52 protein-coding genes (1 of these 52 only partly in view) are annotated in these 56,598 nt (G+C 65.7%); 23 read left to right on the top strand and 29 right to left on the bottom strand.

The genetic code is table 11. The annotated features are described in order from the left end of the window. On the bottom strand, positions 1-2,992 hold the 5' portion of the coding sequence (locus tag HMPREF0307_RS11000; protein ID WP_066492948.1) for a DNA-directed RNA polymerase subunit beta. It extends 506 nt beyond the left edge of the window; 2,992 of the gene's 3,498 nt are visible here — the first part of the coding sequence; it begins with the start codon at positions 2,990-2,992; the stop codon falls past the left edge of the window. 417 nt (positions 2,993-3,409) lie between these two features. Between HMPREF0307_RS11000 and HMPREF0307_RS10995 the strand changes: the two genes are divergently transcribed. Continuing rightward, positions 3,410-4,384 (top strand): cell envelope lipid trafficking protein PgfA, encoded by a 975-nt coding sequence (locus HMPREF0307_RS10995; protein WP_066492943.1) that lies wholly within the window; start codon positions 3,410-3,412, stop codon positions 4,382-4,384. 76 nt (positions 4,385-4,460) lie between these two features. On the opposite strand, the gene HMPREF0307_RS10990 is transcribed toward HMPREF0307_RS10995, so the two are convergent. The 12 genes from HMPREF0307_RS10990 to dacB all read right to left on the bottom strand — a co-directional run bounded on the left by HMPREF0307_RS10990 (position 4,461) and on the right by dacB (position 15,689). Continuing rightward, positions 4,461-5,318, bottom strand: coding sequence for a pantoate--beta-alanine ligase (locus HMPREF0307_RS10990; RefSeq protein WP_066492941.1), 858 nt, complete (start codon positions 5,316-5,318; stop codon positions 4,461-4,463). Continuing rightward, positions 5,315-5,983, bottom strand: coding sequence for a 6PGD fold domain-containing protein (locus HMPREF0307_RS10985; protein ID WP_066492939.1), 669 nt, complete (start codon positions 5,981-5,983; stop codon positions 5,315-5,317). The genes HMPREF0307_RS10990 and HMPREF0307_RS10985 overlap by 4 nt, the downstream gene beginning before the upstream one ends. Then, the gene (locus HMPREF0307_RS10980; protein ID WP_066492936.1) at positions 5,984-7,129 is read right to left on the bottom strand and encodes a DUF6779 domain-containing protein; all 1,146 of its coding nucleotides are present in this window, start codon (positions 7,127-7,129) and stop codon (positions 5,984-5,986) included. A gap of 275 nt (positions 7,130-7,404) precedes the next feature. Continuing rightward, positions 7,405-7,875: a DUF3180 domain-containing protein gene (locus HMPREF0307_RS10975; protein WP_066492934.1), complete on the bottom strand. Its 471-nt coding sequence runs from the start codon at positions 7,873-7,875 to the stop codon at positions 7,405-7,407. After that, positions 7,876-8,361, bottom strand: coding sequence for a 2-amino-4-hydroxy-6-hydroxymethyldihydropteridine diphosphokinase (folK, locus tag HMPREF0307_RS10970; protein ID WP_066492932.1), 486 nt, complete (start codon positions 8,359-8,361; stop codon positions 7,876-7,878). 3 nt (positions 8,362-8,364) lie between these two features. Next, complete coding sequence (folB, locus tag HMPREF0307_RS10965; protein WP_066492930.1) at positions 8,365-8,736, bottom strand: dihydroneopterin aldolase; 372 nt, start codon at positions 8,734-8,736, stop codon at positions 8,365-8,367. Next, the gene (gene folP, locus HMPREF0307_RS10960; RefSeq protein WP_066492926.1) at positions 8,736-9,680 is read right to left on the bottom strand and encodes a dihydropteroate synthase; all 945 of its coding nucleotides are present in this window, start codon (positions 9,678-9,680) and stop codon (positions 8,736-8,738) included. The genes folB and folP overlap by 1 nt, the downstream gene beginning before the upstream one ends. Positions 9,681-9,773: 93 nt before the next feature. After that, entirely contained in the window at positions 9,774-10,436 is a 663-nt protein-coding gene (folE, locus tag HMPREF0307_RS10955; protein ID WP_082723330.1) for a GTP cyclohydrolase I FolE, read from the bottom strand. Further along, positions 10,429-12,885 (bottom strand): ATP-dependent zinc metalloprotease FtsH, encoded by a 2,457-nt coding sequence (gene ftsH / locus HMPREF0307_RS10950; RefSeq protein ID WP_066492924.1) that lies wholly within the window; start codon positions 12,883-12,885, stop codon positions 10,429-10,431. The genes folE and ftsH overlap by 8 nt, the downstream gene beginning before the upstream one ends. Positions 12,886-12,897: 12 nt before the next feature. Further along, positions 12,898-13,482, bottom strand: coding sequence for a hypoxanthine phosphoribosyltransferase (gene hpt / locus HMPREF0307_RS10945; protein WP_066492923.1), 585 nt, complete (start codon positions 13,480-13,482; stop codon positions 12,898-12,900). Between the two features lie 21 nt (positions 13,483-13,503). Further along, the gene (gene tilS, locus HMPREF0307_RS10940) at positions 13,504-14,403 is read right to left on the bottom strand and encodes a tRNA lysidine(34) synthetase TilS (protein ID WP_066492921.1); all 900 of its coding nucleotides are present in this window, start codon (positions 14,401-14,403) and stop codon (positions 13,504-13,506) included. Then, positions 14,403-15,689 carry a D-alanyl-D-alanine carboxypeptidase/D-alanyl-D-alanine endopeptidase gene (dacB, locus tag HMPREF0307_RS10935; protein WP_066492919.1) on the bottom strand — a complete coding sequence of 429 codons (1,287 nt, stop codon included), beginning with the start codon at positions 15,687-15,689 and terminating at the stop codon, positions 14,403-14,405. The genes tilS and dacB overlap by 1 nt, the downstream gene beginning before the upstream one ends. Positions 15,690-15,755: 66 nt before the next feature. Between dacB and HMPREF0307_RS10930 the strand changes: the two genes are divergently transcribed. Further along, positions 15,756-16,229, top strand: coding sequence for an inorganic diphosphatase (locus tag HMPREF0307_RS10930; RefSeq protein ID WP_066492918.1), 474 nt, complete (start codon positions 15,756-15,758; stop codon positions 16,227-16,229). A gap of 43 nt (positions 16,230-16,272) precedes the next feature. On the opposite strand, the gene HMPREF0307_RS10925 is transcribed toward HMPREF0307_RS10930, so the two are convergent. Then, a complete protein-coding gene (locus HMPREF0307_RS10925) occupies positions 16,273-16,893 on the bottom strand; it encodes an endonuclease domain-containing protein (RefSeq protein ID WP_066492916.1) in 621 nt (206 codons plus the stop codon). A 175-nt stretch (positions 16,894-17,068) separates the two neighbouring features. Between HMPREF0307_RS10925 and HMPREF0307_RS13050 the strand changes: the two genes are divergently transcribed. Further along, positions 17,069-17,290, top strand: a complete 222-nt coding sequence (locus HMPREF0307_RS13050) for a hypothetical protein (protein WP_141759217.1) — start codon at positions 17,069-17,071, stop codon at positions 17,288-17,290. Here the strand turns inward: HMPREF0307_RS13050 and HMPREF0307_RS13480 are convergent. Then, the gene (locus HMPREF0307_RS13480; protein ID WP_255356884.1) at positions 17,287-17,421 is read right to left on the bottom strand and encodes a hypothetical protein; all 135 of its coding nucleotides are present in this window, start codon (positions 17,419-17,421) and stop codon (positions 17,287-17,289) included. The two genes, HMPREF0307_RS13050 and HMPREF0307_RS13480, sit on opposite strands and share 4 nt — an antisense overlap. A 50-nt stretch (positions 17,422-17,471) precedes the next feature. On the opposite strand from HMPREF0307_RS13480, the gene HMPREF0307_RS13045 reads away from it, so the two are divergent. From HMPREF0307_RS13045 to HMPREF0307_RS10905, 5 genes are all read left to right on the top strand, one after another. Beyond that, positions 17,472-17,618 carry a hypothetical protein gene (locus HMPREF0307_RS13045; RefSeq protein ID WP_156435937.1) on the top strand — a complete coding sequence of 49 codons (147 nt, stop codon included), beginning with the start codon at positions 17,472-17,474 and terminating at the stop codon, positions 17,616-17,618. A 41-nt stretch (positions 17,619-17,659) separates the two neighbouring features. After that, positions 17,660-17,950, top strand: a complete 291-nt coding sequence (locus HMPREF0307_RS10920; protein WP_066492914.1) for a rhodanese-like domain-containing protein — start codon at positions 17,660-17,662, stop codon at positions 17,948-17,950. Between the two features lie 50 nt (positions 17,951-18,000). Continuing rightward, a complete protein-coding gene (locus HMPREF0307_RS10915; RefSeq protein WP_066492912.1) occupies positions 18,001-18,459 on the top strand; it encodes a MarR family winged helix-turn-helix transcriptional regulator in 459 nt (152 codons plus the stop codon). Next, on the top strand, positions 18,460-22,374 hold the full coding sequence (locus tag HMPREF0307_RS10910; RefSeq protein ID WP_082723329.1) for a Pls/PosA family non-ribosomal peptide synthetase: 3,915 nt from the start codon (positions 18,460-18,462) through the stop codon (positions 22,372-22,374). It abuts the gene before it with no gap. Positions 22,375-22,451: 77 nt separating this feature from the next. Beyond that, positions 22,452-23,468 carry a CaiB/BaiF CoA transferase family protein gene (locus tag HMPREF0307_RS10905; protein ID WP_066492909.1) on the top strand — a complete coding sequence of 339 codons (1,017 nt, stop codon included), beginning with the start codon at positions 22,452-22,454 and terminating at the stop codon, positions 23,466-23,468. 64 nt (positions 23,469-23,532) lie between these two features. Here the strand turns inward: HMPREF0307_RS10905 and HMPREF0307_RS10900 are convergent, their stop codons facing one another. The 5 genes from HMPREF0307_RS10900 to HMPREF0307_RS10880 all read right to left on the bottom strand — a co-directional run bounded on the left by HMPREF0307_RS10900 (position 23,533) and on the right by HMPREF0307_RS10880 (position 30,087). Continuing rightward, the gene (locus HMPREF0307_RS10900; RefSeq protein ID WP_066492908.1) at positions 23,533-23,814 is read right to left on the bottom strand and encodes a hypothetical protein; all 282 of its coding nucleotides are present in this window, start codon (positions 23,812-23,814) and stop codon (positions 23,533-23,535) included. A 257-nt stretch (positions 23,815-24,071) separates the two neighbouring features. After that, positions 24,072-24,971: a polyphosphate kinase 2 gene (gene ppk2, locus HMPREF0307_RS10895; protein WP_066492907.1), complete on the bottom strand. Its 900-nt coding sequence runs from the start codon at positions 24,969-24,971 to the stop codon at positions 24,072-24,074. 353 nt (positions 24,972-25,324) lie between these two features. Beyond that, positions 25,325-25,510, bottom strand: a complete 186-nt coding sequence (locus HMPREF0307_RS10890; protein ID WP_066492906.1) for a PorH family porin — start codon at positions 25,508-25,510, stop codon at positions 25,325-25,327. Between the two features lie 667 nt (positions 25,511-26,177). Continuing rightward, complete coding sequence (groL, locus tag HMPREF0307_RS10885; protein WP_066492904.1) at positions 26,178-27,818, bottom strand: chaperonin GroEL; 1,641 nt, start codon at positions 27,816-27,818, stop codon at positions 26,178-26,180. Between the two features lie 280 nt (positions 27,819-28,098). Continuing rightward, a complete protein-coding gene (locus HMPREF0307_RS10880; RefSeq protein ID WP_066492902.1) occupies positions 28,099-30,087 on the bottom strand; it encodes an OPT family oligopeptide transporter in 1,989 nt (662 codons plus the stop codon). An 85-nt stretch (positions 30,088-30,172) separates the two neighbouring features. Here HMPREF0307_RS10880 and HMPREF0307_RS10875 point away from each other — a divergent pair, with 85 nt between their 5' ends. From HMPREF0307_RS10875 to HMPREF0307_RS10840, 8 genes are all read left to right on the top strand, one after another. Further along, positions 30,173-31,543 carry a dipeptidase gene (locus HMPREF0307_RS10875; RefSeq protein WP_066492901.1) on the top strand — a complete coding sequence of 457 codons (1,371 nt, stop codon included), beginning with the start codon at positions 30,173-30,175 and terminating at the stop codon, positions 31,541-31,543. A 195-nt stretch (positions 31,544-31,738) separates the two neighbouring features. Beyond that, positions 31,739-34,714: a Na+/H+ antiporter subunit A gene (locus HMPREF0307_RS10870; protein WP_066492900.1), complete on the top strand. Its 2,976-nt coding sequence runs from the start codon at positions 31,739-31,741 to the stop codon at positions 34,712-34,714. Next, positions 34,711-35,253 carry a Na(+)/H(+) antiporter subunit C gene (locus HMPREF0307_RS10865; protein ID WP_066492897.1) on the top strand — a complete coding sequence of 181 codons (543 nt, stop codon included), beginning with the start codon at positions 34,711-34,713 and terminating at the stop codon, positions 35,251-35,253. Before HMPREF0307_RS10870 ends, HMPREF0307_RS10865 begins: the two co-directional genes overlap by 4 nt. Then, complete coding sequence (locus HMPREF0307_RS10860; RefSeq protein WP_066492895.1) at positions 35,246-37,030, top strand: Na+/H+ antiporter subunit D; 1,785 nt, start codon at positions 35,246-35,248, stop codon at positions 37,028-37,030. Before HMPREF0307_RS10865 ends, HMPREF0307_RS10860 begins: the two co-directional genes overlap by 8 nt. After that, complete coding sequence (locus tag HMPREF0307_RS10855; protein WP_066492892.1) at positions 37,027-37,581, top strand: Na+/H+ antiporter subunit E; 555 nt, start codon at positions 37,027-37,029, stop codon at positions 37,579-37,581. The genes HMPREF0307_RS10860 and HMPREF0307_RS10855 overlap by 4 nt, the downstream gene beginning before the upstream one ends. Continuing rightward, complete coding sequence (locus HMPREF0307_RS10850; RefSeq protein ID WP_066492890.1) at positions 37,582-37,857, top strand: monovalent cation/H+ antiporter complex subunit F; 276 nt, start codon at positions 37,582-37,584, stop codon at positions 37,855-37,857. It abuts the gene before it with no gap. Then, positions 37,854-38,222: a monovalent cation/H(+) antiporter subunit G gene (locus HMPREF0307_RS10845; protein WP_066492889.1), complete on the top strand. Its 369-nt coding sequence runs from the start codon at positions 37,854-37,856 to the stop codon at positions 38,220-38,222. Before HMPREF0307_RS10850 ends, HMPREF0307_RS10845 begins: the two co-directional genes overlap by 4 nt. An 11-nt stretch (positions 38,223-38,233) precedes the next feature. Beyond that, positions 38,234-39,448 carry a glycosyltransferase 87 family protein gene (locus tag HMPREF0307_RS10840; RefSeq protein WP_066492888.1) on the top strand — a complete coding sequence of 405 codons (1,215 nt, stop codon included), beginning with the start codon at positions 38,234-38,236 and terminating at the stop codon, positions 39,446-39,448. A 6-nt stretch (positions 39,449-39,454) separates the two neighbouring features. Here HMPREF0307_RS10840 and HMPREF0307_RS10835 read toward each other — a convergent pair whose 3' ends face one another. From HMPREF0307_RS10835 to HMPREF0307_RS10825, 3 genes are read right to left on the bottom strand one after another with little or no spacing between them, the layout of a single operon-like run. Then, positions 39,455-40,594: a glutamate--cysteine ligase gene (locus HMPREF0307_RS10835; RefSeq protein ID WP_066492883.1), complete on the bottom strand. Its 1,140-nt coding sequence runs from the start codon at positions 40,592-40,594 to the stop codon at positions 39,455-39,457. Between the two features lie 15 nt (positions 40,595-40,609). Further along, entirely contained in the window at positions 40,610-41,278 is a 669-nt protein-coding gene (locus HMPREF0307_RS10830; RefSeq protein WP_141629094.1) for a LytR C-terminal domain-containing protein, read from the bottom strand. 10 nt (positions 41,279-41,288) lie between these two features. Then, the gene (locus tag HMPREF0307_RS10825; protein WP_066492970.1) at positions 41,289-41,549 is read right to left on the bottom strand and encodes a DUF3263 domain-containing protein; all 261 of its coding nucleotides are present in this window, start codon (positions 41,547-41,549) and stop codon (positions 41,289-41,291) included. 16 nt (positions 41,550-41,565) lie between these two features. Between HMPREF0307_RS10825 and HMPREF0307_RS10820 the strand changes: the two genes are divergently transcribed. Then, positions 41,566-42,180, top strand: a complete 615-nt coding sequence (locus HMPREF0307_RS10820) for a peptide deformylase (RefSeq protein ID WP_066492879.1) — start codon at positions 41,566-41,568, stop codon at positions 42,178-42,180. Between the two features lie 12 nt (positions 42,181-42,192). Continuing rightward, positions 42,193-43,215 (top strand): N-acetylglutamate synthase, CG3035 family, encoded by a 1,023-nt coding sequence (locus tag HMPREF0307_RS10815; protein WP_066492877.1) that lies wholly within the window; start codon positions 42,193-42,195, stop codon positions 43,213-43,215. 132 nt (positions 43,216-43,347) lie between these two features. On the opposite strand, the gene HMPREF0307_RS10810 is transcribed toward HMPREF0307_RS10815, so the two are convergent. Beyond that, the gene (locus HMPREF0307_RS10810; RefSeq protein ID WP_066492876.1) at positions 43,348-44,859 is read right to left on the bottom strand and encodes an HNH endonuclease signature motif containing protein; all 1,512 of its coding nucleotides are present in this window, start codon (positions 44,857-44,859) and stop codon (positions 43,348-43,350) included. A 144-nt stretch (positions 44,860-45,003) separates the two neighbouring features. On the opposite strand from HMPREF0307_RS10810, the gene HMPREF0307_RS10805 reads away from it, so the two are divergent. Next, complete coding sequence (locus tag HMPREF0307_RS10805) at positions 45,004-45,795, top strand: exodeoxyribonuclease III (RefSeq protein ID WP_066492875.1); 792 nt, start codon at positions 45,004-45,006, stop codon at positions 45,793-45,795. Next, on the top strand, positions 45,795-47,252 hold the full coding sequence (locus HMPREF0307_RS10800; protein ID WP_066492874.1) for a phospholipase D-like domain-containing protein: 1,458 nt from the start codon (positions 45,795-45,797) through the stop codon (positions 47,250-47,252). Before HMPREF0307_RS10805 ends, HMPREF0307_RS10800 begins: the two co-directional genes overlap by 1 nt. A gap of 14 nt (positions 47,253-47,266) precedes the next feature. Here HMPREF0307_RS10800 and HMPREF0307_RS10795 read toward each other — a convergent pair whose 3' ends face one another. From HMPREF0307_RS10795 to HMPREF0307_RS10780, 4 genes are read right to left on the bottom strand one after another with little or no spacing between them, the layout of a single operon-like run. Further along, positions 47,267-48,448, bottom strand: coding sequence for a multidrug effflux MFS transporter (locus HMPREF0307_RS10795; RefSeq protein ID WP_066492872.1), 1,182 nt, complete (start codon positions 48,446-48,448; stop codon positions 47,267-47,269). Continuing rightward, a complete protein-coding gene (locus HMPREF0307_RS10790; protein ID WP_066492869.1) occupies positions 48,445-49,209 on the bottom strand; it encodes an ABC transporter permease in 765 nt (254 codons plus the stop codon). The genes HMPREF0307_RS10795 and HMPREF0307_RS10790 overlap by 4 nt, the downstream gene beginning before the upstream one ends. Then, positions 49,199-50,146, bottom strand: coding sequence for an ABC transporter ATP-binding protein (locus HMPREF0307_RS10785; RefSeq protein WP_066492868.1), 948 nt, complete (start codon positions 50,144-50,146; stop codon positions 49,199-49,201). Before HMPREF0307_RS10785 ends, HMPREF0307_RS10790 begins: the two co-directional genes overlap by 11 nt. A gap of 10 nt (positions 50,147-50,156) precedes the next feature. Further along, positions 50,157-50,636, bottom strand: coding sequence for an NUDIX domain-containing protein (locus HMPREF0307_RS10780; RefSeq protein ID WP_066492968.1), 480 nt, complete (start codon positions 50,634-50,636; stop codon positions 50,157-50,159). Between the two features lie 50 nt (positions 50,637-50,686). Between HMPREF0307_RS10780 and HMPREF0307_RS10775 the strand changes: the two genes are divergently transcribed. From HMPREF0307_RS10775 to HMPREF0307_RS10765, 3 genes are read left to right on the top strand one after another with little or no spacing between them, the layout of a single operon-like run. After that, positions 50,687-52,069 (top strand): hypothetical protein, encoded by a 1,383-nt coding sequence (locus HMPREF0307_RS10775; protein ID WP_066492866.1) that lies wholly within the window; start codon positions 50,687-50,689, stop codon positions 52,067-52,069. Next, positions 52,069-53,079 carry a glutamate ABC transporter substrate-binding protein gene (locus HMPREF0307_RS10770; protein WP_066492865.1) on the top strand — a complete coding sequence of 337 codons (1,011 nt, stop codon included), beginning with the start codon at positions 52,069-52,071 and terminating at the stop codon, positions 53,077-53,079. Before HMPREF0307_RS10775 ends, HMPREF0307_RS10770 begins: the two co-directional genes overlap by 1 nt. Beyond that, a complete protein-coding gene (locus HMPREF0307_RS10765) occupies positions 53,076-55,523 on the top strand; it encodes a serine/threonine protein kinase (RefSeq protein ID WP_066492861.1) in 2,448 nt (815 codons plus the stop codon). The genes HMPREF0307_RS10770 and HMPREF0307_RS10765 overlap by 4 nt, the downstream gene beginning before the upstream one ends. Before the next feature lie 280 nt (positions 55,524-55,803). On the opposite strand, the gene HMPREF0307_RS10760 is transcribed toward HMPREF0307_RS10765, so the two are convergent. Next, positions 55,804-56,598: HNH endonuclease signature motif containing protein (locus tag HMPREF0307_RS10760; RefSeq protein WP_066492860.1), on the bottom strand; the 795-nt coding region annotated here is incomplete at its 5' end.

The following is a 56,598-nucleotide window of genomic DNA, read 5'->3' as shown; positions in this document are numbered from 1 at the left end:
GGGCCTTGCCGTGCTCATCAACCATGACGTCGCCGTCACGGTTCGGCTTCGAGGAAGCCAGCAGGCGGGAGATCTCCTCGTTGGAGGCACCGTCGAAGACCGGGGTTGCGGTGAGCGACTCCGGCGGAACGTCGTAAAGCTCCTCCGGCAGCTTCTTCAGCAGGTCAGCGTTAGCCGGATCGTCGACGTCGACCTTCCAGCCAGCGTGTGCCAGCCAGCCGAGATGAACCTCGAGGACCTGGCCGATGTTCATACGACGCGGGACACCGTGGGTGTTGAGGATGATGTCGACCGGGGTGCCATCCTCCATGAACGGCATATCCTCCGGCGGCAGGATCTTGCCCACGACACCCTTGTTGCCGTGGCGGCCGGCGAGCTTATCGCCATCCTGGACCTTGCGCTTCTGAGCGACGTAGACGCGGATCATCTCGTTCACGCCCGGCGCCAGCTCATCGTCATCCTCGCGGGAGAAGCGAGCAACGCCGATGACCTTGCCTACCTCACCGTGCGGAACCTTCATGGAGGTGTCGCGGACCTCGCGAGCCTTCTCACCGAAGATGGCGCGCAGCAGGCGCTCTTCCGGCGTGAGCTCGGTCTCGCCCTTCGGGGTGACCTTACCGACCAGGATGTCGCCCGGGCGGACGTCCGCACCGATGCGAATGATGCCGCGGTCGTCGAGGTCGCGCAGGACGTCCTCGGAGACGTTCGGGATTTCACGGGTGATTTCCTCGGCACCGAGCTTGGTGTCGCGGGCATCGATCTCGTGCTCCTCGATGTGGATAGAGGTCAGGATGTCCTCTTCCACGACGCGCTGGTTGAGGATGATGGCGTCCTCGTAGTTGTGGCCTTCCCACGGCATGAACGCCACGAGAAGGTTGCGGCCCAGCGACATTTCGCCGTTGTGGGTACCCGGACCATCAGCCAGCACCTGGCCTGCCTCGACGCGGTCGCCGAGGGAGACGAGCGGGGTCTGGTTGTAGTTCGTGCCCTGGTTGGTGCGCTCGAACTTGCGCAGGACGTAGGTGTCACGCACACCCTCGTCATCCATGATGGTGATCATGTCTGCGGAGACGTTCTCGACCACGCCGGCCTTCGGGGTGATGATGACGTCACCCGCGTCGTAGGCCGCGCGCAGCTCCATGCCGGTACCGACGTACGCGGCCTCGGAGCGCAGCAGCGGCACAGCCTGACGCTGCATGTTCGCACCCATGAGGGCGCGGTTAGCGTCGTCGTGCTCGAGGAACGGAATCATGGCCGTTGCAACGGAGACCATCTGGCGCGGGGACACGTCCACGTAATCGACGCCGGAAGCGTCGGTCACTCCGATATCGCCGTCCTTGAGGCGGACCTCAATACGGGTTTCGGTGATCGTGCCGTCAGCGTCGTGCTCGACCTCGGCCTGCGCAATTGCGTAACGGTCCTCTTCATCAGCGGTGAGGTACTCGACTTGGCCGGTAATCTTGCCGTCAACGACCTTGTTGTACGGGGTCTCGATGAAGCCGAAGGCGTTGACGCGTGCGTACGACGCGAGCGAGCCGATGAGGCCAATGTTCGGACCCTCGGGAGTCTCGATCGGGCACATGCGGCCGTAGTGCGACGGGTGAACGTCGCGGACCTCAATGCCGGCGCGCTCACGCGACAGGCCGCCCGGGCCCAGTGCGGAGAGGCGACGCTTGTGCGTGAGACCAGACAGTGAGTTGTTGTGGTCCATGAACTGCGACAGCTGGGAGGTACCGAAGAACTCGCGGATAGCCGCGGAGACCGGACGGACGTTGATCAGCGAAGTAGGGGTGATGGACTCGGCATCCTGGGTGGTCATGCGCTCGCGCACGACGCGCTCCATACGGGACAGGCCCACGCGAACCTGGTTCTGGATGAGCTCGCCCACGGTGCGCAGACGACGGTTACCGAAGTGGTCGATGTCGTCCGTGTGGAGAGGGATCATCTCGCCGTTCGGCGCCTTCATCTCGCGCTCGCCCGCGTGCAGGCGCACGAGGTACTCGAGGGTGACAGCAATGTCTTCCTCGGTCAGGGTCATGAGACCGTCGTGGTCGCCGCCCAGGCCCAGCTTGCGGTTGACCTTGTAACGGCCGACCTTAGCGAGGTCATAACGCTTCGCACGGAAGAAGGAGTTCTCCAGCAGGGAGGTCGCAAGGTCGCGGGTGGGCTGCTCGCCCGGGCGCTGCTTGCGGTAGATCTCCAGCAGAGCCTCATCGGTGTTGGACACACCGTCGGACTCGAGGGTAGACATCATGAGCTCGGAGAAGCCGAAGCGCTCGCGGATCTGCTCTTCGGTCCACCCCAGGGCCTTGAGCAGCACCGTCACCGGCTGGCGACGCTTGCGGTCGATACGGACACCGACGGTGTCGCGCTTGTCCACGTCGAACTCGAGCCATGCACCGCGGGACGGGATGACCTTGACGGCGTGGAGCGGACGCTCCGTGGACTTATCGATGGAGCGGTCGAAGTAGACGCCCGGGGAACGCACCAGCTGGGAGACGATGACACGCTCGGTGCCGTTGACGATGAAGGTGCCCTTCTCCGTCATCATCGGGAAATCGCCGATGAACACCGTCTGGGTCTTGATCTCCTGGGTGTCATTGTTGATGAACTCTGCCGTCACATAAAGCGGCGCAGAGTAGTTAATGTCCTTTTCCTTGCATTCGTCGACGGTGTATTTCACCGGCTCGAAACGCGGCTCAGACAGGGACAGCGACATATTGCCGGAGTAGTCCTGGATGGGCGAAAGCTCTTCCAGGATGTCTTCCAGGCCGCTGGTCACGCGGGCGTCGGCGCCGCGCTCCTCCTGCTGCTTGGCGCGCCACTCGGGCGTGCCAATGAGCCAGGCGTAGGAATCAATTTGTACGTCGAGGAGGCCCGGAAGCGAAATGGGTTCGCTGATTTTCGCGAACGAGTAACGCTTCGGGGCTCCGGGAATATTAGCCACTGACTTGGTCTGGCGCGAGACTGCCAAGATGGGTCCTTCCAGCACCTCACGCGGAACCGGGATTCAACCACTCCGTTGCTGTGATTGGCCCGAAACCGCTGGTAGATTTAGCAATTGGTCTGCTGTGGAATCACTGTAAGAAAAGAGCACAAAATCACCTTGTCAAATGGGTTTTGTACAAGGTGTCAGCGCACATCTGAAAATGATTCCAGCGCAACGAACTAGCATAGTTGAATTTCCGCCTATTGTCCAGCCCCACACATAGGTGCGACAAGGCGGTACTGGACCGCGCGGGGCGGCCATCTCACTTCACGCACGGGGCGTAGACTCTCGTCGCGCCGTCTCATGCGGTGTGCACTTCGGAAATATACCACCGCCCCCTGGAACCGATCCAAGACACGCCGGTCAGGGCCCGCCGTGGCACTTTCAGCCGTGACCGCCCGGCCGCTAGGATGAAACACCATGTTGCCAACCTCCCGCGTCGCCTCCGCCCTCCTGCTCGGAGTAGGTGTCGCCGGCCTTTCCGCCGGTCTCGCCGCTCCGGCCTTCATCGAGGCCGAGCCCACTCTGCCGCTCGATCTGGAGCACACGACGTGGACAATGACGGACGAGAACGCCACCACGCGCCTCCTCCAGGACGGCCGCCAGCTCCAGGTACCCGTCACCGCGCAATGGCACGTCGCGCTCCAGGAGCCCGCGGATGACGAGCAGGTCACCCTCCGCGTCGGCTCGTCGTGGATGCGCTCGAGCCTGCAGGAGGAAAAGGACCGCCTCATCACCGCGCAGGTCTGGTCCTACCCCATCGATCGCCTCACTGGCGACGCGCTTGCCGATGCCGCCGTGTCCCACACCATGGCTACTCCCGTCAGCACCGTTCCGGTCACCGGCCTGTGGTGGAAGTTCCCCGCCGGCGCGGAGAAAACCTCCTACGACGTATTCGATGAGACGCTGCGCGACTCCGCCCCCGCCGTCTTCGAAGAAGAGATGGAGATGGATGGGCGCACCATCTATCGCTACCACCAGGACATCGAGCCTACGAACGTGGCAAAGAAGTACAACACCTATCAGACCATGCTCTCCGGCGAGGACGGCACGGAGTACCTCTTCCACTCCGCCCAGCGTGACTTCTACGTAGACAAAGTCTCAGGCATGATCGTGGACCTCGACGTATCCATCAAGGACTTCTACGCCAAGGACGACGGCGTGGAGACCCAGAACGCACTCACGTTCAACTCCTCCATCTCCGAGGAAGACACCCAAGCGTTCCTCGAGCAGACCAAGAAGTTCCACCACACGAACCTCATCCACTGGATCCGCTGGGGCCTCCTCGGTGCCGGCGCGCTCATCACGCTCATCGCACTCCTGGGCATCTTCGGCGTCTTTGGCACGCGCTCGCCCAAGCAGCCAAAGCCTGCCGCAGCCCCCGCCGCCGAGTAGCGAGGAAACTCACGACAACGAAGCCGTCAGATCCGCGTGGATCTAACGGCTTCGTTGTTCTGAAATCCAGCTCTGGCTAGGCCTGGTCTTCTTCGGCGCGTGCGGCCTCGCGCTGCGCTTCCTGCTGCGCCTCGTATTCCTCGAGATTCCGGAAGCCGATGCCCAGCGGCAGGCCCACGTTGTCGATGAGCCGCACGCCGCCCACGGTCGCCGCGACAAGGAGGCGGGCGTCACCCTGTTCCGGCGCCGGTCCCAAGTCACGGCCGCGGACCTCGAGGTACTCGGGCTCCACCCCGGCCGCCCCGAGCACGGAGCGCGCCACGTCGAGGACAGCCTCCGCGCCGTGCTCCGCGGCATGGGCCCCAGCGGTGAGCGCTGCCGAGAGCGCCTCCGCCTGCTCGCGCGCGTCCTCGGCCACGCCCGCGTTGCGCAGGCTCATCGCCACCCCGTCCGGCATACGGACCGTAGGCACGCCCTGCAGGCGCACGCCCAGGTGCAGATCGTGGAGCGCCGCGTTGAGCGCGAGCAGCTCCTCGTAGTCTTTCTCCCCCGCCACGACGTCCGTCGCGCCCACGGCATTGATGAGCCGCAGCGCGCGCGTGAGCGACGTCGCGAGTTCTGTCGTGTTTTCCAGGCCGTGGTCGACGGGCAGGACAAGCGTGCGCGGCGCGTCCGGGACGTAGACCCACACGACGTCGACGCCTTCGCGCGCGAGCAGCTCCTGGTCACCCTCTCCCAGCGTTTCCACCGCAACAATGACGATGCCGCCACGAATGGCCTCGGCCGCGCGGACGAGTGCCACGTGGCCTGCGTGAATGCCGGAACCTAGGGGGACAAGGACGATGGGCTTGCCCAACTTTTTATAGGCCCGCGCAACCAGCGCGACCCGAGACTCGTCGTCGAGGACCGTCGCCACGCCCAATTCGAAGCTCATCTGTTTTCCTCCTGTAGTGCCCACATCTCAATATCCTCGGCCTCTTCGACCTCGCCGAAGCGCCGCGCGACCTCCAAGTAGGAGCGCCGCAGACCCGGCTCGTGAATGTAGCGGTAGCCATCAATGACCTCCGCAGGGTCAATGTCCGCGCCCGGCTGAGTCTCCTCGTCCATGAGGAGCTCGACCTCCCGGCGCGCATCCGCGGTGAGCCGCGCGAGCATCTTCGCATACGCGACCCGGCTGGCCAACGTCGCACGCTCCGCATCGGTCTTCGCGATGGCGGTCGCGCCCATCTCTCCGAGCAGCAGCCCGGCGATGGTCTCCCCGAGCTCATCGAGCGTCGTCACGGCCCAGCGATTCACGCTCACGGGTGCGGCCGCCACGACCACGGCGCCGCGCGTCTCCAACGGGTCGAGGACCTGCACACCTGCGGCGAGCGCGGTGTGAATAACGATCTGCCCGTTCGCGATGTAGGTCTCCACGGCCTCGACAGCGCGCGGCAGCTGCGTCGCGTGGATAGCGAGGATGAGTGCGTCGACTTCCGCACAATCCGTGAGGGCGTCGATGCGCACGAGCGCGTGCCCAGCCGCAGCCAGCCCGGCCGCTAGCTCCTGGCCCGCCGCCGAGTCACCGAAGATCCCAATCCGCATGCGCGGTGCGGGCATCTACTTCCCCTTCTTCATCTGGGCCATAAGCTCCGCCACGGAGACCGCACCCTCGCGGCCAGCGTCGCTGCGGCGACGGCCACGCCGTCCCGCAGAGGCCGCAGCCTCAGCCTTCTTCGCGTCCTGCGCTGAGTCCTGCGCTGAGTCCTGCCCAGCATCCTGTGCAGCGTCTGCGGCCTTGGCGTCCTGCGCCGTGGCCGGCTCCGTCTTCTTCGCCGCGGAATGCGCCGTGGTGGAGGCCTTCGGCGTCACGTTCGTGTCCACGCCGCCCTGGTCCCAGCGCACGGCCTGGAAGGAACCGGTGCTGAACGTGGACTCGGGGCTGCGCTGCGTGGAGAACGTCGGCGCGTGCGGCGTCTGCTCAGAAACGAAGGACGCCGCGGACGCGGCCTGAGGCTTCGACGCAGTGTCCGCCTGAGGCGCGGATGCGGATGCAGATGAAGCAGCAGCAGCAGCAGTCTCCGGTGTCTCATGCGCACCGTGGCGACGGGTCGGAGTATCGGTGCCGGCGGCCTCGCGTTCGCGGATGAGCTCGGAGAGCGGGTTGTCGTGGCGCGAGCTGGCGCTGGGCTGGGTGCCGACGCGGCCCGCGATGGCATCGGCAGACGGCGCACCCGCGGAAGACTGGGTGAAGGCGACCTTGGGCTCCTCCGTCGCGCCGACCTTGTACTCAATCTCCGCAATGCGGCGGGCCTCGGCATAGAGGGCGGCCGGCTCGTAGGTGAAGTCGCGGCCGGAGAGCTCCTCAAGCTGCGTGCGGATCTGTTGCAGCTCGTGCTTGATATCGGCAAGCAGCTCCGAATCGCCAGGCGTGGCGCCCTCAAGCGCGGACTTCTCGGCGCGGAGCTTATCCAGCTCGGCGGTGTAGAGCTCCTCGCGCAGGACGAGCTCCTGCTCGCGTTGCGCGGTCTCGCGGCGGTAGCGGGTAACGAGGAAGAAGCCCAGCACGGCGGCCCACAACGCGGCGACGAGCGCGAGCTTCATCGCTGCGGCAGAGCCCGAGATCAGCATCAAGATGGTCGCGACGACGGCGAGGACCACGAGCGCAATGAGCGCCCAGTGTGCGCGGGTGGTCGCGGTTCCGGACTCGGGCGCGGACTGCGCGCCGTCTTTGTCCGGGAATTCCTGCTGCTGTGTGGAAGTCATGGTCACCAACCTACCGTGTGCGTCCTTCGTGCCCGCACACCCCACCCGCATGGATGGCAGGGCCTACGCGCATGTCCTAAGCCTTAAACCCTACCGCGTTTCCTCCCCCACAGTGCCCTTGAGCCGGGCGTGCCCACACACGGGGATGCACCCCCATTCGCGGACGCTTCGTGGTCGTGCGTCTCACCGACGCAGGTTCCAGGCACACAACGCGGTCCAGCACAAGGCCGTCGAGGTCCTCACCCGCACCGAGCGTGACATCCTGCGCTAGGTGTCTACGCCGCCGCCCCATCCGCGGGCGGCGGTACCTCGCAGTAGCGTTCGAGGACAACGCCAGCCACCGCCATGGCAGCGCCGCCCAGCAGGCTGGCGAGAACACCGGGGACGTCCTCGGCCGCAGCCACGAGCTCGTGGGCATGCGGAATGACGTACACGGCCACGCCCGCATACGCCGCGCCCACGATGGCGCCGGTCCACGCGGACGCCTTGCCCAGCAGCATGAAGTTGGTAATCGTCATGGGGTTGAGCTGCGAGGTATCCAGCCCAATGCCGTGCGTATCGTCCTTCTTTGCTTCGCGCACGCGCCACGCCAGCACCGCGCACACAATGGCCATGAGCCACAGCGTGATGGAGACGGTGAGCGGGATGGTTCCCATGTAGCCGTAGAGCCGCGGGATAACGATGGCGACGGCGGCCGCCACAAACACGGCGGTGCCAATAAGCGCAGGCAAAGACGTACGTTGCATCTAGAGCTCCTCGATGGGCCCCAAGGGACGAATGGCAGCGACCTCTTCTGGGTCAAGATCCGCGATAAGCGTGTCTAGCGGGGTGCCCGCCAGCGTCGCATCAGGATCCGCCGCCAGCCACGGCACGAGCACGAAGGCGCGCTCGCGGGCATACGGGTGCGGAACCACAAGGCGCGGGTCCGTCGACGTAAACGACGAGATGTCCACGATGTCCACGTCCAGCGTGCGCGGACCCCACTTCTGGATGCGCTTGCGCTCCGCCGCCGCCTCGAGGCGCTGGCCACGACGCAGCAGACCGAGCGGCGTTTCTTCAACCTCGACGATGAGCACGGCATTCAAGAACTCGTCTTGGTTCTCCACGCCCCACGGCGGGGTGGCATAGACCGGCGAGGCCGCCACAATCTGGCCGGCGAACTCGTCAAAGACGCTGCGCAGCAGCGCCACGCGATCGTCCATGTTGGACCCGATAGACAGGACTGCGTGCATGCTTTACTTCCCCTTTCGGGAACGGCGCGCCACGACCGCGACATCGCCAAACGTGCGCGGGATGGGCGCCTTGGGTTTATGAATGGTGACCTCTACAGCATAAAGCTCTTCAAAGCGTCGCATGGCGGCATTGGCCACGTCCGTGGCGACCGTCTCGATGAGGTCCCGCGCAGGTCCCTCCACGACCTCCGCCGCGACCTCTGCGAGCTCCGCGTAATTGATGGTCTTTGTGAGGTCATCGTCCGCCGCCGCCTCCGCAAAGTTGAGCCAGCACGTGATATCCACGATAAACGGCTGCCCCATGCGCTTCTCCTCGTCAAAGACACCGTGGTAGCCGAAGCACTCCAGGCCGGTGAGTTCAATACGGTCTGCCATTATTTCGCCTTTCCTAGCGCCGTCGTTGCTACTGTCCCGTGGTCCGCACCGTTCGCATAGCTTCCCGATGCCCCCTCTCCTCCCGCGTAGTCCTTCCCCCGCGCCCAGGCTGCCGCCACATCCACGGCATCGCGCGAGGCGCCCACCTCGTGGACGCGCACGCCCCACGCGCCGAGGTGCGCCGAAATCGCCGTCACCGCCGCCGTCGCCGGGTCTGCAAGCAGCGGATTGGACTCCGCGCCGCGGTCCGCACGCACGGCGGCGAGGAAGCGCTTGCGCGAGGCTCCCACGAGCAACGGGAACGGTCCGTCCAGGAATTCCGGCAGCGCGTGGAGCAGCGCCCAGTTATCCTGTGGGCTCTTCGCAAACCCCAAACCCGGGTCGAGCACAATCGCGTCCTCGCGCACGCCCGCCTTTACCGCGGCCGCGACGAGTTCGTCGAAGACCTGGTGCACATCGCGCACGACATCCCCGCCGTGGTTCGCGGTGCCCGCCGCGGAGCCAAACTTCTCAGTCCGCCAGTGCATGAGGCACACCGTCCGGCCCGCATCCGCCATCGCGGCGAACATCTCCGGATCCGCGAGGCCGCCCGAGACGTCGTTGACCATATCCACGCCCGCTGCAGCCGCCGCGGCCGCCGTCGCCGCACGCATGGTGTCCACAGACGTGCGAATACCCTCCGCATGCAGCGCCTCGATCACCGGCACGACGCGCTCGATCTCGTCGCGCTCCTCCACGCGCACCGCGCCCGGACGCGTGGACTCACCGCCCACGTCGATCATGTCCGCGCCCGCCGCGACGAGCTCGCGCGCGTGCGCAATCGCCGTCTCGTGGTTTAACCATCGCCCGCCATCGGAGAACGAGTCCTCCGTGACGTTGACGATTCCCATGACCAACGTCCTCCCCGGGACACTCACATCACTCACGCGGGCTGCCGGCTGCATGTTCTTCCTTTCGTTCAAAGCTGTCAAAGCATTCACGTCGCACTGCATGTACTTAAAAAGCGGCCACACGCTCACGCGTCCGGCCGCCTGGGATTAACTGCGGATAAGGCTCATCACTTCCGCGCGCGAGGCGGCGTTCTTCTTAAAGCCGCCGCGCACCGCCGAGGTCGTCGTGGTCGAGCCCGGCTTACGGATGCCGCGCGCCGCCATGCACAAGTGCTCGCACTCGATGACCACGATGGCCGACTGCGCGCCGAGCTTGTCCATGAGCGCGTTCGCAATCTGGCTCGTGAGCCTCTCCTGCACCTGCGGGCGCTTAGCGTACATATCCGCCAAACGCGCCAGCTTCGACAGGCCGGTCACGTGGCCGTCCTTGCCCGGGATGTACCCGATGTGCGCCTTGCCGTAGAACGGCAGCAAGTGATGCTCGCACGTCGAATAAATCGGGATATCACGCACGAGCACGAGCTCCTGGTGGCCCTCCGCGAACGTCTTCGCCAGCACCGCCGTCGGGTCCTCATGCAGGCCCGCGAACGTCTCGCGGTACGCCCGCGCCACTCGTGCCGGCGTTTCCTGCAGACCCTCGCGGTCCGGGTCTTCGCCCACCGCAATGAGCAGCTCACGCACCGCGGCCTCCGCGCGCTCCTGGTCGAACGCACGCACCGCCGGGATGTCCGGGGTCGCGCCGCCCTCCGCTGCGTCGGTCAGGGCCTCGGTCAGGGCGTCGCTCCCAGCGGTAGCCTCCGGATTAGTCATTCTTCTCTCCCTTGCTGTCCGCGGAGCCATCGGCGTATGGATTCTTCGGCGCGTCCTGGCTGCCCCACGGGCGTGCCCAGTCGCGCGGAAGCTCCTTGGTCTCTTCCGGCTGCGCGTCCTCAGCGCGCGGGTTGTGGTGGCGACCCCGCGGCGCGGCGTCGCGCACGACCGGAATCTCCGTCGTCTTATCGGTGCTCGGGCTCGGCTTCACCGGCTCCGAAGGCTCAACAACCTCCGGCTCGGAGGCAACCGTGGACGGCTCCGAAGCGGAAGCCTCGGGCGCGGGAGCCTCCGGTGCCGGCGCGGCGGGGGCATCGGCAAGCTCGGTCGGCTCTTGGGTGGACTCGGGCTCGGTGCCCTCGGTGTAATCGTCGACGATATCGCCGGCGTCGCGGCCGAAGTTAAAGCCGTATTCCTCGTCGTCGCCGACGGCCAGAACCTTGCCGGCCAGGCGGCGCTCGCGTGCGGCGCGAGTGGCGTCGAGCAGGGTGCGGCGCTTGGGCAGCACCTCGCCGCGCTCTTCGGCGAGCTCGACCGGAGTCTTAATGGGCTCGCGGCCGGCCTGCTGCGGGAAGCGCTCGTCTTCGCCCTCGAAGACGTCGAAGGACTCGCGCGGCACGATGCCGTCGAAGACGCCCTCGAGGTCCGGGCGGCGCAGCGTCTCCTTTTCGAGGAGCAGCTCCACCAGCTTATCCAGGTAATCGCGGTGCTCCGCAAGGATGGCGTAGGCCTGTTCGTGCGCACGGTCGAGCAGGTAGTGCATCTGCTCGTCGATGCGCTTGGCGACGTCGTCCGAGTACTCGATGGAGCCGCCGGCCCCACCGTAGGCAAACGGGTCTCCCTGTTCCTGACCGTACTTCACGGTGCCAAGCTCCGGGCTAAAGCCGTACTCGGTGAGCATGGCACGCGCGATCTTCGTGGCGTTCTCGATATCCGAGGACGCACCCGTGGTAGGCGCGCCGAAGACGAGCTCCTCCGCGGCGCGGCCGCCCAGGGCGAAGACGAGGCGCGCGAAGAGTTCGTCGCGCGTGTACATGCCCTTGTCGTCTTCCTGGGACGTCATGGCGTGGCCGCCGGTGCGACCGCGCGCGAGGATGGTCACCTTATACACGCGCTCGATGTCTTTCATCGCCCACGCGGCGAGCGTGTGGCCGCCCTCGTGGTACGCGGTGACCTTCTTCTCGTGCTCGGAGATGATCTTGGACTGGCGGCGCGGGCCGCCCACCACGCGGTCCGTGGCCTCTTCCAACGCGTCCGCCGTAATGACATTTCCGCCGATGCGCGCCGTGAGCAGCGCCGCCTCGTTGAGGACGTTCGCCAGGTCCGCGCCGGACATACCGGCGGTACGCTTGGCCAGCTGCGTGACGTCGACATCTTTCGCCAAAGGTTTACCTTTGGCGTGGACCTCGAGAATCTTCTCGCGGCCGGCAAGATCCGGGTTGGTCACCGGGATCTGGCGGTCGAAGCGGCCCGGGCGCAGCAGCGCCTGGTCGAGGACGTCCGGGCGGTTGGTCGCCGCGATGAGGATGACGCCTTCGCGGTCGCCGAAGCCGTCCATCTCCACGAGGAGCTGGTTCAAAGTCTGCTCGCGCTCATCGTGGCCGCCGCCGGTACTAGCGCCACCGCGGGAACGACCCACGGCGTCGATCTCGTCAATGAAGACGATGCACGGCGACTGCGCCTTGGCCTGCTTGAACAGGTCGCGCACGCGGGAGGCACCGACACCGACGAACATCTCCACGAAGTCAGAGCCCGAGATGGAGAAGAACGGCACGCCCGCCTCGCCTGCGACGGCGCGCGCGAGCAGTGTCTTACCGGTGCCCGGAGGGCCGTAGAGCAGGACGCCGCGCGGAATCTTCGCGCCGAGCGCGTGGTAGCGTTCCGGGTCCTCGAGGAAGTCCTTGATCTCCATGAGCTCTTCCACGGCCTCGTCCGCACCGGCCACGTCCTCAAACGTGTTGGTGAGCATGTCCTTGGTGAGCTCCTTGGCCTTGGAGCCGCCAATGCCGAACAGGCCACCGGCGCCGCCCTGCATGCGCGACATAAAGAAGAAGAGCAGACCGAAGACGATGAGCATGGGCAGGATGAAAGAAATCATCGAGCCGATGAAGGACTCCTGCGTCACCTTCGTCTGGTACTTCTCCGCGCCGGAATCCTTCACGGCGTTGAAGACCTGCTCGGTGGCGCGGGCCGGGTACTTGGCGATGACCTCTTCGACGCCGTCGCGCTCCTCGACCCTGACGGGTTCGCGCAGCTTGAGACGAACCTGCTGCTCGCGGTCATCGATCTGGGCTTCCGCGACATTCTTGTCCTGCAATTGGGTCAACGCCACGGAGGTGTCGACCTGCATGTAGGAACGCGAGTCATTAGTAAAGAACGTAAACGCGTACAGCGCGATGAGCACGAGGCCCGCGATCGCGCCGTAGCGGACGATGCTGGAATTTTTCATTAAGAAGAGAGTCTAGTCCGAATATACTTCCGGCTTCAGCGTGCCCACGAACGGCAGGTCGCGGTAGTGCTCCGCGTAGTCGAGGCCGTAGCCCACGACAAACTCGTTGGGGATGTCGAAGCCGACGTCAAACATGTCAATCTCCACCTTGACAACCTCTGGCTTGCGCAGCAGCGTCACCACGTCAAGGTTGCGCGGGCGGCGGCCCTGCAGGTTGCGGATGAGCCAGCTGAGCGTGAGACCAGAGTCGATGATGTCCTCGACGATGAGGACGTCCTTACCCTGAATATCGCGGTCGAGGTCTTTCAAGATACGCACGACGCCCGAGCTCGACGTCGCGTTGCCGTAGGAGGACACCGCCATGAATTCCTGCTGGGACGGAATGCTGAGCGCACGCGCGAAGTCGGAGAGGAAGAACACCGCACCCTTGAGCACGCACACGAGGATGAGGTCTTCCTCGTTATCCGCGTACTTCGCGGAGACCTTGTCCGCCATCTCCTGCACGCGGGCTTTGATGGTCGCTTCGTCGAGAAGGACGGCTTCGAGGTCGTCGCCGTACGGGTTAGCCGGGACCCGAAAGTCCTTGGTGTCATGCATGAGGGGCTGGCTCCTTGGTTTTTACAGCTGATGCAATAGTGCCAGTTTGCCACCAACGCGCCTGACTTCCAACCTTGCGCCCACCGCAATGCCACCCTGGCCATGCCAATCCGTACACAGCTTTCCGATGCCCTCAATCCCCCACCCCGTCACCGGCGCCCCCGACGCCTGGAGCCAGGCGGCAATCGCGCGGCGGCGGCGCGCCGCAGGCAGGGCTGCGAGCTCGGCGCAATCATCGGTCGGCGCCGTATCTAACGCCACGTCGTCGTCCACCGTCTGCGCGGCCGCGCGCGCCAACGGGGCGACGGCGTCGCCGCCCACGATGTCGCCGAACAACGGCAGGACTTCGCGGCGAATACGCACCCGCCGGAAGTCCGCGCGCTCGTTGTGCGGGTCGCGCCACGGCTCGACGCCAAGTTCTCTGCATGCGCCCTCCGTGTCAGCCCGGCGCGCCTCGAGCAGCGGGCGCAGCACCACACAGCCTTCGATCTCGGCGCGCGGCGCCATCCCGCCAGTCTGCCCCCGCAGGGCGGTGAGCAGCAGGGTCTCGGCCTGGTCCTCGGCGGTATGCGCGACGCAGACCGGCACGCCCTCGGCCGCGAGCGCTCGGTACCGCGCGACCCGCGCCTCCGCCTCGCCGCGCCCGGCGTCGACGGCGACGACCTTCGCGGCGAGTCCCCACGCGCGTGCCTGGCGCGCCGCCTCCTCCGAGACCGCGCGCGAGCCCTCCTGCAGCTGATGGTCGACGCACACGGCAACGATCTCGCCCCGCTTTTCCGCGGCGAGTGCCGCCGCCAACGCCAGCGAATCCGGCCCGCCCGACAGTCCCACGGAAAGCCGCGGATGCTCACGCGCGACGGACCGCACGGCCGCGCGCAGCCGCGCGAAATGCGGCGACTTCCGCGGCCAGAACGGATCCACTAGAACTCCCGCAAAGCCGAAGCCAGCTCATCCTGTGCCGCGCGCGCGGCCAGGATGTCGCCGTCGTTGACGAGGAACGCAAACGCAAAGACATGGCCCGACTGCCCCGGCACGATGCCCGTCAGCGCCGAGGTCCCCGTGAGCGTGCCCGTCTTCGCGCGCACGTAGCCGCGTCCCGCGAGATCCGTATACCGCGTGTACAGCGTGCCGTCGCCGCCGGCCACCGGCAGATAGCCAAGCAGCGGGCGCAGCGCGTCCTCCGTCGCCGCCTGGTTCATGATTCCCGCGAGCACGTCCGCCGGGATGCGGTTCACCTCGCTCAAGCCCGAGTTGTCTGCGATAAAGACCTGCGAGGTATCGACGCCGTGCTCGCCGAGCACCTCGAGCGTCGCCTCCGCAGCGCCCGCAAACGATGCCTCCTTGCCGCGCGCGACGGCGAGTTCGCGGCCGATAGCCTCGGCCATGACGTTATCCGAGTCCTTCCCGGCCTCCTCGGCGCGCACGGACAGCGGCTCGGACTCGATGGTCGCGACGGGTGCGGCGGCATCGGGAGCCTCGCTCATGCCCACCGTCGTCACGCCCAGGCGCTTGGCCAGCAGGTTCGCCACGTCGAGCGCCGGAGTGTGGCTGCGCGGCACGTCGCCCGTCGCCGCGCCCAGGCGTCCGCCGAAAACCATGGCCGGCTGCATCGGCGCGACGAAGCCGCCATCGACATTCTCCGGATCCCACCCCTTCGCCTGATCGTCGCCGGCCCACGCGCGTGTGTCGATGAACACCCCGCTCACCTCGGGCATGGCTTCCTTGATCTGCGCGGCCGCGGCGTCGAGTTGCGCGAGCGTGAGCCACACGTCGCCCGCGGCCTTGATGATGACCGCGTTATTGTCTCCGCGCACGATCTCCGTCGTAATCCGGTCATCCTCGCCCAGCTCCCACGTCGCCGCCGCGAGCGTGAGCACCTTCGTGCTCGACGCCGGAAGCAGCGCCTTAGTCCCGTCCTGGTCCCACACGACCTCCCCCGTCGCTGTGTCGATGACCTGGCCGCCGAAGTTACCCAAAGCCTCGTTATCGCGCGCAAGCTCGGTGAGGCGGCCTGCGACGTCGCCCAAAGGGGCATCGGCAGGCTGGGCGGGCTGGAGCGGATTCGCCGGCGCCGGCGCCTCAAAGGCCTGGCCGTGATCCAGGTCCCCGTAGGTGCGCTGGACCGCCACACCGGTCGCCGCCGTCGCCGCCACGGCCACAGCCACGACGCCGGCTGCGGACCACCACCACACACGCTTTGTACTCATTGCCTTAACCCTAGCGGGTATGATGTGAGCAGCAAACGCTAACCACTACTGACATGGAGGACAACCGTGAACGTTGAAGTCACCGTCGAGATCCCTAAGGGCTCCCGTAACAAGTACGAGGTCGACCACGAGACCGGCAAGGTTTACCTCGACCGCTACCTGTTTACCCCGATGGCCTACCCGGCTGACTACGGCTTCATCGACCAGACCCTCGGCGAAGACGGCGACCCGCTCGACGCCCTCGTCATCCTCCCGGAGCCGGTGTTCCCGGGCGTTATCGTAGAGGCTCGCATCCTCGGCGTATTCAAGATGACGGACGAGGCTGGCGGCGACGACAAGCTCCTCTGCGTCATCGACGACCCGCGCTGGGAGCGCTACCAGGACATCAACGATGTTGAGCAGTCCATCAAGGACGAGATCGAGCACTTCTTCGTCCACTACAAGGACCTGGAGCCCAACAAGGAAGTCACCGGCTCCGGCTGGGGCGACAAGGCCGAGGCTGAGAAGATCCTGCAGGAAGCTATCGAGCGCCACAAGTAAATCTTCGCTCTTACCCCGCTCCTTGGAGCGGGGTTTTCGCGTTTTAGTAGTCGCGGATCGGCCCGTCGAAGCCTCGAAATACGACGTGCCACGCGCTCGCGAGCTTATGCGCCCACGCGTTCCAATTCGGTGTGCGAGCCGTGAAGACCTGCTCCACGATCTCGTCGAGGTGGTGCGCGACGCAGCTGCCTGTATACCGCAGCGTCGTCCAGCCGCGCAGGACCGCGTCATTATTCTTCCAGTGGTCACGCACCACGGCTTGGCGGTCTTTGTGGAAGTCGAAGCCGTTGATCTCGATGGCGATCTTTTCCTTGGGCAGCACGAGGTCCCAGAAGTACGGGCCAATCTGGACGTTGCTCTCCACCTCGAGCCCACGCGCTTTAAGGGCGTGCGCCACCGTGATTTCCGCGCCGGAGTCCGTAAACAACGCGGCCGTTTTAAGGAACACGCGGCACTTCTTGGGCAGCGTGCCCACGTAGCTCAGGTGCCGCTCGAGCCGGTCCCGCCCGGTGCGGCCTGCGTACACCTTCTCCAGCAGCGCGTGTGCTTCCGGCTTCTCCATGACGCGCGTGGCGAGCACCGGCGTATGGACTCTGTGGCCAAGGAAATCGTGTGCGTTGAGGACCGTCGTGCGGTGGGCGACATAGTAGTCCGACTTTGCCATCAACCGTGGTGTTGCTACATCGAGCGGAAACGTAAGCGGTTGTTGCGCATAAATCTGCGCAGCGGTTCGGCCTGTGAAAACCGCCGTCGGATATTTCTCGGCAATGGCCTGAGCGACTATAGCCGGAGTGAGTTCGTTGTCGACGTAAAATCCTTTAGCAATACGGTGGCGTTGCATGTATTCCTCCCCCGAGATTCTTCAATTGCCATTGCACAATAACTGGATTCCGACGGCCTCGCAGTGCAAGTCTTCCAACTCGTTGCGAAAATTCATTCTAAACGGCAAGGAAATTTCTGATTTTCGCAAGGAACCAGGACGCCCGTTTGCGTTCCTTGCGAAAATCCTTTTGCCACAAGAATTTTGGGTGGTGTTTTCGCAAGGAACGGCCCGCGACTAAAGGGAGCCCACCCACTCGATGAAGTCGAAGTCGCCATCGCCGGTAAGCTCCGCCATCGTATGGCCTTGGCCCCAAACGGCCTCGAACTCGACGTTGCGGTCCATCATGTCGAGGGCGAGCGCCAGGTTCATCTCGGTCGTTGCCGTCGTCGTGCTGCCATTCGCCTGGGAAGGCAGCAGTCGTGGAGGCGGCAGAAGAAGTGGATGTGGAAGTGGATTCAGAAGAAGAACATGCGGCGAAGAACGTCTCGCTGGCAAGGCCGGTCACGGCCCAAAAAGGAACGTCGGTACATGATTTTTATTTAAGCCCGATCGGACACTACCCATAAGTCTGAAACGAGCATTCACACGAAAAGGTAGGCTAGCCCGCATGAAAGAAGTAGAACCGAAAGACGTGCCGCAAGGCGCGCAGCTTATCGATGTCCGCGAAAACGACGAGTGGAACCAGGTCCATGCCGCGGGTGCCACCCACATTCCGATGGGCGAGGTGCCGCAGCGCTACGCAGAGATCGATCCAGACAAGGACATCTACGTCATTTGCGCGGCAGGCGGCCGCTCGGCGCAGGTGGCGGAGTACCTCGAGCAGGCGCTCGGCTGGGACGCAATCAACGTCGCAGGCGGCACGAATGCTTGGGTTAGCCAGGGTCTTCCTACGGAGTAGCGCCGCCGAATAATTGGCTTCAACCCATCATTTGGGCTTAGTATGGTGGTATGTCTTCCACGAAAAACCACCCGATTCCTACCGCTCTGCTGGAGTCCCCGTCGTTTCAGCTCGAGCGCCTTCGCCGCCGCGTCCGCGATATGGTCGAGGCTCAGCTGAATTCGCAGGAGACGACTCTGCGCGAATTTTGGGTACTCACGTGCCTCGTCGAGGAGTCCGCGGCGAGCCAGTCTCACCTGTCTGACACGCTGGCTATCGACGCCTCGGACATGGTGCGCCTCATCGACGCCCTCGAGCAACGTGGCTGGGCCAAGCGCGAGCGCGACCCCCGCGATCGCCGCCGCCAAATCGTCGCCTCCACGAAGAAGGGCACGAAGGCCCACGGCCAGCTCGCAGAGCTCGTCACGGCTGCCGAGGACGAGGCGCTCGACGCCTCCACAAATAAGCAGCTCAAGCACCTGCGCAAGCTCGCGACCTCCATCATCTCGGCGGGGGAGGACGATTCCTAAATGGAGCCGCGCCACGCGTTGCCCGAAGATCCCCGTGATGAGCACCAGCCCGGAGCGGGGATTATTCATGTGCCCGAGTCCTATCTCCTGCGCGAGGAGGCCGCCCCGCCCCGCACGCTCGTCGACATCGTCCGCACCACGGCTGGGCTCTACCCCGACGCCGCAGCCATTGATGACGGCGAGGTCCTCACCTACGCCGAATTGCTTGCCGATGCCACCGCCTGGGCCGCCGAACTTTCGGCCCAGGGGATTGGGCGCGGCCATCGCATCGGCGTGCGCATGACCTCGGGTAAGAAGGAACTCTACCTCGCGATTTTGGCGACGCTCTTCGCGGGCGCCGCCTACGTGCCTGTCGACGCAGACGATCCGGACGAGCGCGCCGAGATGGTCTTCGGCGAGGCCGCCATTGACGGCATCTTCACCGACGAGGGCTTCCGTCGTTTAACTCCGGACGCGCACGCGGCCGGCGAGCCGCGCCCTGAGGATGACGCGTGGATCATCTTCACCTCGGGCTCGACGGGCAAGCCGAAGGGCGTGGCTGTGAGCCACCGCTCCGCCGCCGCGTTCGTGGACGCTGAGGCTTCGATTTTTCTAGCGGACCACCCTGGTGGTCCCCTAGGACCAGATGACCGCGTGCTTGCGGGCCTGTCCGTCGCCTTCGACGCGAGCTGTGAGGAAATGTGGCTCGCATGGGGCCACGGCGGCTGCCTTGTCCCGGCGCCACGCTCGCTCGTGCGCTCCGGCATGGATCTCGGCCCCTGGCTCATCCGCCGCGACATCACGGTGGTCTCCACCGTCCCGACCCTCGCGGGTCTGTGGCCCGCAGAGGCCCTCGACCACGTGCGCCTGCTCATCGTCGGCGGCGAAGCCTGTTCGCAAGAGCTCGTCGACCGCCTGGCGACCGAGGACCGCGAGATGTGGAATACCTACGGCCCCACGGAGGCCACCGTCGTGTCCTCGGCGGCGAGGCTCCTGCCTGGCCAGCCAGTGGGCATCGGGAAGCCTTTGCGCGGCTGGGACCTGGCGGTCGTGGATACCGAGGGGTTTCCCGTACAGATGGGCCAGGTGGGCGAGCTCGTCATCGCCGGCGTGGGTCTTGCGCGCTACCTCGACCCGGTCAAGGACGCCGAAAAGTACGCGCCGCTCGAGTCCATGGCGTGGGAGCGCGCATACCGCTCGGGCGACCACGTGCGCCTCGAAGAGGACGGCTTGTACTTCGTGGGTCGCGTCGACGACCAGGTGAAGATCGGCGGCCGCCGCATCGAGCTCGGCGAGGTCGAGGCCAACGTCGCGGCCCTGCCGAATGTCTACAACTCGGCCGTCGCGGTGCAGTCCACGGCTGGCGGCGAGAAGGTCCTCGTGGGCTATGTCTCGCTCGATGACCCGGACGCCGGCTTCGATGAGAACGCTGCGCGCGAGCGCCTCGCCGAGTCCATGCCCGCCGCCCTCGTCCCGCGCCTGTGCGTCATGGACGAGCTGCCCGTGCGCACCTCCGGCAAGGTCGACAAAAAGGCGCTGCCGTGGCCGCTACCTGGCGTGGGCGTCGAGGCCGTGGGCCTCACCGACACCGAGGCGTGGCTCGCGCAGCTCTTCGTCGAGGTCCTCGGCGTTTCCGTCGAGGACGCGAACGCGGACTTCTTCACGCTGGGCGGCACGTCGCTCGCCGCGGCCACCCTCGTGGGCCGCATTCGCGACCGCTACCCCACCACGTCCGTGCGTGACCTCTACGATCACCCGCGTCTGGGCGCGCTCGCCGAGCTTATCGATGCCACCTCTCCGTCCGCCTCGTCCGTGACGCGCCAGCGTCACGTCGCGCGGGTGAGGTGGACCACGCGCCTCATTCAGTTCCTGGTGCAGATTCCCGTCATGACGCTCGCCGCGAGCTCGTGGCTCGCGTGGCTGCTGCTCGGTTCGAATCTGGCGGTCCTCGCCGGCATCGAGTGGGCCGTATGGTCGCCGTGGTGGCTCGTCATCGCCTTGGTGCTGGTCTTCGCCACACCGCTCGGGCGCATTCCGCTGGGCGGCTTCGGCGCGCGACTCATCACGAGCGGCATTCAGCCTGGCGAGTACCCGCGCGGCGGCTCGGTGCACCTACGCATCTGGGCGGCGGAACGCTGGGCCGACGCGTCCGGTTCGCGGTCCATCGCGGGTGCGACGTGGGTCAATAACTACGCGCGCACCCTCGGCGTGAAGATCGGCCACGGCGTCGATCTCCACTCGCTGCCGCCGGTCACGGGCCTGCTTACCATCGGCGCGCACGCGTCCATCGAGCCGGAGGTCGATCTCTCCGGCTACTGGCTCGACGGCGACATTTTGCGCGTGGGTGCCATCGAGGTAGGCAAGAACGCCCGCGTCGGCGCGCGCTCCACGCTGCTGCCTGGCACGCGCATCGGCAACGATGCCCACATCGAGGCCGGATCCACCGTGACGGGCGCGAAGAAGGTCAAGTCTGGCCAACGCTGGTCCGGTTCGCCCGCGGCAAAGGTAGGCCGCTCCAAGCACCGCTTCCCTGATGAGCACCCGCGCCGCCGCAGCCACTGGGTCGCCATCTATGGCGTCACCTCGTTCCTGCTCGCGCTGCAGCCGCTCATGGCGCTTGCCGTGGGTGCCGCCGCGACCGTGGCGCTCATCCAGCTCACCGGCGGCAACCCCTACGTGGGCGGACTGCTCTTCGCACCCGTCGGCGCCCTGGCCGCCTTCGCGTTCTTCATGGCACAAACGTGGCTGGGCGTGCGCTTCCTGCAGCTGGGACTCAAGCCCGGCGTGGCGCCGGTGCGCTCGGCGGCTGGCTGGCGCGCCTGGGGCATCGAAAGGCTCATGGATGAAGCCCGCACGACGCTCTTCCCGCTCTACGCCTCCCAGCTCACGCCGGGCTGGCTGCGCTCGCTCGGCGCACGCATTGGCCGCGACGCTGAAATTTCCACCGCCGTCATGATTCCGAAGCTCACCGAGGTCAAGGACGGCGCGTTCCTCGCGGATGACACGCTCGTGGGCGGTTACGAGCTCGGCGGCGGCTGGCTGCTCACCGGCGAGACTAAGGTGGGCAAGCGCTCGTTTGTGGGCAACTCCGGCATCACGGGCCCCGGCCGCAAGCTGGGCAAGAATTCGCTCGTGGCCGTACTCTCTTCGACGCCGAAGAAGTCCAAAGCCGGTTCCAACTGGTGGGGCTCCCCGCCGGAGCGCATGCGCCGCGTCGAGGCGCACGTCGACGGCGGCGAGGCCCTCACCTATAGCCCGGGCCTGGGCGTCAAGATCGCGCGCGGCGCGGTAGAAACCCTCCGTCTCCTCGCGCCGATGACCTCCGCGATGCTGCTCGCCGCAGTCCTCGGCGGCCTCCTGTGGCTGCTCGACGCCTATGGCCTGGCGGTTGCGTGGCTCGTCTCTGGCCTGCTGCTCATGGCCGCCGGCGCGGTGGGCGTGGCCATCACCGTGGCCGTGAAGTGGATCTGCGTCGGCCGCCACGTGCCGGGCGACCACCCACTGTGGTCCTCGTTCGTGTGGCTCAACGAGCTCCAGGACGCCTTCGTCGAATCCGTCGCCGCCCCCTGGTTCTTCCAGCACGCGGGCGGCACGGGCTCGATGAATATGGCGCTGCGCGCACTCGGCGTGCGCATCGGCCGCGGCGCATGGATCGAGTCCTACTGGTTCCCGGAGACCGACCTCATCACGGTGGGCGACGGCGCCTCCGTGGGCCCCGGAACGGTGGTTCAAACCCATCTCTTCCAGGACCGCGTCATGAGCCTCGACACCGTCACCCTCGGCGCCGGTGCGACGCTCGCGGCGCACTCGGTGGCGCTGCCGGCGGCATCGGTAGGCCGTAGCGCGACGGTGGGTCCCGGCTCGCTTGTCATGCGCGGCGACCGCGTCCCCGCGGGCACCGTGTGGCAGGGCAATCCCATCGAACCGTGGGAGTAATACCCTTGTGACCTTCGCCACCTAACGGTACGATTTCTTCCAAAATCGTACCGTTATTTTTATCAAGGCAGGTCTCTATGCTCCCCCTCACCGGCATCACCGTCGTCCACCTCGGCGGGATTGGCCCCGGCCCGTTTGCCGCAATGATTCTCGCAGACATGGGCGCGCGCGTCATCCGCGTCGTGCGCCCCGGCAATCCGGCGGACATCGTCCCGCATGGCGTTCTCTACCGCGGCCAGGAAACCCTTGAGGCCAACCTCAAGGACCCCGATGATGTCGCCCGCGTTCTCGACCTCATCACCGACGCCCAGCTCCTCATCGAGGGCTTCCGCCCCAGCGTCGCGGAGCGTCTCGGCCTCGGGCCTTCCGATGCCGCCTCCCGCAACCCCGCGCTCGTCTACGGCCGCATGACGGGCTGGGGCCAGGACGGACCGCTCGCGCAAACAGCCGGGCACGATATCAACTACATCGCCATCTCCGGCGCACTCGGCGCTATCGCCGCGCCCGACGGACGCCCCGTGCCGCCGCTGAACTTCATGGGCGACTTCGGCGGCGGCTCGATGTACCTCGTCTCCGGCCTCCTCGCCGCCCTCGTGCACGCACAGACCACCGGTGAGGGCGCCGTGGTGGACGCCAACATTGTGGACGGCGCGGCCTCCTTGACGGCAATGCTCCACGCCTTTAGGAATGCCGGCCAGTGGGGCCCAACCGGCACGAACGTGCTCGACGGCGGCGCGCCGTTCTACACCGTGTACAAGACGTCCGACGGGAAGTGGATGTCTGTAGGCGCCATCGAGCCGCAGTTCTACGCCGAACTACTACGGCTCCTCGACCTCACGAACGAACTAGCAGGGATTGACCAGAACGACCAAGCCGAGTGGCCACGCGTGGCCCAGCACTTCGCCGAGGTCTTCGTCACGAAGACCCAGGCCGAGTGGGTAAAGATTTTCCGCGGCACCGATGCGTGCGTCGCCGAAGTCGTCTCCCCTGACGACGTACTCGACCATCCCCATCTGGCCGCCCGCGGCACCTACCGCCCCACGAGCGACGGGATGGAGCCCGCGCCCGCGCCGCGGATTTCTCCCTTGGCTTAAAACGCGAGAAGGCGGCGCCTTCCTTCCGGAAAGCGCCGCCGTGAAGCACCGTACCGCGTACTACTTAAAGAGCCGGGAAGTACGGAATCTTCTGGCCCTGGATGGTGCCGCGGCCGACGAGGGTGTTGTACACGGTGCCCCAGAAGGCCACGGAAATAGCCACGCCGAGGACCGAGGAGATGACGTAGCCGGCGGTGGAGGAACCGGTATTGGCAGCAGTAGCAGAGCCGGATGCTGCAGCGTCAGAAGACTCAGCGAGAGCGACCGGAGCAGCGACAGCGCCGCTGGTGGCCAGAGCAACGGAGGTGGCAGCAGCGATAACGCCGCGGGTGAGCTTAGAGGACATAATATTTCCTTGGGTTAAGGGGAGATACGGACGTTTTCGATTCTAAAACATTATCGCTAGGCCGCGTGTGGTTTAAGCAACAAATTTTCTAAATTGTCCGTTACATCAACGTGAACGACATGAAATAAATGAAAACAATCCGCATATGTCAAGCATCGCCCCCTCGGCACTCACCTGCATATGCAAAAAGAGCCGCTTCCAAAAGGAAGAGGCTCTTCGTTGCGTTTACCGCAGGCGCGGAATCCAGCTAAGCGTGACTAGTCGCCGATTTGGTCGCGGCCGCGCTTAACGATGTGCTCGTCCGGCTCGCCGACCACGGAGTGGTCCTTGTTCGTGTACTCGAACTTGGAGAGCACGTAGCGCATGGCGTTAATGCGGGCGCGCTTCTTGTCATTCGACTTAATGGTGATCCACGGAGACTCGTCGGTATCCGTGTAGCGGAACTGCTCTTCCTTGGCGCGGGTGTAGTCGTCCCACTTGTCGAGGGACGCGAGGTCCATCGGTGACAGCTTCCACTGGCGCACCGGGTCAATCTGGCGAATCGCGAAGCGGGTGCGCTGCTCCTTGCGGGTCACGGAGAACCACAGCTTGGTGAGCGAAATACCCGAACCCAGAATCATGTTCTCGAGCATCGGCACCTCACGGAGGAACTCCGCGTGCTGCGACTCGGTGCAGAAACCCATGACGCGCTCGACGCCGGAGCGGTTGTACCAGGAGCGGTCAAAGAAGACGATCTCGCCGCCGGCCGGGAAGTGCTGGATGTAGCGCTGGAAGTACCACGAGGTGGACTCACGCGGCGACGGCTTCTCAAGCGCCACCGTGCGTGCGCCACGCGGATTGAGGTGTTCGTTGAAACGCTTAATGGTGCCGCCCTTGCCAGCAGCGTCGCGACCCTCAAAAATAATGATGTGGCGCTGGCCAGTTTCCTTGGTCCAGTTCTGCCACTTCAGCAGCTCAATCTGCAGGGCGCGCTTCGTCACCTCGTACTCGTCACGCGTCATGCGCTCCTCATACGGGTAGTTCTCGCGCCACGTCTCCACCGGAGAGCCATCCGGCATGATGAGCGAGGGATCATCCTCGTCAGAGTCGTCAACGACGTAGCCGTCGGTCTGTGCAAGATCAATCTCGGGAAGCTCGTCGTCTTTAATATCAGCCATGCATGACATTTTACTCCTAAAATCGCCCTAAAGTGCCCGCATGGGAGGTGAACCCCCGGTGAAATTCACCCCTCCCCGCCCCCACTGCGCAGACCCGCCAAAAAGACGAAAACTGCAAAAGCCCGCGCACACAGCGCGGGCAGCAGTTAGTCGCTCGAGGCGAAATCTACTACTGGGTCAGACCGATGAGGTCAGAGACGTTGCCAGCCATGTCAGCGAGCTGCTTCAGCAGAAGAAGCAGCTGGCCGGTCCAGGTACCTTCGGCAGAAAGCTTGAAGAACTCCATGTGATTACTCCTTTAAGGGTTGTGAAAGTTAGGTACACGGGCGCATGCTCACGCCCGCAAGGTTGAATTAGGCCTCAGACTTGGAGGACAGGCCCTCGAAGACGCCGGAGGTCTTCTCGGTCAGGGCGTCGGAACCATTGATCATGGTGTTCATGTTGCCAGCGAACTTCGCAAAGCCAGTGAACAGGTCGTGAATAGCCTTGCCGAAGGTGGAGAAGTTGTCCAGCTGCTCGGTGACGAAAGAGAGATCCATGTGTGTCTCCTTTAGATGTACCCAACTACAGGAGTCGGGGATGTGAATAAACGGTTTTTACGACATCCCGCAGTGGATGTCACGAGGATTATTGTGGCACATTTTGCTGACGCGTCAAACGGAAATTCTGATGCAATTCTCCCATCCATACGTCGTCTAAATCACACCGTACACTTTCTCACTCACCACACAGACAACACTAAGAAACGCCCCCACCTGCACGAATATAAAATACCGCCAATTTAGTCATTCTTTTTTTGGCAGCTCCCCGTAACACCCACCACACTGTGTCCGATTTAATCGGACCGCAACCTTAAATTTGGTTAACCCGGTGTTAACCTTCAGCGAGTAAACGGGGGTGTCTAATGGGGGTAAACTTCGCCGCGGCAGCGGCTTTGGAGCGGGCTGAGTCGGCGTTCCCGCATGCTTTCGACGGCAATGAGGACACGACTGTGCAACACGGCGTGTCGTTCCAAATGTTACGGATGTTACTCAAGTAAAGCCGTCACGTGCCGCGAGAAGCCGGAGGCGCTGTGCACGCTGCGGCCGCCTGAGGGCCAGGCACGCGTACAGAACTAGCGCGGCCCCAAACGCGCAAAAGCGCCCGCCGCGCTCCTCTTTACAAGTAAGGAGTACGGCGGGCGCGTGGAGACGCGAGGGGCGGGGCTTAGAAGCCCATGCCGCCCATCTCGTCAGCGCCAGGAGCGGCCGGTGCGGCCGGCTCCGGCTTGTCAGCAACGACAGCCTCAGTGGTGAGGAAGAGCGCGGCGATGGATGCAGCGTTCTGCAGCGCAGAGCGGGTGACCTTGACCGGGTCGTTGATGCCCGCGGCCATGAGGTCGACGTACTCGCCGGTGGCGGCATTGAGGCCTTCGCCAGCCTTAAGGTTGGCGACCTTGTCAGCCACGACGCCCGGCTCGAAGCCAGCGTTCAACGCAATCTGCTTAAGCGGTGCGGACAGTGCCTCGCGGACGATCTTCACGCCAGTGGCCTCGTCGCCCTTGAGATCAGACAGGGAGTCCAGAGCCTTGGCAGCCTGCAGGAGGGCGACGCCACCGCCGGCGACAATGCCCTCTTCGACGGCAGCCTTCGCGTTGCGGACGGCGTCCTCAATGCGGTGCTTGCGCTCGGTGAGCTCGACCTCGGTAGCAGCGCCGACCTTGAGGACGGCCACGCCGCCGGAGAGCTTAGCCAGGCGCTCCTGGAGCTTCTCACGGTCGTAGTCAGAGTCAGAGTTCTCAATCTCGGCGCGAATCTGCTTGATGCGGCCGTCGATCTGCTCCTGGGAGCCGGCGCCCTGAACGATGGTGGTGTCGTCCTTGGTGACGACGACCTTGCGGGCCTGGCCGAGGAACTCGAGCTCGGCGGTCTCGAGGGAGAGGCCGACCTCCTCGGAGATGACCTGGCCGCCGGTGAGGATAGCCATGTCCTGCAGGGTGGCCTTGCGGCGGTCGCCGAAGCCCGGTGCCTTCACGGCAACGGACTTGAAGGTGCCGCGAATCTTGTTGACGACGAGGGTGGACAGGGCCTCGCCCTCGACGTCCTCAGCGATGATGAGCAGCGGCTTGCCGGTCTGCATGACCTTCTCGAGGACCGGGACGAGGTCCTTGATGTTGGAGATCTTGGAGGAGACCAGAAGGATGTACGGATCCTCGAGGACGGCCTCCTGACGCTCCATGTCAGTGGCGAAGTAGCCGGAGATGTAGCCCTTGTCGAAGCGCATACCCTCGGTAACCTCAAGGTCGACGCCGAAGGTGTTGGACTCCTCGACAGTGATGACGGAGTCCTTGTTCACGGAGCCGTTGCCCACGGTGTACATAGCCTCGGCGATCTTCTCGCCAATGGCCGGGTCAGCGGCGGAGATGCCAGCGGTCGTGGCGATCTGCTCCTGGGTCTCGACCTCCGTGGCGGAAGAGAGCAAGGCGTCAACGACGGCCTTGGTGGCGGTCTCGATGCCGCGCTTGATGCCCATCGGGTTGGAGCCGGCGGCTACGTTGCGCAGGCCCTCGCGGACGAGCGCCTGAGCCAGGACGGTAGCGGTGGTGGTGCCGTCGCCTGCGACGTCATCCGTCTTCTTGGCAACTTCCTTGACGAGCTCGGCGCCGATCTTCTCGTACGGATCCTCGAGCTCGATCTCGCGCGCGATGGACACGCCGTCGTTCGTAATGGTCGGGGCGCCCCAGGACTTCTCCAGGACGACGTTGCGGCCCTTGGGGCCGAGCGTGACCTTGACAGCGTCGGCCAGCGTGTTGAGGCCACGCTCGAGGCCGCGACGCGCCTCTTCGTCAAAGGCAATGATCTTTGCCATGTCTTTTTAACTCCTTGATTGGTGTCTTTTGTCTATGTGGTTGAAAGAAGACGACACTCAAGCGTCCCACCCTTCAAAGAGGCCCGCGACGGCGCGGCTGGCGAGTGTAAACCAACCTCAACTTCAAAGGTGCACGTTCTTAGCACTGACCATTCTCGAGTGCTAGCGACCATTCTGGCACTCGCCCGCACCGAGTGCAAGAAATGACGCGCATGCCCTGAGAGATCGCGAAAGGCCCGCCGGGAACCGGCGAGCCTGGAGCAAAGGGGGCATCGGAAAGCTAGGCGCGAGCCTTGCGGCGAGTCCACCAGTAGGTGAAGGCCACGGCCGCAATGAAGGCGATGATGCCCAGGATATCGGCGTAGGTTCCGCCGGAGAAGAACTCGAGCGGGGACGCGCCGCCGTCCGCCGCGATGAGGCCGGCGTTGACGACGCCGAAGAGGGACTCACCGACGATGAGGCCGGTGGCGAGCAGCGTGCCCAGGCGCTTCTTAGCCTCGGCGCTCTCCTGCTTGGCGGCCCAGTTGTCGTAGAACGTACCGAGGATGGCGCCGATCGGGATGATGATCGTGAGCGAGGCCGGCAGGTACATGCCCATGCCGACGGCGAGCGGCGAGAGGGAGTACTTATCCGTGGTCTTGCGCAAAACCTCGTCGATAACGATGAGGACCGCGCCGATGCCCATGCCGAGGAAGATGAGGTTCCAGTCCAGCGTGCTGTCGAAGATGCCCGAGGCGACCGAGGACATAAGCGCAGCCTGCGGGGCGGCGAGTGCGTCCTCGCCGGCGCCCTCCATGCCCTGGAAGCCGAATCCGGTGAGCATGACCTGAAGGATGGGCGGAATGACGACGGAGCCGAAGAGGACACCGATAATGAGGGCGACCTGCTGCTTCCAGGGCGTCGCGCCCACGAGCTGGCCGGTCTTCAAGTCCTGGAGGTTATCGTTCGAAATCGTGGCGATGCCGAAGATAATGGCCGCCGAGAAGAGCGTGTAGGCCACGAGCGAGAGCGGGTTCGCGTCCACGCCGCGCATGACGGCGGCGATGATGAGCGAGACCGCGACGACGGCGATGATGCCGATGGAGGAAATCGGCGAGTTCGACGCGCCGATGAGGCCGGCCATGTAACCGCAGACGGAGGCGATGACGAGACCGAGGACGAGCGTGAACAGCACGGAAACCGCGATGAGCACGAAGGCGTGCTCGTGAATATCGGTCTGCGAGAGGAAGTCCCACAACAGCAGGCCGATGGGCAGCATAAGGACCACGATGGTGGTGGCCACGTACGGGAACGGAATGTCGCGCTCCGTGACGTCCACGGCGTTGCCCGCCTTGCGGCTGCGCGAGGAAGCCAGGGACTGGGAGATGCCTTTGGCGATGGGGCCAGTGATCTTGATGAGCGTCCACACGGCAGCAATCGCCATGGTGCCGACACCGATGAAGCGGATCTCGCCGGAGAAGACCTCGTCGACGATGTCTGCCATCGCGGCGACGTCCGAGATATCGCCCGCGGTGCGGATGGGCAGCAGGATAATAAAGGAGATGAACACGCCCACGAGCATGGCGATACCGACAGGCAGGCCGACCAAGTGGCCCACGCCGATAAGCGCCATGGACAGGCTCGTACCAAGCGTCGTCGCGCCCGCGCCGAGCTTGAAGTAGCCCGCGACGGAGGACGAGATAGCCTTCATCGCGGCGAGCAGGGACATCGCGGCGGAGATGACGCCGCCCACGAGGATGACGCGCAGGCCCTTGGCGTTTTCCTCTCCTGCTTTGTCCGTGACGCCGTTTGCGCTGTCACCGTCGCCGACTTTAAGGACCTCGGCCGCAGCGACGCCCTCCGGATAGGGCAGGTCCGAGCCGGTAACGAGCGCGCGGCGCAGCGGGATGGAGTACATGACGCCGAGGATGCCGCCGATGGCACACACCGCGGCCGTCTCGAAGAAGCTGAATCCCGTCCAGTAGCCGACCATGACGAGGCCGGGGAGGACAAAGATGATGGCGGACAACGTACCGGCAGCAGACGCGATGGTCTGCACGATGTTGTTTTCCTTGATGTTGTGCCCCTTAAACTTGCGGAGCACGGCCATGGAGATGACGGCGGCGGGAATCGACGTCGCGAACGTGAGGCCCACTTTGAGGCCGAGGTAGACGTTGGCGGCGGTAAACACGAGGGTGATAAGCCCGCCGATGATGACGCCGCGCAGCGTCAATTCCGGCAACGATGCAGGCTTTTTCGCGGTCCCGGCGGGGGCTACTGGTGTGCCCATGCGAGGTCCTTTCTTTTCAAGATAAAATTCAACCTATCGAATGGTAGTCTCCATAGCCCGAATTGCCACATCTATAGTGGGAACCATGACTGATATTGCTAGCTCCGTCCGCGGCGATCGCGCCCGGATTTTCCAGGACCTGTCCCAACTCGTTGGCTTCGCCTCCGTCCACAATGAGCCTGGCCACGAGCAGGCCAACAAGGACGCCGCAGCGTGGGTTGCCGCCGCGCTTTCCGATGCCGCCTTTAGCGTCGAGTCCATCCCCACCACCGACGGCTCCATCGCCGTCCTGGGCAACCGCCCGGGTGACGAGGGTGCGAAGACCGTGCTGCTCTACTCGCACTACGACGTCGTCCCGGCCGGTGACCCGGCCGCGTGGGAGTCCGATCCCTTCACGTTGACCGAGCGCGCGCACGCCGATGGCACGACGCGCTGGTTCGGCCGCGGTGCAGCGGACTGCAAGGGCAACGTCGCCGCGCACCTCGCGGCGTTGCGCGCGGTCGAGGAAGCTGGTGGCACCAAGCTGAACCTGAAGTTCCTCGTCGAGGGCTCTGAGGAGCGCGGTGGCGCCGGTCTTTCCGCGCTCATCGAGGAGCGTCCGGAGCTCTTCGCCGCAGACGCCATCCTCATCGTCGACGCCGGCAACTCCGCCGTGGGCCAGCCCACGCTCACCACATCGCTGCGCGGCGGCGGCCAGGTTCGCGTCAAGGTGACGACGGCCGAGTCCGCCGTCCACTCCGGCCAGTTCGGCGGCGCGGCCCCGGACGCCGTGAAGGCACTCATGCGCACGCTCGACTCGCTCACGGACGAGTACGGCCGCACCGTCATCGACGGCGTGGAGTGCCGCGATACCTGGGACGGCCAGGGCTACCCCGCTGACAACTTCCGTGCTGATGCGCAGCTGCTCGACGGCGTGGCCATCGCCGGCGAGGGCTCCTCCGAAGGCGCCACCGAGACCGAGATCGCCTCCATGCTGTGGTCCCGCCCGGCCGTGAGCGTCATCGGCTTTACCTCCACCCCGGTCTCCGAGGCCGTCAACGCCGTGGCCAATGTCGCCGAGGCCGCGCTCAACCTGCGCGTGCCCGCCCACATGTCCGCCGCGGACACGGAGGCCAAGCTCATCGAGCACCTCAAGAACCACGTGCCGTGGGGCGCCCACATCGAGATCACCTCATGGGACGCCAACCAGGGCTTTGCTACGGACCCCGAACTGCCCGCAGCCCGCGTGTTCGCCGAGGCTTTTTCTGAGGCTTATGGCACAGAGACGACCGCGCAGGGCATGGGCGGCTCTATCCCGCTCACCACCGAGCTGCAGGAGAAATACCCCAACGCCGAGATCATCCTCTACGGGGTCGAGGAGCCCAAGGCCGTCATCCACTCCGCGAACGAGTCCGTGGACCCGACCGAGATTGAGGCCGTCGCCATCGCCGAGGCCCTCTTCCTCACCCGCTTCTAGCCGCCCCGCAGCGCGCGTTAGCCACAACGTCCGAATAAGGCCCGGATTTTTCGAGATCTGGAACCTTCGTCGGGGGTTGTGGCTATTTTCGTGCGCACGCCGCGGCGCTCTGCGCAGGGGCTGCAGTCACAACAGCCACATAGACAACAGCATTGCTGTAGTCTTGAAGCGACGTAAAACAAAAGGGAGGCGCGCGTGCTCATTCTGCTGCTCGGACTTTTCTGCACCGCAGCGGCTGCACCGCTTATCATACGCCTCTGCGGACGTGCAGGCTTTGGCCTACTCGCGCTCGTTCCGCTCGCGGGATTCATCTGGGTGCTCCAGCTCTTCGTCGAGAAACGCTTCGCCGCGGGCGCGCTCGAGCAGCGCATCGAATGGATGCCAGCGGCCCACCTCGACATCGAGCTGCGCCTCGACCCGCTGGCCGGGCTGTTCTCGCTCATCATCTTAGGCGTGGGCGCGCTCGTCCTTTTCTATTGCTGGGGCTACTTCACGCCCGCGGACGGCGCGGCGCCCCGGCGGCGTCTCGAGATGTTCGCCTCCCAGATGGTCGCCTTCGCCGCCGCCATGTTCGGCCTCGTCATCTCGGATAACTTCCTGCTCATGTACGTCTTCTGGGAAGTGACCTCGCTGCTGTCCTTCCTGCTCGTGAGCTACTACGGCGAGCGCGCCTCCTCGCGCCGCGCCGCGCAGCAGGCGCTCATGGTCACCACCCTCGGCGGCCTGGCCATGCTCATCGGCATCATCGGCTTCGGCCGCCAGTCGGGCGTGTGGACGTTCAGCGGCATCGCGAGCCTTCAGGCCGATATCGCGACGACCCCGTATATCGCCTGGTCCGTGTGCCTCGTCCTCGCCGGTGCTCTGAGCAAATCCGCCATCGCGCCCGCCCACTTCTGGCTGCCCGGCGCGATGGCCGCGCCCACGCCGGTCTCCGCGTATCTCCACTCCGCCGCGATGGTCAAGGCGGGCATCTACTTGGTCGCCCGCCTCTCCCCCGAGGTCCACACCGTCCCGGCTTGGCACATCGTGGTCATCCCGCTCGGTTTGTTCACCATGCTGCTGGGCGGCTGGATGGCGCTCAAGCAGCGCGACTTAAAGCTCATTCTTGCCTACGGCACGGTCTCCCAGCTGGGATTTATCACCTCCGTCGTCGCCATTGGTTCCCGCGAGGCGCTGCAGGCGGGGCTCGCGCTCACCTTTGCGCACTCGCTGTTTAAGGCCACCCTCTTTATGGTGGTCGGAGCCATCGACCATGCGTCGGGGACAAGGGACATCGGAAAGCTCAGCGGCCTGGGGCGGCGCCAACCGGTCTTGGCACTCATCGCTGGCGTCTCCGCGCTGTCCATGGCGGGCCTGCCGCCACTGCTCGGCTTTGTCGCCAAAGAAGCGACGCTGGAGACGGTTCTCCACGAGGAGCTGCTCACGGGCATGCCGCGCAACATGATGCTCGTCGCGGTCGTGCTCGGCTCCATCCTCACCATGGCGTACGCACTGCGCTTCCTCTGGGGCGCGTTCGCGACCAAGGGAACCGAAGGCCCGAGCACGGCCGTGAAGAAGATGCACCACGTCGGCCCCGCCCTGTGGGTCCCGCCGGCTGTGCTCACGGCGCTCACCATCTTCCTAGGCGCACAGCCGGCACCGCTATCCAATGGGCTCACGCAGCACCTCGACCCGATCTTCGGCGAGGGGTCCGCGCTCAAGCTGTGGCACGGCTGGACGCTACCGCTGGGCATCTCGGCGTTTATCATTGTGGCCGGTTGCCTCATGCACTGGCAGCGGGGACTCGTCGCCGCCGCGCAGTTCGACACCCCGGCGCTGGGCAACGCGGACGACGCATACGATGCCACCCTCGCCCGGCTGCGCCGCGCGTCCTTGCGCATTACGGCGCAGACGCAGCGCGGCTCCCTGCAGTTCAACCTCACCACGATTTTCGTGTGTCTCATCCTCCTCGTGATGGCAGCCCTCGTCGGCGGCGACCTCACGGATGTGCGCATGCACGTGGCGGATAACCCGTGGCAGGCCATCGCGGCCGTCCTCATGATGGCCGCGGCCATCGCGGCCACGGCCATGCACAACCGCTTGTCCGCCGTGCTGGTCGTGGGCATTTCGGGCTACGCGCTCTCCTTCATCTTTGCGCTTCACGGCGCGCCGGACCTGGCACTCACGCAGCTGCTCGTCGAGACCATCATCGTGGTGCTCTTCATGCTCGTCCTGCGCAAGATGCCCGCCAACGTCGAATGGCGCCAGGGCCCGGAGATGAACCGCCTGCGTGCGTGGCTGTCCGTCGCGGTCGGTCTCACCGTCTCGGTGGCGGGCATGTTCGCCATCAACGCGCGCACGGCCGCGCCGATTTCGGAATACATGCCGAAGCTCGCCAAGGAGATTGGCCACGGCGCGAACACGGTAAACGTGTTGCTCGTGGACATCCGCGCGTGGGATACCTTCGGCGAAGTCACCGTCCTCGTCATCGCGGCGACGGGCGTGGCCTCGCTCATCTACCGCACGCAGTCCTTCACGCGCTCCTCGCGCCGCCCCACGCTGCGTGCAGTGGGCCGCCGCTGGCTGGCCGTGGGCTCCGAGTCGGAGCAACGCCAGAACCGCTCGCTCATGATCGACGTCATCACGCGCCTGCTCTTCCCGTCCATGATGGCGCTTTCGCTCTACTTCTTCTTCGCCGGCCACAACGCGCCCGGCGGCGGTTTTGCGGGCGGCCTCGTGGCCTCGCTCGCGTTCACGCTGCGCTACCTCGCGGGCGGGCGCGAGGAGCTCGAGGAGGCTTTGCCTATCGATGCCGCCCGCCTGCTCGGCGCCGGCCTTCTTACCTCCTCGGTCTCCGTCATCGTGCCGCTGCTTTTGGGCCAGCCCCCGTTGACGACGGCGTATACGAAGCTCGAGGTGCCATTCCTCGGCGCGGTCTCGCTGCCCTCGGCGCTCATCTTCGACGCGGGCGTCTACATCATCGTCGTGGGGCTCACCATGCACATCCTTACCTCGCTTGGCGGCAAGCTCGACGAGGAAGAGGAGGCACGTAAGCAGCGCGCCCGCGACCGCAAGCGCTCGCTCCAACTACAAATGCGCCACCAAGCCGGCCGCAAGCCGACGAACGCGCCGGCACAGGCCACGGCATCCACCGCAACAGCGACGACAAGCACAGGAAAGGAGACATCATGACCGCCAATCTCCTCCTCTTGCTCGCCTCGGGCGTGTCCGTCGCGGCGGGCGTCTACCTGCTACTCGACCGCGCGATGACGAAAATGCTCATGGGCATCCTGCTCATTGGCAACGGCGCGAACCTGCTCATGCTCCAGGCAGGCGGCGAGCCGGGGTCCCCGCCCATTACCGGGCGCGAATCCACGCAGTATGGCGAACAGATCGCAGACCCGCTGGCGCAGGGCATGATCCTCACGGCCATCGTCATTTCCATGGCAATGACGGGCTTCATCCTCACGCTGGCCTATCGCCAGTACCGCTACCGCACGGCGGACGTCATCGAGGACGACACGGAAGACGCAGCCATCGCGGCGAGCGTGGGCCGGTCAACCTCGACGATCTCGCCAGACGTCGACGCGTCCTCCGACCCCACGACAGGCAGGGACACGGACAAGGGCGACGCCTTCGGCCCCTCGTCCTTTGAGGAGCCGGTGAAAGGCCCAGAGAAACACCATAAGAAGAAGCCGGAAGGCACCGCGAAGGGAGACAGCGATGACTGAGCCGCTGCACGGCCTGGCCGAGGTCGTCTACCCGTTCGTGGGTTATCTCATCCCGCTGCCGATCATCATTCCGGCGGTGGCGGCGGCGCTCGCCATGCTCTTCGCCCGCGTGCCGTGGGTACAGCGCACCCTCGCCTTCTTCGCGCTGCTCGCCAGCGCGGGCGTGGCGGCACTGCTCATCGTCATCGCGGATTTCTACGGCATCCAGGCCATCCAGGTCGGCGGATGGGACGCCCCGGTGGGTATCACGCTCGTCGCGGACCGGTTGAGCTCAATCATGCTCTTCACGTCGTCCATCGTGCTCTTCTCCGTCATGTGGTACGCCATCGCGCAGGGCATCCGGGACGGCGACCGCGACTCCCCCGTCGCGGTCTTCTTGCCCACGTACATGCTGCTGTCCATGGGTATTAACGTCTCCTTCCTCGCTGGCGACTTGTTTAACCTCTACGTTGGCTTCGAGATCTTCCTCGTGGCGTCCTACGTGCTGCTCACCCTCGGCGCGTCCCCGGCGCGCGTGCGCGCGGGCGTAGGCTACGTCATGGTGTCGATGACCTCGTCCATGGTCTTCGTCGTGGGCCTCGCGCTCGTCTACGCGGCGGTGGGCACGATGAACATGGCGCAGATCGGCGAGCGCATGAACGACATCCCGGGCGGCACGCAGGCCGCCATCTTCGGCGTGCTTCTCATCGCGTTCGGCATCAAGGCCGCCATAGTGCCGCTCGACGCGTGGCTGCCGGACTCCTACCCCACCGCGCCGGCGCTCGTCACGGCCGTCTTCGCGGGCCTTCTCACCAAGGTCGGCGTGTACGCCATCATTCGCATGCGCACCTCCGTGTTCACAGATGGCACGCTCGACACGCTGCTCATGTGGGTCGCGCTCGCCACGATGGTGGTGGGCATCCTCGGCGCCATGGCGCAGGCTGACATCAAGCGTCTGCTGTCCTTTACGCTGGTGAGCCACATCGGCTACATGATCTTCGGCGTCTCGCTCGGCTCCGCACAGGGCCTGTCCGGCGCCATCTTCTACGCGGTCCACCACATTCTGGTGCAGACGGCGCTCTTCCTCGTTGTCGGCCTTATCGAGCGCCAGGCGGGCACGTCCTCGATGCGCCGGTTGGGCTCGCTCATGTACACCGCGCCGCTTGTCGCGGTCCTCTACTTCATCCCAGCCATCAACCTGGGCGGCATCCCGCCGTTCTCGGGCTTCTTGGGCAAAATCATCCTGCTCCAGGCAGCCGCGAACGACGGCTCGCTGCTCGCGTGGGTGCTCATCGTCGGCGCCGTCGCGACCTCGCTGCTCACGCTCTACGTCATGATGGTCGTCTGGGCCAAGGCCTTCGTCCGCGACCGCGCAGACGCCCCGGATTACCATGAGCCCGCCCAGCCTGCCGATGCCCCCTCCCGCATCCCCTCCGGCATGATCGGCGCCACCACGCTGCTGGTCGCTGCCTCGGTGGCCATTACGGTGCTCGCTGGCCCCATCTCCGGCGTGACCTCGCGCGCGGCGGAGTCAGCGCAGGATGACGGCATCTACCGCTACGCAGTACTCGGCGAGACGTCCGAGAATCCCACGCGCCGTCTCGACCAAAAGGAGCGCTACGCGGAGGGCCACGAGAACGCCGAACGCGGCGCAGACTCTTTGGGCGAGCGCCGCGCCTCACTCAAGGACCCGGCGCCGGGCCTGTCCACGGCCCCGGCGACGGCAACGGCCTCGCCCACGAGCGCCGCTCCCGTTGATGAGGGCTCGGCGGACATTGAAAAGAAGGAGCCGCGATGAGAGCACAGTTGCCGCACCTCAACGAAAAAATTAGTGGCCGACTCAGTGGCGTGCAGCACCGGTTCCGCCCGTGGTTTATCGTGTGGATCCTCGTCATGTGGTGCCTGCTCATGGGCGAGCTCACCGTGGCCAATGTCGTGGGCGGCGTGCTCGTGGGCCTCGCGGTGACCTACCTCCTGCCGCTGCCTGCCATGCCGGTGGGCGGCCTTGACATCTCGTGGGGCCTGCTTGTCCGGTTCATCGGCGTGTGGCTCTGGGATTTTTTGGTGGCTTCGCTCAAGGTGGCGTGGCTGGCCATCCGGCCGGCCGCCCCGCCGCGCACGGCCATCCTCACCGCGCCCATGCGCGTGGACAACGAGTTCGTCCTGGCTCTCGCAGTCTTCCTCTACAACCTCCAGCCGGGTGGGACGGTGACGGATATTGATATCGCCGGACGCATGCTCACCGTCCACATCTTGGAAGCAGACAATGAGCTTGACATCGAGCGGGCTCTGGGGAGCATCGGCAAGCTGGAGCGCGCCATGATTGCCATCTTTGAAAGGAGCGTCTAGATGCCCGACACGCTGTATGACTGGGGCCTCGCGGTGGCCGCGGCGATGATGACGGTGTCCTTCCTCGTGATCGTCTGGCGCATAATTACCGGCCCGAACTCTCTCGACCGGCTCGTGGGCATGGATGGCTTCGTGGCCGCCTTCCAATGCGCGCTCGCCACGTATATCTGCTGGTCACTGGATACGACCGTGGTCAACGCGATGCTCGTCATCGCGCTGCTTGGCTTCATCTCGACCGTCGCCGTCACCCGCTTCCGCAGGAGGGACAACCAATGATCACCGACATCATCTCGCTCGTCCTCGTGCTCGCCGGGTCTTTCTTCGTCCTCGCGGCCGCGCTGGGCACTATACGCTTCCGTGACACGATGGCGCGCGTCCATGCGGTGGCCAAGCCGCAGACCATCGGCTTAGTCCTCGTGCTCCTGGGCGCGTTCATCCGCGTGGTCGGCTCGCCGGAGTTCAGCGTGGCACAGCGCAGCGACTTAGGATTGCTGCTCCTGCTCGGGCTCTTCGCGCTTGCGACGGCGCCGGTCACGGCACAGCGCATCACGCGTGTTGCCCGCCGCGAAGGTCTCTACGATCGTGATGAAAATATGTCCCGAAACGACCGGCCTGCCGGAAAAACGATGCGTCGCCGCTAGGATGTAGCTTCGTGAAGAAAATCAATGGTCTGCCCACTCTTGCCGTGGGGCTTACTGCCCTCGTGGCTTTCGTGTTGTACCGCGTGTTCACGTACGAGGGCAACACGCCGCTCGTGTGGCGCGTGCCCATTGACCTCGACATCTACGCCCTCGCGGGCAAGGACCTCCGCGACGGCGGGCTGCTCTACGACGCCGCGTACATTGGCAAGCTGCCGTTTACCTACCCGCCGTTTGCGGGCGTGCTCTTCAAGTGGCTGTCCCTGCTCAACGACAACTGGCTCATCGGCGTGTGGCAGATCGGCACGGGTGTGGCGCTCTTCGCCGTCATCCTGCTCGTGCTGAACAACCGTTCGTATAAGCTCACGCCGCTCACCGTCTACGTGGCCTTCCTGCTCACGCTGGGCACCACGGCCATCGAGCCGGTCATGGGCACGCTCTTCTTCGGCCAGATCAACGTCTTCCTCATGCTGCTGTGCGCGCTCGACCTGCTGCCGCGCCGCTGGCGCCTGCCCGGCGTAGGCATCGGCCTGGCTGCGGGCATCAAGCTCACGCCGGCGTACACGGGCCTCGTTCTGCTCTTCCAGCGCCGCTGGTGGGCGGTCGTGGGCTGCCTCGCGACGTTTATCGCCACGGTCCTCGTGGGCTACTGGATTGTCCCGGACGCCAACGATTTCTGGACGAACGCGGTCTTTAACTCCTCGCGCATCGGCGACCACGTGAACCCGGGCGCGATGGGCTTGCGCTCCGTCCTCGAGCGCCACTTCGGTCTCGCGGGCGGCGTGGGCTGGCTGCTTGCCGTCTTCGTCACGTTCTGCCTCACTCTCGCCGCGAACCTCGTGGCGACGCGCCGCGGCAACCAGGCGCTCGTCTTCGCATTTACCGGCGTCAGCTCGTGCATGGTCTCCCCATTCGCGTGGTTCCACCACTTCGTGTGGGTCGTCCCGCTCGCCGTCGTCATCCTGCTCGGCGCGAACCAGCGGCTAGGCGAGCGCCTACCGGGCTGGGCGGCCGCGCTCGGCTCGATGGTCGCGATGTGCGTGTGCGTCATGCCCTGGATTTCCGCCGCGTTCTGGTTCGACGCGAGCTACCACAACCTCGATGACTGGACGAGCCCGCAGCCGCTCATGTCCCTCCTCTTCCCGTTCGCGGGCGGGGTCTACATGTTCTTCTACGCGGTGAGCGGCTTCTGGACGCTGCGCCGCGGCGGGCGACACGCGCGAGTCTAAGCAGTTTTAAACCAGGGGGTGGCCGGCGGCGAGCTCGTCGCAGGCGAGGTCCACGGCCGGGTTCCACGAGCGCGTCTCCTCGAAGAGGCGGCGCTGGCGCTCGTAGCCGGCGCCGTGCTCAATAATCTCTAGGATGCGGGCGAGTTCCGCGGCGCAGCCGAGCTCGCGGGCGAGCGGCGTGAGCTCCTCGACGAGGTTCGCAAGCTCATCCTTGACCCAGCGCTCGTCCGTCTCGCGCGACGTAATGACGAGGGCGTCCATGCCGTAGCGGGCGCCGCGCCACTTATTCTCGGCGACGTGCCAGGGCTGCAGGGTGGGCAGCGGCTCGCCGGCTTCCCACAGACGGTCGTAGTGGACCACGAGGCAGTGCGTGAGCGCGACGATGGCGGAGAGCTCGCGGAGGTTGGAGGCGGCATCGGAAATGCGGACCTCGACGGTGCCCCACTTGGAGGCCGGGCGGATGTCGAAGTGCATGGAGCCGGTGTGGTTGATGACGCCGGAAATCGACTGGTCGCGCATGTAGGACTGCCACTCGGCCCAGCTACCGAATTGGTAAGGCATGCCGGCGGTGGGCAGCTGCTGGTAGAGCATCGTGCGGTTGGAGGCGTAGCCCGTGTCGAGCCCGTCCCAGCCCGGCGAGCACGCGGAGATGGCGAGCAGGTGCGGGTACGTGGTCATGAGCGCATTGATGATCGGCCACACCTTGTCCTCGTGGCTCACACCGACGTGGACGTGCGTGCCCCACAGCAGCATCTGCTGGCCCCAGTAGCGCGTGCGGTTGATGATCTCCTTGTAGGAGTCCTTGTCCCCCAGCGGGTTCTTCCGGAAATCCGAGAACGGGTGGCCGCCGGAGGCCCACAGGCGCAGGCCGCGTTCCTCGGCGGCCGCGCGGACGAAGGACAGGTCGCGGGCGAGCTCCTCCATCGCCTGCGGCACCGTATCGCAGATGCCGGTGACAAGCTCGACGGTATTTTGGAGGAACTCCTTCTCCAGGTGCACCTCGGGGTGGGCGGTATTGACGGCCGCGATCACCTCCGGCCCGCGCGCGACGAGGTCGCGAGTCTGAGGATCGACAAGCGCGACCTCCCACTCGACGCCAAGCGTCGGTTTGGGGGATCGCGCAAAAATTTCAGCCGGGGTATTCACCCTTAAAATTTAACCCTATTGGTTGACCAACACGATAGTCACCGCGCCCTCAGCCATGGCTTTCTCGGGCAAGGCCTGGATATTCTCCTTCGCGACACCACTGAATTTATCTGCGAGGGTGCGCGCCTGAGCCTCGGCAACCGCGTCGCCGGCCGGGAAGAAGACGGTGGTCTCGGTGAGGATTTCATCCGCGAAGTTGCCCACCTCGCCAAGCTCGTAGCCGGCGTCAGTCACCTGCTTGGACACGTCGGCAGCCAGGCCCTGCACCGTCGAGTTGTTGAGGATGCTCACCTTGCGCTGGCTTGCCGATGCCCCCTCTCCCGCACCGTCTGCCGACACCGCCGCGTCACCTTCGCCGGCTGGGGCCGGGGCGCCAGGCGTGGCCGCGCCGTCCGCGCCGTCCGCGCCGGTCTCGCCCTGGCCCTCGGCTGGGGTGGCGGACTGGCCGTTGGCGGGGGCATCGGAAGGCTGGGCCTGGCCGGGCTGGGGCTGCTGGGCCTGGGGCGACTGGGCGGCCACGGGGGCATCGGCAGCCGTGGGCTCCGGGTTGCCGCCGCGGGTAAAGCTGTAAAGGGCCCAGAGGCCGAGTGCGACGGCGACGGCGATGAGCACCATCGCGAGGCCGCGCAGGGGCAGCCCTGCTGCCGGGGACTTCTCGTTCGTCTCAGGATTCACATTAGTCACATGCGTCACTTTAGCCGTCGGGCTGCTCCGTGGGGCGCGCGGCGCGCCGAAGATCCTCCCTCCGATCCCGCACGCGGCGCAGACGGCCCACGAGCTGCGGCGAATAGGCGAGCGCGTCGGCCGAGTCGAGCAGCCGGTTGAGCCGCTGGTGATAGCGGACGGGCGACATGTCGAAGCGCTCACGGATGGCCGCCTCCTTCGCGCCGACGGCGCGCGGGGCCTGCGCCTCGAAGTCTAAGAGGGCGGCGTCTAGGTCTGACAGCGAGCTCATGCCTAAACTGTAGGCCATGACTATTCGCCCCATCGTAATCCACGGCGATCCCGTGTTGCACCACCCCACCGAGCCGGTGACCGAGCCCATCTCCTCGCCCGAGCTCCAAGAACTCATTGCCGACATGTACGAGACCATGGAGGTCGCCCACGGCGTGGGTCTCGCCGCCAACCAGGTGGGCGTCAACAAGCGTCTGTTTGTCTACCACTGCCCGGACACGGATGGCCCGAACGGCACCGAGCTCGAGGACGGCGGCATGCGCAAGGGTTGTGTCATCAACCCGGTGCTCGAGACCTCCGAGATCCCCAAGACCATGCCCGCCGACGACGGCTCCGAGGACGAAGGCTGCCTCTCCGTGCCCGGCGAAGGCTTCCCCACCGGCCGCGCCGACTGGGCCCGCGTCACCGGCAAGGACGAGCACGGCAACGACATCTCGATTGAGGGCTACGGCTTCTTCGCCCGAATGCTCCAGCACGAGACCGGCCACCTCGACGGCTTCGTCTACACCGACGTGCTTACCGGCCGTTACAAGCGCCAGGCGAAGAAGATCATTAAGTCCAACGGCTGGACCGAACCGGGACTTACCTGGCTGCCCGGCGAAGGCCCGGATCCCTTCGGCCACGACGACTAAGCTCGCCTTCCCATGAGCTACATTTTCCGCTCCGATGCCCCGCGCGTGGGCGAGCGCGTGGTCGTGCGCCGCGACATGGGCGGCGGCATGCATTCCGATGTCATCGGACACGTCGTCTCCCTCGACCCCCTCGTCGTCCGGCCGCAGGCGGTGGGCGGCTACCCGTCCGCGCTCGAAGCCATCACCATTCCGGATGAGCAGATTCAGATCGTGAAGAAGCTCTCCCCGCGCATGGTCCGCAACTCCGACATCCGTGCGGTCGAAGTCGCCACCGCCGCGGCCTTCCCTGGCAAGGAACACACGTGGACCGCGGACGGCCAATGGCTCATGCGCGCCGGCGATGGCGTGACGGAACGCTCCAACTCCGCGACCCCGCTCGGCCCCTCCGCTGGCTTCACCCAGGTGCCACTCGCCGAAATCGAGGCCTTCTACACCCGCCACGATTTGCCGCTCATCCTCGAGCTGCCCGAACGCATCGGCAAACCCGCCGAGAAGCTCGTTGCAGGCAACCCCGCATGGACGCTCGGTCCCGAAATCTCCGTCATGGTCCGCTCGCTCGCGGACCTCAGCGACCTGCCCGACCGTCCCGACGAGTGGGAGTTCCACATCGACGACCAACCCGACGACGACTGGCTGGCTCTCTATCACTTCCGCGGCCAAGCCCTGCCGCCGGAAGCGCTCGAATACCTACGCACACGCATCGAGGGCCACATGGGCTTCGGCCGCCTCGTTACCCGCGAGGGCGAGACCGTCGCCATCACGCGCGGTACGCTCACCGATTCCGGCAACGGCACACATTGGCTCGGCTACTCCGCCGTCGAGGTCGCCCCAGCCTGGCGCCGCCGCGGCCTCGCGACACAGCTGGGCATGGACATGCTCCGCTGGGGCCGTGAGCATGGCGCCGAGCGCGCCTACCTCCAAGTCCTCGGGACCAACGAGGCCGGCGTGGGCCTCTACACCAAGCTCGGCTTCATCGAGCAGCACCGCCACCGCTACGCTCACTTCACGGGCGAGCCCGGCACCGACGCCCGCTAGCCCCTGCCGTCCCTCGCCAACCATGTGCGGAGAGGCGCACGAAGCGCCACCACCCCGCCCCGGGCACACGCGAAAGGCGCCGCACGGAGCGGGGTGGGCAGGATTGGACAGGGCAGGGCGCGGGGCCATCGACTAAGCAATTCCCAGGTCGAACAGCCCACCATCTTCCGGCGGTTGGTCCGGCACGTCCGGAGATCCAGGCGGAGAAGTCTGTTCCGGCGAGGCCTCGGGGCGGGCCCGGAGACGTTCGCCCGGCGCACGACTGCGCTTGTGAGTCTCATTAAACTGCAGGTCACCGCCGTCCGGCGGGCGCCAGCCCACGGTTCCGGTGCGCAGGTCGCGCTCGAAGTGACCGAGTCCGCCCGAGCCGTCCCACTTGTCGTTGTTCGTCACGTGGCAGGGGCGGCACGCGATAGTAAGGTTCTCGATATCGGTGCGACCGCCATTGGCGAAGGCCACGATGTGGTGGATATCGCTCATGACCAGCGGGGTATCGCAACCACGGCCGGAGCACACGAGCTCCGAGGCCGCTAGCGCGAGACGCTGCTCGAGCGTCGCCGTGCGGGTCGAGCGACCCATAGTGAGCGGCACCGGCGTGAGCCCGTCCATGAGGACCGCGAAGTCGGAACCGGCGCCGCCGGCGAGGAGGACCTCGAGCGCGTTGAGCGTGTAGCCCGTGTTCGTCTCGAAGCGGGTGTCCGCGTCAACGTGGCGCAGATCCTCGAGCGTCGTCGCGATGACGAGCGAGCCAATGCCACGAGCCTGGCGCTCGGGTGCCGAAAGATGCCCGCGGATAATGGCAAAGAACTGGTCCGCCATCCGCTGGCGCATGGTGCGCTTATCTTCTTCCGGGGCGACGACGGTGTTAGAGCCGCCGACACGGCCCGGCGCGAGCGCTGCGCGCAGGGCGGCCGCCATCTCCGCGGTGAGGTAGCCGCCGAAGGGCACGCCGCCGTCCGCGTCCTGCTGGCCCAACCAGATCGTGCGGTTCTTCCGCGCCGTGAGGCGGTCGCGACGATCCTCCGGGGTACGGCCGCGACGGTTGGCGTCCTGGACCTTAGCGCGCAGCCACTGGCGCAGATCTTTCTCAGAGCGCTTTCCTGCCTCCTTAAGCGCGAGCGCGTGGAGTTCGGCCTTGGACGGATCGCACGTATCCGAAAGACGCTCGAGCTCCTGGTCGATGACGCGCTGCTTGGACTCGCGCACACGGCGGGCACGCCCACGAGCCTCGGCGCGGGCGGCGGCGTCACGCTCCGCCTGCTCGCGGCGCTTGCGCTCCTCTTCTTCGCGGCGCGCCGCCTCTGCGGGATCCGGCGAGGGTTCCGCAGGTTCGGGCCCGGGGTCAGGAGAGGGAGCATCGAAAAGCAAACGACCCGCATTGAGGCGGGCCGTGGCGGTGGCGTGATCGATATCGAGGGCGTGGGTGAGGTAGTCGACGGTGCGGGTGGAACCGACCAGGCGGCCAGCGTCCGCGAGATGTGCGAGCCAGGCAAAGCGTGCGTCGGCGAAGGCCTTCTTGGCCATGGCGCGCTCAAGTTCTTCCATGGGCTGGGAGAGCTCGGCAAATGCCGAAACCTCAACGACTGCCTGCAGCCGCTCCAGCAACGCGTCGATCTGATTGACCAGTTCCTGCGGATTATCCATCTCTACCTCCTCCCGCTTACACATTCGATAATATTCACCCACCAAGCAAAGTCAAGCCTTTTTTAGAACAACTTTTCTAACCTTAAAGCCGACAGTGAGACATATTCGATAGCGACCTGGGAGAAGCAAGGTAATCTTTAGGCCATGCGCATCGCCACGTGGAATATCAACTCGGTTCGAGCCCGGACCGAACGCGCCGTCGACCTCCTTCGCAAGCACGACCTCGACGTGCTCTGCCTGCAAGAGACCAAGGTGGCGGACGACAAATTCCCGCGCGCCCCCTTCGAGGAGGCCGGGTACCACGTGAGCGCCCATGGGCTGAACCAGTGGAACGGCGTGGCCATCGTGTCCAAGGACGCGCCGGAGGACGTACACACAAGCTTCCCGCACCAGCCCGGGTTCGCAAAGGACCAGACCAAGCCGCAGAACCTCGAGGCGCGCGCGATAGGGGCGACGATCAGGGGCGTGGAAATCTGGAGCCTCTACGTGCCCAACGGCCGCGAGCTCACGGACCCGCACTACGGCTACAAGCTGGCGTTCTACTACGCCCTGGCGCGCTATGCGGAGGACAAAGCGAAGGGCAAGCTGCTGCTCACTGGCGACTTCAACGTCGCGCCCCGCGACGAGGACGTGTGGGATATCGACTTCTTCAAGGGAAAGACCCACGTATCCGAGCCGGAGCGGGCGGCGTTCGAGATGATCCTCGAGGCCGGAGTGCGAGAGCTCAAGCCGAAAGAACGCTACACCTACTTCGACTACAAGTCCGCGCGCTTTGAGCGCAACCAGGGCATGAAGATCGATTTCTTGCTGGCAACGGAGGCGCTGCACGACAAGCGCACGTGGGTGGATCTTGAGGAACGCGCCGGCGAGAAGACCTCGGACCACTGCCCGCTCATCACGGAGCTGGACCTGCCGGACTTCAACGCGGTGCGCTGATGAGCCTCAATATCGATCTTTCGATGTGGCAGTTTGTTCTGCTCATCGTCGATTACACCATCAAGATTCTGGCCGTCGGCTTCGTGCCGGAGGGGCGGCGCCCGTCGAGCTCGACGGCGTGGCTGCTCGCCATTTTGCTGCTGCCCTACATCGGGCTGCCGCTGTTCCTGCTCATGGGCTCGCCATATATCAACCGGCGCCGGCACCGCATCCAAAAAGAAGCCAATGAGATGATCGAGGACGTCCACGCGGGCATGCCGGACCACCCGCACGATGAACTGCCTACGGAAATCGAGTCGCTGCTCAGGCTCAACCGCCGGCTCACCGGGTTCCCCGCCGTGCACGGCCACAACGCGGGCATCCACGCGGACTACGAGGAAGCCATCGCCGCGATGGCCCGCGCTGTCGACCGCGCCGAAAAGTACGTCTACGTCGAGATTTACATCCAATCCTGGGACACCGTCACCGCGCCCTTCTACGAGGCACTGGAGCGCGCCGCAACACGGGGCGTCGAGGTCAAGTTACTCCTCGACCAGATTGGTTCCTACAAGTACAAGGGCTACCGGAAGCTCGGAAAGAAGCTCACGAACGCGGGCATCGACTGGCATCTCACGCTACCCATCTCGCTCATCCGCGGCCGCTTCCGCCGCCCCGACCTGCGCAATCACCGCAAATTCATGGTCGTCGACGGCGAGGTGGGCTTCCTCGGATCGCTCAATATGATCCAGCGCCAGTATCGCACGAAGGACCGCGCGTGGGTCGACTACATGACGGAGCTCACCGGGCCCATCGTCGCCTCGCTGAGCGCCATCTTCGCCGTGGATTGGTACCTCGAATCAGACGAAATCATCGAGCCTCAGCTCCCGCCCCACCGCGACACCTCGGCCGAGGACACGAACTACCTGCAGCTCATCCCCTCTGGGCCCGGCTACACCACGGAGCCGAACCTGCGCATGTTCAACTCCGTCATTCACCACGCCAAGCACCGCCTGGTCATGGTGAGCCCCTACTTTGTGCCGGACGAGTCCATGATGGACGCCATCACCACCGCCTGTTACCGCGACGTCGACGTCGAGCTCTACGTCTCCGCCGCCGCGGACCAGTTCATGGTCAACCACGCCCAATCCTCGTACTACCAGGCGCTTCTCGAGGCCGGCGTGCGCATTTTCCAGTTCCCCTACCCCTTCGTCCTGCACTCCAAGTTCCTCGTCGCGGACCCAGGCCACCCCAACCCGCTGTGCATGTTTGGCAGCTCCAACATGGACATGCGTTCCTTCGGCCTCAATTATGAGACCACGTTGCTCGTAGCGCAGGGCAATCTCATCGACCAGTTCGCCCAGCTCAGTGCCAACTACCGGGCCGTCTGCCACGAGCTCACCCTCGACGAGTGGAACAAGCGCGGCTTCGGCCGCCGCTACGTCGACAACGTCATGCGGCTTACCTCAGCGCTGCAATAGCTTTCCGATGCCCCCTAGCCCGCTTCGCGTGCTAGGCGAGACGTAGCCCAAAAACCCGCAGCCGCCGCAATAATCCCGCAGGTCAGGATACCGAAAGCCATCGTATGCGTAGGCTGGGATCCTAAGCCCATAAGCGGCGAGACGATGCCGCCCAACAGCGACTGGACAAAGCCCATGACCGCGGAGATGGAGCCAGCAAGCTCGCGGCGAATGCCCGTGGCCAGCGCCGTCGCGTTGCCCATGATAAACCCCACCGGGGACGTGGCGAGCAGGATGCAGGCAACGATGAGGTACCAGGGGGCATCGGCAAGCGCGGCGACGGTGAGGATGAGGCCTCCGCCAACGCACAGCAGCAGGCCAGCGCGGAGCATGGTCACGGCGCCGAAGCGTGTGACGAGGCGCGAGTTGATGGTGGTCGCGACGAGCATGCCCAACGCGTTGATGGCGAAGAGCAGCGAGTAGTGGGCGGGGCTGAAGCCGTAGACCGTCTGGAGGACGAAGGAGGACGCCGAGATATAGCTAAACAGCGCGCCGAAGCCGAAGGCCATAGCGAGGAGGAAGCCCCACACGAGCGGCATGCGCACGACGGTGAGGTAATTGCCCGCGACCGTGCGCACGAGGCCGCCGGTGCGCTCGGCCTTGCCGCCGGTCTCCGGGACGAGGAGGAACGCGAGGAGGAGCTGGACGGCGTGGAGACCGGTAAGCGTCCAGAAGATGCCGCGCCAGCCCACGGGCTCGGCGAGCAGGCCGCCGATGACCGGTGCGATGGCCGGCGCGATGCCGCCGATGGCCATGAGCACCGAGAACGTCTTCGCCGCCGCGGAGCCGCTGAGCAGGTCTGGCACGACGGAGCGCGCGAGCACGTTGCACGCGCCGCCGCCCAGGCCTTGGAGGATGCGGGCGAGGATGAGCACGCCGATGCCCGGCGCGAGGGCCGCAAGCACGGACGCCACGAGCGCCAGGCCTGCGGACCACAGCAACAGCCGGCGGCGGCCCACGACGTCCGAGACCGGACCGATAAGCAGCTGGCCGAAGGCCATGCCCACGAAGAAGCCGGTGAGCGTGAACTGCGCGACGGCCTGCTCGACGCCGAACTCGCCAGCGATGTGCGGCAGGACGGGCAGGTACATGTCAGTCGCAAAAGGCGCTGTTGCGGACAACAGCGCCAAGGTGAGCATGAGGGGGACGGGAATCATACGTCTCGTTTTACCAAGGCGGCCACGCCGCCCAGCCACAGGATGGCGGCCCAGAGCACGAAGACGACGAGGTACCAGTGCGAGTTATCCGCGAAGACGGACCACGAGCCCGCCGCGTCCGTGAGCCACGAGCGCAGCGCGTTAAACGGCGAGAAGTGCATGAGCTTCTCGCCCACTTTCGGCACGAACTGAATGAGGTTGTCCACTCCCCAGAACAGGATGAGTCCCACGGCAATCGTGCCCGCGGACTGGCGCAGCAGCAGCGCCAGGCCCTGGGCGAAGACGACCATGAGCGCCGTGCCCACCGGGTACGACCACAGCGCGCGCTGCGCGACCGGGTCTGCAAAAATGTTGTCGAAGCCGACGACCTCGTCCGCCATGAGCTGCGCGAGCCCCAGGCACGCGACGATGCCGATGAACATGAGCACCGCAGCGATGACGGCGTAGAGCACAAGCTTCGCCACGGCGACCTGCGCGCGGTGCGAGTTCGCCAGGTACAGCGGCGTGGGAAGGTTGTAGCGGTACTCCGTCGTGATGACCATGATCGCCTGAATCATGAGCACGGACAGGTTGAGCCACAACAGGCCCGAGACCACGATGGACGCGCTCGCCACCGCGGGCGCTCCGTCGAAAAGCGAGGTCAGCCGCGTAGTGAAGAACGCCCACAGCAATGAGAAGACGAAGAACAGGCCGGTCGTCCATCGGAACGACGCCGTCGTGGTGAGCTTCGTGAACTCCGCACGAATCGTATTAACGAGCATGGTGGCCTCCTTGGTTGCCCGCCGGGCGGGACTGATATTGCACGTCGTCGCGCGTGAGCTCCATAAACGCGTCCTCGAGCGAGGCGCGTCGCAGCGAAAGCTCGTCGAGCGCCACGCCCACGCTAAACGCGAGGCGACCGATGCTCTCCGTCGTCTGGTCCGGCACGATAAGCGTCGGGCGGCCTTCTTCGTCCGCGCCGCGCTCGTAGCCGATGCCTTCCGCGCTCAGCGTGCCCGCGAACGCGTCGAGGTGCTCGGCGCGCACGATGACGGACGAGCCCGAGTACTGCTTGACGAAGTCGTACGTGGGCATGTCCGCGATGAGCCGGCCGCGGCCGATGACCACGAGCTGGTCCGCCGTGAGCGCCATCTCCGAGAGCAGGTGCGAGGAAATGAGCACCGAGCGGCCCTCCGCCGCGAGCGCCTTGACGAGCGAGCGCACCCAGCGGATGCCCTCCGGATCGAGACCGTTGACGGGCTCGTCGAGGAGCAGCACCTCCGGGTCGCCGAGCAGCGCCGCCGCCAGGCCCAGGCGCTGGCCCATGCCCAGCGAGAAGCCGCCGGCCTTCTTACCCGCCACGCCGTCGAGGCCCACGATTCCCAGCACCTCGTCCACGCGCGACAGCGGCAGCCCATTCGACTGCGCCATCCACTTCAAGTGGTTGCGCGCGCTGCGGTTGGGGTGCACGGCCTTCGCGTCGAGCAGCGCGCCCACCTTCGTGAGCGGGTTGCGCAGCTCGCCGTACGGCACGCCATCGATGAGCGCACGCCCGGCCGTCGGCCGGTCGAGCCCCAGAATCATCCGCATGGTCGTCGACTTGCCCGCGCCGTTCGGGCCCAAAAAGCCCGTGACGACGCCCGGTTTGACTTCGAACGTCACGTCATCGACCGCGCGGACCGAACCATATTGCTTGGTCAGCCCTTGAATTTCAATCATGCGGACAACACTACAGCCCCAACTCCGCCACCGCGTCCCGCAGGCCCGGCAACGCCGCCCGGAACGCCGGCAACAAATCCAACTGCTCCACCGCGTCCCCCGCCAACGGCACCCAGCGCAGCTCCTGGGATTCCTCATTCGCCACCACCGGCAGTCGACGCGAAGCCCCCGCGAGCACCGTCGTATACGTCCACCCGTCGCCCTCAAACGGCCCAGCCGTCACGAGCGAGCGGCGCACCGTGACGGACGCGGCGGGGACGCCACACTCTTCGAAGGTCTCGCGGAGGGCGGCATCGGCAGCAGATTCGCCCCGCTCGCGCGCGCCGCCGGGCACGCCCCACGTGTCGCCCTGGTTGGTCCACGCCGCGCGATGCTGGAGCAGGACGTGGCCCTCGGCGACGAGGAAGAGCCCCGCCGCACCATAGAGGCCCCACAGCTTCATGCCATCGGGTCCCGCAGCCCAGCCGTCACCTGAAAATTTTCCGCTCATGTCCGCCATACTAACCGCGCCACCCCACCGCGGCCCGTTATCCTTAAGGAATGACCACGCCCAACGCCGAGCTCGCCGATCAGTGGTTGGATGACGTCACCGAGCCCTCCCAGCCGGTCTTCGACCGTCCCACCCACCGGCTCTACGCGTGGTTTATCGGCCCGGCGCGCCTGGCTCGGCGCCTCCTCAGCTTCCTCGGCACCACGCCCGGCAAGCTCGTGGCGGTCACGCTAGCGCTCACCATCGCCATCGCCGCGGCGGGCATGTCGCTCGCGGCCAGCTCCACGGACCGGCACGCGAACCTCAATACGCTGCTCAGCTCCACTGAGCCCATGAATAACTCGGCGCACAACCTCTATACCTCGCTCTCGCTCGCGGACACGATTGCGACCACCGGCTTCGTCCAGCTGGGCGAGGGCTCCACCGACGACCGCGAGGCGTATAGCGCGGCCATCGACACCGCGACGGTCGCCGCGACAGAATCCGCGCTCGGCTCCGCAACGGATGACACGCGCATTCGCGAACTCATCCTCAACATCCAGCGCCAGCTGCCGGTGTACACGGGCATGGTGGAAACCGCGCGCGCCAACCACCGCGATGGCAACGCCGTCGCCGTCAACTACATGTCCAACGCCTCGACGCTCATGCGCGAGGACATCCTGCCGGACGCCCGCGAGCTCTTTCGCCTCACCAGCGCCAAGGTGACGCAGGAACAAAAGGCGCTCACCCGCCCGCAATGGGTGCCGCTCTCCGGCTTCGTCGCCGCCGTATTCTTCCTCCTCGCCGCGCAGTGGTGGCTGTGGCGGCTCACACGCCGCCGCTTCAACCGCGGCTTCCTCGCGGCGACGGTGCTGCTCTCCGTCGCGCTGGCCTGGGTGAGTATCGCCACCATCATGATCTGGGCCGCAGGCTCGCAGCGCTTCGAGGCCGTCGCCGCGCCGTGGGAGCAGCTCACCGCCTCCCAGATTGAGGCCCAGCAGGCGCGCACAACGGAAACGCTCATGCTCGTCTCCCGCCAGGCCTCCGTGGACGCGACCGTCGACTTCGACGCCACGGTCCTCGACGTCCACCAGGCGCTGGACTCCTACGGCGCGGCCGAAGACCTCGGCGCCGGCGACGCCCAATCCGTCGCCGATGCCCGCGGCGCCCTCAACCAATGGGCCAGCGCGCACAAGGACCTCGTGGCCGATCTCAACGCGGGCCGTTACGACTCCGCCATCACGCTGTCCACCGAGGACGGCGCCGGCAGCTTCAACGACCTCAATGACGCACTCACCCGCCTTATCGCGGACACGCGCGGCGTCCTGCGCTCCTACATCGAATCCGGCCACCAGGCCACGACGGCGCTCGGCGGCTCGGTGGGCTTCCTCACGCTGCTCGGCATCATCTGCGTCTGGCTCGGCATCCGCCCCCGACTCCAGGAGTACCTCTAATGCGCCGCCTCGCCGCCGTCCTCCTCGCCGTCCCGTTGGCCGCCTGTGCGCCCCCGCCTTCCGATGCCCCCTCCCCCGCGCCATCCGCTCCCTCCCGCATCGGCCAGCCGCTGCCGGCCGGCGCCTCGCTCGAGCCCGCGGGCTCACAGCCCGCTCGCACGGACGCGGACGCGAGCACAGATCTGCTGCGCGGCGCGGAAGGCAGCCTGCGCCCGGATGATAAGAAGCCGAAGGAGCGCGTCCCGTCCATCGTGGAGCGCGGCCGACTCATCGTGGGCGTGGACCAGTCGAATAACCTGCTCAGCTACCGCGACGCGCAGTCGGGCGAGCTGCGCGGCTTCGAGGTCTCGCTTGCGCACGAGCTCGCGCGCGATATCTTCGAAGACCCGAACCGCGTGGAGTTCCGCTACGTCACCTCCGCCGAGCGCGCCGCGGCCCTCGAGGACGGCACCGTAGACGTCGTCATCCGTTCCATGACGATTTCGGCGCAGCGCCAGCAGCAGGTCGAGTTCTCCACGCCCTACCTCACGACCCGCACGCGCCTGCTCGTGCCGGCCTCAAGCGCCATCCGCGAGCTTTCCGATGTCGCCGGCCACACCGTCTGCGCCGCCGCCGGCTCCACCTCCATCGACATCATCCGGGCGCAGGCGCCGGAGGCGGACATCCTGGCCACCCGTTCGTGGGGTGACTGCCTCATGGCGCTCCAGCTCGGCCAAGCTGACGCCATCATCACCGACGACGCCCTGCTCTCCGGCATGGCGGCGCAGGATTCCTCGACCATCATCGTGGGCGAGGCGCTCTCCCAGGAGGCCTACGGCGTCGCCGTCGCCCGCGACGCCGCGAAGACTGCGGGGCTTGTGCGCCAGGTCAATTCCACGCTCGAGCGCCTCCGTTCCAACGGCACGTGGTCGAGCCTCTACCAGGAGTGGTTCGGCGACTACCTGCCCGCGCAGTCGCTGCCCGCGCCCGTCTACCGTCCCGAACCCGCGCAGGAGGATCGTGCCCAATGACCGACCGCGACCACCCATCCCACGACGAGCCCCAACCCACCGAGGCCGTTCCCTACGATCCCTTCGCCGACGACACCGCCGCGACTGGCCCCGCGACGCAGGCCGTCGCCTACGACCCCTTCGCGGACGACGAGGACACCGGCACGACCGCCGTCGCCTTCGACCCGTTCGCCGACGACGAAGACGACGCCGGATCCACCGAAGAGGACGCGGCGATTGCTGCGCTCATCGAGTCGATGACCAACCTGCGCCCGGGCGGGGCGGCGGCGAAGGGGGCATCGGCAAGCTCACTCACCCCGAGCGAACGCGACAAGGCACTCATGACCTTCCGCGAGCGGCGCGCCGCGGCGCGCACCGAGCGCGAGGTCGCGGACGGCATGGTGCGCCTGCCCTTCGTCGTGCCCACGGACCCGCACGACGCGCTGCGCGAGCCCGAGGACAACGGGAAGACCCCGCCGCCGCAGCTCGGCCCCGGCGACATGATTGCGGGCCAATACGAAATCCTGGGCGTCATCGCGCACGGCGGCATGGGCTGGATTTACCTGGCGAAAGACCACGTCGTCTCGGAACGCATCGTCGTGTTGAAGGGCATGCAATCCCATAAGAACGCGGACGAGACGGACGCCGCCCGCGCCGAGCGCGAATTCCTCGCGGACATCACGCACCCGGGAATCGTGAAGATTTTTAACTTCGTCGACGACGCACGCGTGCCCGGCGGATTCATCGTCATGGAATACGTGGGCGGCCCCTCCCTGCGTGCTCGCCGCAACCTCCAGGACGGCGGCCTGCTGCCCATCGATATCGCGATCGCGTACATCCTCGAGGTCCTCCCCGCGCTCGACTACCTCCACGCGCGCGGCGTGGTCTACAACGACCTCAAACCCGACAACATCATTGTGACCGAGGACCAGGTCAAGCTCATCGACCTGGGCGCGGTCTCCGGCATCGGCTCCTACGGTTTTATCTACGGCACGAAGGGCTTCCAAGCCCCCGAGGTCGCCACCGCCGGCCCCTCCGTCGCCAGCGATATCTACACGGTCGGCCGCACGCTCGCCGCACTCACGCTGCGCCTGCCGCGCGACGAGAACAACATCTACTTACCCGGCGTTCCCAGCCCCACCGACGAGCCGGTCCTGCGCCACTACCTGTCCTATTACCGCCTGCTCCTCCGCGCGACGCACCCGGATCCCGCGCAGCGTTTTACCGACATCACGGAGCTGCGCACTCAGCTCTACGGCGTGCTGCGCGAAGTCATCGCCGTCCGCGACGGCATCCAGCACCCGGCGCAGCACTCGCTCTTCTCGCCGCAGCGTACAACCTTCGGCACAAAACACCTCGTCTTCCGCACGGACCAGCTCATCGACGGCATCGACCGCACCGTGCGTATTACCTCCCCCGAGGTCGCCTCCGCGCTGCCCACCCCGCTGCTCGACCGCTCCGATATCGGTGCCCCGCTCCTCCAAGGCTATTCCTACACCGAGCCGCAGGAAGCCCTCGAAACCCTGCGCCAGGCCATGCAAACACCCGAGTATAAGACCTCCGTGGAAATCCCCTTCGGCGTCGTGCGCTCGATGATCGACCTCGGCTTCATCGGCCAGGCCCGCGCGTGGCTCGACTCCATCCACGCCACCCACGGCGACAACTGGCGTTTCCACTGGTTCTCCGGCGTCACCGAGCTCCTCCTCGACCGCTATGTCCAGGCGCAGAAGCACTTCTCGCACGTGCTCACCATCCTGCCTGGCGAACCCGCGCCGAAGCTCGCCATCGCCGCCGTCAACGAGCTCATCCTCCAACAGCTCGGCTACCACGAGACCGCCCTGCTCCCCGCCGAGATCGCCCGCGCCGTCTCCGGCCTCCATACCTCGCTCGCGGCGCTGCCCAACGAAACATTCGAGGAGCATCCCGGTATCTGGGAACACATCACCGAAGATCCCACGATGCTCCGCTTCAACTCCTTGCGTCTCTACGCCGTGGTCTGGGCGACGAACCCCACCACCGTCTCCTCCGCCTTCGGCCTCGCGCGCCAACTGCGCACGGAGCACCAAGTCGAGCTCGCCGTCGCCACCCTCGACGCCGTGCCGAACGCCTCGCGCCACCACCGCATGGCGCGCCTCACCACGATCCTGCAGCTCATCATGCAGGGGCTTACCGAGTCCCGCGTGCGCCGCGCCGCCCGCCGCCTCGAGGAAATCCCCACCAACGAGCCGCGCTTCCTGCAAATCAAGGTCGCCGTCATCTCCGCCGGGCTCAACTTCCTGCGCGAGAAGCACCTCGAGCGCGCCGCCTCCCCCAACGACCTCTTCGAGTACGCGTTTACGCAGCGCGGCCTCCAGTACGGTCTCGCCGATACGCTGCGCACCCTCGCGCGCCAGGCGCCGTTCAGCCGGCACCGCTACGCGCTCGTGGACCTCGCCAACCAGGTCCGGCCCATCACGATGTTCTAGCCCACGCCCCCAGCGCGAGCAGCACCGGCACCAGCCGCCACAGCATGTCCGTCGCACTGCTTGCCGATGCCCCCTTCGCCCCCGATGTCGCATCAAAGGTCACCACTGTCTGCCCGTGGGCGCCGGGCTCGCCGACGGTGGCGTGTTCAGTGGCGTTATCGTTGGGGGCCGCGTGAACCCGCCATGAGTTGGGCGGTCGCTCAAAGGGCAGCCGAAAGCGCCGCACCGCCGGCTATATGCCTGGCGTGAACAGCCCAAAGACAGGATGTGTGCGGGGAGTTTAGGCGTTGCGGAATTCCTCCTCGAGCAGTTGCTTTTCTTCTTCCACCCACGCCGGCAATGGTCCTTCTAGCTCCGGCGCGACCGGCGTTCCCGGCGGGTGGTACCAGCCCTTGGGTGGCACCCAGTAAATCGTTCCGCGCCTTCTTAAGAACCCGCGACCATCCACCTCGTTGACGGCGTTGTGATATTGGCACGCAATCGTGAGATTCTCCGGGCTCGTCTCCCCTCCGTTGCGCCAAGCCTCAAGGTGGTGCACCTGGCAATCGTGCGCGCCCTTCGAACAGCCTGGCCACGGGCAGACGGGATTCTCACCCATGGCCATCAATCGCTGCTTTGTCGACGCAAACCGCGAAATCCGATGCAGATTCACCGGCCCGTACACCGGGTGCAACAGCACGTGGAAGCCATAGTCGTTGATGGTCCGCGTCGCCAGCTCCGTCGAGGAAATCACCGCGCCGTTGGACAACTGGAACCACACCTCGTGACCCTCACAGGCCTTGGCGTAATTGTCCATCGTGGTCACGAGCATGAGCGTGATCGTCGGCTGCGCGGCTTTTTCTTCGCCGAACCAATGCTTGAGCACGGACTCGATGGGCTGGTCTTTATCAATGGAATCCCGGATATCAGCCAGGGCCGCCGACGGCCCGCAGATAGTCAGCGACGCGTTGCCATCCGAATGCTGAGCAAAGCGCACGCCGGCCTTAGGCGTGCGCGGCTTAACCACCTTCTTCACCAGCTCGCGGGCTTCTTTGTCGATGGACTTCGTATCGCCGGTCTTCTTCAACGCCTCGAG

This window comes from Corynebacterium sp. DNF00584 (assembly GCF_001552965.1).
Taxonomy (GTDB): domain Bacteria; phylum Actinomycetota; class Actinomycetes; order Mycobacteriales; family Mycobacteriaceae; genus Corynebacterium; species Corynebacterium phoceense.
The sequence above is the reverse complement of the archived record's forward strand: the minus strand, read 5'-3'. Positions and strand labels throughout refer to the sequence as shown.

Bases quoted from the DNA above. Each gene is read 5' to 3' on its own strand.
- groL (WP_066492904.1), bottom strand. From the start codon at position 27,818: ATGGCAAAGATCATTGCCTTTGACGAAGAGGCGCGTCGCGGCCTCGAG.
- HMPREF0307_RS10820 (WP_066492879.1), top strand. From the start codon at position 41,566: ATGACTATTCGCCCCATCGTAATCCACGGCGATCCCGTGTTGCACCAC.
- HMPREF0307_RS13050 (WP_141759217.1), top strand. From the start codon at position 17,069: ATGTATTCCTCCCCCGAGATTCTTCAATTGCCATTGCACAATAACTGG.
- HMPREF0307_RS10765 (WP_066492861.1), top strand. From the start codon at position 53,076: ATGACCGACCGCGACCACCCATCCCACGACGAGCCCCAACCCACCGAG.
- HMPREF0307_RS10775 (WP_066492866.1), top strand. From the start codon at position 50,687: ATGACCACGCCCAACGCCGAGCTCGCCGATCAGTGGTTGGATGACGTC.
- HMPREF0307_RS13480 (WP_255356884.1), bottom strand. From the start codon at position 17,421: ATGAACCTGGCGCTCGCCCTCGACATGATGGACCGCAACGTCGAGTTC.
- HMPREF0307_RS10855 (WP_066492892.1), top strand. From the start codon at position 37,027: ATGAGAGCACAGTTGCCGCACCTCAACGAAAAAATTAGTGGCCGACTC.
- HMPREF0307_RS10880 (WP_066492902.1), bottom strand. From the start codon at position 30,087: ATGGGCACACCAGTAGCCCCCGCCGGGACCGCGAAAAAGCCTGCATCG.
- HMPREF0307_RS10995 (WP_066492943.1), top strand. From the start codon at position 3,410: ATGTTGCCAACCTCCCGCGTCGCCTCCGCCCTCCTGCTCGGAGTAGGT.
- folE (WP_082723330.1), bottom strand. From the start codon at position 10,436: ATGACTAATCCGGAGGCTACCGCTGGGAGCGACGCCCTGACCGAGGCC.
- HMPREF0307_RS10805 (WP_066492875.1), top strand. From the start codon at position 45,004: ATGCGCATCGCCACGTGGAATATCAACTCGGTTCGAGCCCGGACCGAA.
- HMPREF0307_RS10785 (WP_066492868.1), bottom strand. From the start codon at position 50,146: ATGATTGAAATTCAAGGGCTGACCAAGCAATATGGTTCGGTCCGCGCG.
- HMPREF0307_RS10900 (WP_066492908.1), bottom strand. From the start codon at position 23,814: ATGTCCTCTAAGCTCACCCGCGGCGTTATCGCTGCTGCCACCTCCGTT.
- HMPREF0307_RS10780 (WP_066492968.1), bottom strand. From the start codon at position 50,636: ATGAGCGGAAAATTTTCAGGTGACGGCTGGGCTGCGGGACCCGATGGC.
- HMPREF0307_RS10875 (WP_066492901.1), top strand. From the start codon at position 30,173: ATGACTGATATTGCTAGCTCCGTCCGCGGCGATCGCGCCCGGATTTTC.
- ftsH (WP_066492924.1), bottom strand. From the start codon at position 12,885: ATGAAAAATTCCAGCATCGTCCGCTACGGCGCGATCGCGGGCCTCGTG.
- dacB (WP_066492919.1), bottom strand. From the start codon at position 15,689: ATGAGTACAAAGCGTGTGTGGTGGTGGTCCGCAGCCGGCGTCGTGGCT.
- HMPREF0307_RS10925 (WP_066492916.1), bottom strand. From the start codon at position 16,893: ATGGCAAAGTCGGACTACTATGTCGCCCACCGCACGACGGTCCTCAAC.
- HMPREF0307_RS10985 (WP_066492939.1), bottom strand. From the start codon at position 5,983: ATGCCCGCACCGCGCATGCGGATTGGGATCTTCGGTGACTCGGCGGCG.
- HMPREF0307_RS10825 (WP_066492970.1), bottom strand. From the start codon at position 41,549: ATGAGCTCGCTGTCAGACCTAGACGCCGCCCTCTTAGACTTCGAGGCG.
- ppk2 (WP_066492907.1), bottom strand. From the start codon at position 24,971: ATGGCTGATATTAAAGACGACGAGCTTCCCGAGATTGATCTTGCACAG.
- folK (WP_066492932.1), bottom strand. From the start codon at position 8,361: ATGCACGCAGTCCTGTCTATCGGGTCCAACATGGACGATCGCGTGGCG.
- HMPREF0307_RS10890 (WP_066492906.1), bottom strand. From the start codon at position 25,510: ATGGATCTCTCTTTCGTCACCGAGCAGCTGGACAACTTCTCCACCTTC.
- HMPREF0307_RS10810 (WP_066492876.1), bottom strand. From the start codon at position 44,859: ATGGATAATCCGCAGGAACTGGTCAATCAGATCGACGCGTTGCTGGAG.
- HMPREF0307_RS10770 (WP_066492865.1), top strand. From the start codon at position 52,069: ATGCGCCGCCTCGCCGCCGTCCTCCTCGCCGTCCCGTTGGCCGCCTGT.
- HMPREF0307_RS10800 (WP_066492874.1), top strand. From the start codon at position 45,795: ATGAGCCTCAATATCGATCTTTCGATGTGGCAGTTTGTTCTGCTCATC.
- HMPREF0307_RS10790 (WP_066492869.1), bottom strand. From the start codon at position 49,209: ATGCTCGTTAATACGATTCGTGCGGAGTTCACGAAGCTCACCACGACG.
- HMPREF0307_RS10980 (WP_066492936.1), bottom strand. From the start codon at position 7,129: ATGACTTCCACACAGCAGCAGGAATTCCCGGACAAAGACGGCGCGCAG.
- folB (WP_066492930.1), bottom strand. From the start codon at position 8,736: ATGGCAGACCGTATTGAACTCACCGGCCTGGAGTGCTTCGGCTACCAC.
- HMPREF0307_RS10795 (WP_066492872.1), bottom strand. From the start codon at position 48,448: ATGATTCCCGTCCCCCTCATGCTCACCTTGGCGCTGTTGTCCGCAACA.
- HMPREF0307_RS10860 (WP_066492895.1), top strand. From the start codon at position 35,246: ATGACTGAGCCGCTGCACGGCCTGGCCGAGGTCGTCTACCCGTTCGTG.
- folP (WP_066492926.1), bottom strand. From the start codon at position 9,680: ATGCAGCCGGCAGCCCGCGTGAGTGATGTGAGTGTCCCGGGGAGGACG.
- HMPREF0307_RS10865 (WP_066492897.1), top strand. From the start codon at position 34,711: ATGACCGCCAATCTCCTCCTCTTGCTCGCCTCGGGCGTGTCCGTCGCG.
- HMPREF0307_RS10815 (WP_066492877.1), top strand. From the start codon at position 42,193: ATGAGCTACATTTTCCGCTCCGATGCCCCGCGCGTGGGCGAGCGCGTG.
- HMPREF0307_RS10910 (WP_082723329.1), top strand. From the start codon at position 18,460: ATGGAGCCGCGCCACGCGTTGCCCGAAGATCCCCGTGATGAGCACCAG.
- HMPREF0307_RS10905 (WP_066492909.1), top strand. From the start codon at position 22,452: ATGCTCCCCCTCACCGGCATCACCGTCGTCCACCTCGGCGGGATTGGC.
- HMPREF0307_RS10850 (WP_066492890.1), top strand. From the start codon at position 37,582: ATGCCCGACACGCTGTATGACTGGGGCCTCGCGGTGGCCGCGGCGATG.
- HMPREF0307_RS10975 (WP_066492934.1), bottom strand. From the start codon at position 7,875: ATGCAACGTACGTCTTTGCCTGCGCTTATTGGCACCGCCGTGTTTGTG.
- HMPREF0307_RS10845 (WP_066492889.1), top strand. From the start codon at position 37,854: ATGATCACCGACATCATCTCGCTCGTCCTCGTGCTCGCCGGGTCTTTC.
- hpt (WP_066492923.1), bottom strand. From the start codon at position 13,482: ATGCATGACACCAAGGACTTTCGGGTCCCGGCTAACCCGTACGGCGAC.
- HMPREF0307_RS10920 (WP_066492914.1), top strand. From the start codon at position 17,660: ATGAAAGAAGTAGAACCGAAAGACGTGCCGCAAGGCGCGCAGCTTATC.
- HMPREF0307_RS10990 (WP_066492941.1), bottom strand. From the start codon at position 5,318: ATGAGCTTCGAATTGGGCGTGGCGACGGTCCTCGACGACGAGTCTCGG.
- HMPREF0307_RS10915 (WP_066492912.1), top strand. From the start codon at position 18,001: ATGTCTTCCACGAAAAACCACCCGATTCCTACCGCTCTGCTGGAGTCC.